The organism is Actinomadura rupiterrae, from assembly GCF_024172125.1.
In the GTDB taxonomy this organism is placed as follows: Bacteria; Actinomycetota; Actinomycetes; order Streptosporangiales; family Streptosporangiaceae; genus Spirillospora; species Spirillospora rupiterrae.
Genome location: NZ_JAMZEA010000007.1, coordinates 568,242 through 624,488, shown reverse-complemented (window position 1 = coordinate 624,488; position 56,247 = coordinate 568,242). Strand labels below are relative to the sequence as shown.

Annotated in this window: 52 protein-coding genes and 2 tRNA genes (2 of these 54 running past the window's edge); 34 read left to right on the top strand and 20 right to left on the bottom strand. The window is 73.0% G+C overall.

Going from position 1 to position 56,247, the window contains the following annotated elements; all coding sequences use genetic code 11:
• The 3 genes from FHU30_RS27230 to FHU30_RS27220 form a co-directional block, all read left to right on the top strand.
• On the top strand, positions 1–345 hold the 3' end of the coding sequence (locus FHU30_RS27230) for a hypothetical protein (RefSeq protein ID WP_253879562.1). Its footprint begins 558 nt before the window's first position; 345 of the gene's 903 nt are visible here — the last part of the coding sequence; the start codon falls outside the window, past its left edge; its stop codon occupies positions 343–345.
• A 98-nt stretch (positions 346–443) separates the two neighbouring features.
• A complete protein-coding gene (locus FHU30_RS27225; RefSeq protein ID WP_253879561.1) occupies positions 444–1,346 on the top strand; it encodes an AraC family transcriptional regulator in 903 nt (300 codons plus the stop codon).
• An 84-nt stretch (positions 1,347–1,430) separates the two neighbouring features.
• Complete coding sequence (locus tag FHU30_RS27220) at positions 1,431–2,432, top strand: LLM class flavin-dependent oxidoreductase (protein ID WP_253879560.1); 1,002 nt, start codon at positions 1,431–1,433, stop codon at positions 2,430–2,432.
• Here the strand turns inward: FHU30_RS27220 and FHU30_RS27215 are convergent.
• Positions 2,405–2,947, bottom strand: coding sequence for a hypothetical protein (locus FHU30_RS27215; RefSeq protein WP_253879559.1), 543 nt, complete (start codon positions 2,945–2,947; stop codon positions 2,405–2,407). The genes FHU30_RS27220 and FHU30_RS27215 overlap by 28 nt on opposite strands.
• A 66-nt stretch (positions 2,948–3,013) precedes the next feature.
• Positions 3,014–3,622 carry a hypothetical protein gene (locus FHU30_RS27210; RefSeq protein WP_253879558.1) on the bottom strand — a complete coding sequence of 203 codons (609 nt, stop codon included), beginning with the start codon at positions 3,620–3,622 and terminating at the stop codon, positions 3,014–3,016.
• A gap of 320 nt (positions 3,623–3,942) precedes the next feature.
• Between FHU30_RS27210 and FHU30_RS27205 the strand changes: the two genes are divergently transcribed.
• The 3 genes from FHU30_RS27205 (at position 3,943) to FHU30_RS27195 (ending at position 5,122) form a co-directional block, all read left to right on the top strand.
• Positions 3,943–4,335, top strand: a complete 393-nt coding sequence (locus FHU30_RS27205; protein ID WP_253879557.1) for a hypothetical protein — start codon at positions 3,943–3,945, stop codon at positions 4,333–4,335.
• Positions 4,336–4,458: 123 nt separating this feature from the next.
• Entirely contained in the window at positions 4,459–4,737 is a 279-nt protein-coding gene (locus FHU30_RS27200; protein WP_253879556.1) for a WhiB family transcriptional regulator, read from the top strand.
• 7 nt (positions 4,738–4,744) lie between these two features.
• A complete protein-coding gene (locus tag FHU30_RS27195; protein WP_253879555.1) occupies positions 4,745–5,122 on the top strand; it encodes a hypothetical protein in 378 nt (125 codons plus the stop codon).
• A gap of 232 nt (positions 5,123–5,354) precedes the next feature.
• On the opposite strand, the gene FHU30_RS27190 is transcribed toward FHU30_RS27195, so the two are convergent.
• Positions 5,355–6,686 (bottom strand): ABC1 kinase family protein, encoded by a 1,332-nt coding sequence (locus FHU30_RS27190; protein WP_253879554.1) that lies wholly within the window; start codon positions 6,684–6,686, stop codon positions 5,355–5,357.
• A 164-nt stretch (positions 6,687–6,850) separates the two neighbouring features.
• On the opposite strand from FHU30_RS27190, the gene FHU30_RS27185 reads away from it, so the two are divergent.
• On the top strand, positions 6,851–7,645 hold the full coding sequence (locus FHU30_RS27185; RefSeq protein WP_253879553.1) for an enoyl-CoA hydratase/isomerase family protein: 795 nt from the start codon (positions 6,851–6,853) through the stop codon (positions 7,643–7,645).
• Positions 7,646–7,776: 131 nt separating this feature from the next.
• Here FHU30_RS27185 and FHU30_RS27180 read toward each other — a convergent pair whose 3' ends face one another.
• Positions 7,777–8,559: an SDR family oxidoreductase gene (locus tag FHU30_RS27180; protein WP_253879552.1), complete on the bottom strand. Its 783-nt coding sequence runs from the start codon at positions 8,557–8,559 to the stop codon at positions 7,777–7,779.
• A gap of 303 nt (positions 8,560–8,862) precedes the next feature.
• Here FHU30_RS27180 and FHU30_RS27175 point away from each other — a divergent pair, with 303 nt between their 5' ends.
• The gene (locus tag FHU30_RS27175) at positions 8,863–9,441 is read left to right on the top strand and encodes a M48 metallopeptidase family protein (RefSeq protein WP_253879551.1); all 579 of its coding nucleotides are present in this window, start codon (positions 8,863–8,865) and stop codon (positions 9,439–9,441) included.
• Positions 9,438–10,094: a hypothetical protein gene (locus FHU30_RS27170; protein ID WP_253879550.1), complete on the top strand. Its 657-nt coding sequence runs from the start codon at positions 9,438–9,440 to the stop codon at positions 10,092–10,094. The genes FHU30_RS27175 and FHU30_RS27170 overlap by 4 nt, the downstream gene beginning before the upstream one ends.
• 264 nt (positions 10,095–10,358) lie before the next feature.
• Here FHU30_RS27170 and FHU30_RS27165 read toward each other — a convergent pair whose 3' ends face one another.
• From FHU30_RS27165 to FHU30_RS27155, 3 genes are all read right to left on the bottom strand, one after another.
• On the bottom strand, positions 10,359–10,883 hold the full coding sequence (locus FHU30_RS27165) for an NUDIX hydrolase (RefSeq protein ID WP_253879640.1): 525 nt from the start codon (positions 10,881–10,883) through the stop codon (positions 10,359–10,361).
• A 122-nt stretch (positions 10,884–11,005) separates the two neighbouring features.
• Entirely contained in the window at positions 11,006–11,182 is a 177-nt protein-coding gene (locus FHU30_RS27160; protein WP_253879549.1) for a hypothetical protein, read from the bottom strand.
• Positions 11,179–12,618, bottom strand: coding sequence for a zinc-dependent metalloprotease (locus FHU30_RS27155; protein ID WP_253879548.1), 1,440 nt, complete (start codon positions 12,616–12,618; stop codon positions 11,179–11,181). The genes FHU30_RS27160 and FHU30_RS27155 overlap by 4 nt, the downstream gene beginning before the upstream one ends.
• An 89-nt stretch (positions 12,619–12,707) precedes the next feature.
• Here FHU30_RS27155 and FHU30_RS27150 point away from each other — a divergent pair, with 89 nt between their 5' ends.
• The 5 genes from FHU30_RS27150 to FHU30_RS27130 all read left to right on the top strand — a co-directional run bounded on the left by FHU30_RS27150 (position 12,708) and on the right by FHU30_RS27130 (position 17,405).
• On the top strand, positions 12,708–13,793 hold the full coding sequence (locus tag FHU30_RS27150) for an NAD-dependent epimerase/dehydratase family protein (RefSeq protein WP_253879546.1): 1,086 nt from the start codon (positions 12,708–12,710) through the stop codon (positions 13,791–13,793).
• Positions 13,794–13,993: 200 nt separating this feature from the next.
• Positions 13,994–14,773: an ArsR/SmtB family transcription factor gene (locus FHU30_RS27145; RefSeq protein ID WP_253879544.1), complete on the top strand. Its 780-nt coding sequence runs from the start codon at positions 13,994–13,996 to the stop codon at positions 14,771–14,773.
• 89 nt (positions 14,774–14,862) lie between these two features.
• Complete coding sequence (locus tag FHU30_RS27140) at positions 14,863–15,549, top strand: hypothetical protein (RefSeq protein WP_253879543.1); 687 nt, start codon at positions 14,863–14,865, stop codon at positions 15,547–15,549.
• Positions 15,550–15,631: 82 nt separating this feature from the next.
• Positions 15,632–16,819: a serine hydrolase domain-containing protein gene (locus tag FHU30_RS27135; RefSeq protein WP_253879542.1), complete on the top strand. Its 1,188-nt coding sequence runs from the start codon at positions 15,632–15,634 to the stop codon at positions 16,817–16,819.
• Between the two features lie 193 nt (positions 16,820–17,012).
• Complete coding sequence (locus FHU30_RS27130; RefSeq protein WP_253879541.1) at positions 17,013–17,405, top strand: nuclear transport factor 2 family protein; 393 nt, start codon at positions 17,013–17,015, stop codon at positions 17,403–17,405.
• 156 nt (positions 17,406–17,561) lie between these two features.
• On the opposite strand, the gene FHU30_RS27125 is transcribed toward FHU30_RS27130, so the two are convergent.
• Positions 17,562–20,699: a UPF0182 family membrane protein gene (locus FHU30_RS27125; protein ID WP_253879539.1), complete on the bottom strand. Its 3,138-nt coding sequence runs from the start codon at positions 20,697–20,699 to the stop codon at positions 17,562–17,564.
• Between the two features lie 212 nt (positions 20,700–20,911).
• Here FHU30_RS27125 and FHU30_RS27120 point away from each other — a divergent pair, with 212 nt between their 5' ends.
• From FHU30_RS27120 to FHU30_RS27105, 4 genes are all read left to right on the top strand, one after another.
• Entirely contained in the window at positions 20,912–21,451 is a 540-nt protein-coding gene (locus FHU30_RS27120) for a PPA1309 family protein (RefSeq protein WP_253879537.1), read from the top strand.
• Between the two features lie 153 nt (positions 21,452–21,604).
• A complete protein-coding gene (locus FHU30_RS27115) occupies positions 21,605–22,057 on the top strand; it encodes a molybdenum cofactor biosynthesis protein MoaE (RefSeq protein ID WP_253879536.1) in 453 nt (150 codons plus the stop codon).
• Between the two features lie 27 nt (positions 22,058–22,084).
• The gene (locus tag FHU30_RS27110; protein ID WP_253879534.1) at positions 22,085–23,131 is read left to right on the top strand and encodes a YlbL family protein; all 1,047 of its coding nucleotides are present in this window, start codon (positions 22,085–22,087) and stop codon (positions 23,129–23,131) included.
• 60 nt (positions 23,132–23,191) lie between these two features.
• Positions 23,192–23,268 (top strand) — tRNA-Met (locus FHU30_RS27105).
• A gap of 80 nt (positions 23,269–23,348) precedes the next feature.
• Here FHU30_RS27105 and FHU30_RS47245 read toward each other — a convergent pair.
• Positions 23,349–24,488: a PucR family transcriptional regulator gene (locus FHU30_RS47245; protein WP_253879533.1), complete on the bottom strand. Its 1,140-nt coding sequence runs from the start codon at positions 24,486–24,488 to the stop codon at positions 23,349–23,351.
• A 138-nt stretch (positions 24,489–24,626) separates the two neighbouring features.
• On the opposite strand from FHU30_RS47245, the gene FHU30_RS27095 reads away from it, so the two are divergent.
• Both FHU30_RS27095 and pruA read left to right on the top strand, forming a co-directional pair.
• Positions 24,627–25,553, top strand: a complete 927-nt coding sequence (locus FHU30_RS27095) for a proline dehydrogenase family protein (RefSeq protein ID WP_253879530.1) — start codon at positions 24,627–24,629, stop codon at positions 25,551–25,553.
• A gap of 142 nt (positions 25,554–25,695) precedes the next feature.
• Positions 25,696–27,327, top strand: a complete 1,632-nt coding sequence (gene pruA, locus FHU30_RS27090; RefSeq protein ID WP_253879529.1) for an L-glutamate gamma-semialdehyde dehydrogenase — start codon at positions 25,696–25,698, stop codon at positions 27,325–27,327.
• Between the two features lie 64 nt (positions 27,328–27,391).
• Here pruA and FHU30_RS27085 read toward each other — a convergent pair whose 3' ends face one another.
• Positions 27,392–28,612: a cytochrome P450 gene (locus FHU30_RS27085; RefSeq protein ID WP_253879527.1), complete on the bottom strand. Its 1,221-nt coding sequence runs from the start codon at positions 28,610–28,612 to the stop codon at positions 27,392–27,394.
• Between the two features lie 74 nt (positions 28,613–28,686).
• Here FHU30_RS27085 and FHU30_RS27080 point away from each other — a divergent pair, with 74 nt between their 5' ends.
• From FHU30_RS27080 to FHU30_RS27070, 3 genes are all read left to right on the top strand, one after another.
• Entirely contained in the window at positions 28,687–29,388 is a 702-nt protein-coding gene (locus tag FHU30_RS27080; protein WP_253879522.1) for a TetR/AcrR family transcriptional regulator, read from the top strand.
• A tRNA-Met gene (locus FHU30_RS27075) sits at positions 29,366–29,442 on the top strand. The genes FHU30_RS27080 and FHU30_RS27075 overlap by 23 nt, the downstream gene beginning before the upstream one ends.
• A 172-nt stretch (positions 29,443–29,614) precedes the next feature.
• Positions 29,615–29,980, top strand: a complete 366-nt coding sequence (locus FHU30_RS27070) for a DUF3054 domain-containing protein (RefSeq protein ID WP_253879521.1) — start codon at positions 29,615–29,617, stop codon at positions 29,978–29,980.
• 93 nt (positions 29,981–30,073) lie between these two features.
• On the opposite strand, the gene FHU30_RS27065 is transcribed toward FHU30_RS27070, so the two are convergent.
• The gene (locus FHU30_RS27065) at positions 30,074–30,970 is read right to left on the bottom strand and encodes an alpha/beta hydrolase (RefSeq protein ID WP_253879519.1); all 897 of its coding nucleotides are present in this window, start codon (positions 30,968–30,970) and stop codon (positions 30,074–30,076) included.
• Between the two features lie 419 nt (positions 30,971–31,389).
• On the opposite strand from FHU30_RS27065, the gene FHU30_RS27060 reads away from it, so the two are divergent.
• The gene (locus FHU30_RS27060; RefSeq protein ID WP_253879517.1) at positions 31,390–33,039 is read left to right on the top strand and encodes an AMP-binding protein; all 1,650 of its coding nucleotides are present in this window, start codon (positions 31,390–31,392) and stop codon (positions 33,037–33,039) included.
• 192 nt (positions 33,040–33,231) lie between these two features.
• Complete coding sequence (locus FHU30_RS27055; protein WP_253879515.1) at positions 33,232–36,171, top strand: AMP-binding protein; 2,940 nt, start codon at positions 33,232–33,234, stop codon at positions 36,169–36,171.
• A 19-nt stretch (positions 36,172–36,190) separates the two neighbouring features.
• Here the strand turns inward: FHU30_RS27055 and FHU30_RS27050 are convergent, their stop codons facing one another.
• Positions 36,191–36,889, bottom strand: coding sequence for a L,D-transpeptidase family protein (locus FHU30_RS27050; protein WP_253879513.1), 699 nt, complete (start codon positions 36,887–36,889; stop codon positions 36,191–36,193).
• Positions 36,890–37,118: 229 nt separating this feature from the next.
• Here FHU30_RS27050 and FHU30_RS27045 point away from each other — a divergent pair, with 229 nt between their 5' ends.
• Both FHU30_RS27045 and FHU30_RS27040 read left to right on the top strand, forming a co-directional pair.
• A complete protein-coding gene (locus FHU30_RS27045; protein WP_253879512.1) occupies positions 37,119–38,471 on the top strand; it encodes a cytochrome P450 in 1,353 nt (450 codons plus the stop codon).
• 34 nt (positions 38,472–38,505) lie between these two features.
• On the top strand, positions 38,506–39,309 hold the full coding sequence (locus tag FHU30_RS27040) for an SDR family oxidoreductase (RefSeq protein WP_253879508.1): 804 nt from the start codon (positions 38,506–38,508) through the stop codon (positions 39,307–39,309).
• Here the strand turns inward: FHU30_RS27040 and FHU30_RS27035 are convergent.
• Both FHU30_RS27035 and FHU30_RS27030 read right to left on the bottom strand, forming a co-directional pair.
• Positions 39,306–40,766: an aldehyde dehydrogenase family protein gene (locus tag FHU30_RS27035; RefSeq protein WP_253879506.1), complete on the bottom strand. Its 1,461-nt coding sequence runs from the start codon at positions 40,764–40,766 to the stop codon at positions 39,306–39,308. The genes FHU30_RS27040 and FHU30_RS27035 overlap by 4 nt on opposite strands.
• Before the next feature lie 109 nt (positions 40,767–40,875).
• Entirely contained in the window at positions 40,876–41,727 is an 852-nt protein-coding gene (locus FHU30_RS27030; RefSeq protein ID WP_253879504.1) for an oxygenase MpaB family protein, read from the bottom strand.
• 98 nt (positions 41,728–41,825) lie between these two features.
• Between FHU30_RS27030 and FHU30_RS27025 the strand changes: the two genes are divergently transcribed.
• Together FHU30_RS27025 and FHU30_RS27020 are read left to right on the top strand one after the other, a co-directional pair.
• Complete coding sequence (locus FHU30_RS27025) at positions 41,826–42,440, top strand: TetR/AcrR family transcriptional regulator (protein ID WP_253879498.1); 615 nt, start codon at positions 41,826–41,828, stop codon at positions 42,438–42,440.
• Positions 42,441–42,482: 42 nt separating this feature from the next.
• Complete coding sequence (locus FHU30_RS27020) at positions 42,483–43,946, top strand: carboxylesterase/lipase family protein (RefSeq protein ID WP_253879491.1); 1,464 nt, start codon at positions 42,483–42,485, stop codon at positions 43,944–43,946.
• A 147-nt stretch (positions 43,947–44,093) separates the two neighbouring features.
• Here FHU30_RS27020 and lhgD read toward each other — a convergent pair whose 3' ends face one another.
• The 3 genes from lhgD to hisN all read right to left on the bottom strand — a co-directional run bounded on the left by lhgD (position 44,094) and on the right by hisN (position 46,556).
• A complete protein-coding gene (lhgD, locus tag FHU30_RS27015) occupies positions 44,094–45,272 on the bottom strand; it encodes an L-2-hydroxyglutarate dehydrogenase (RefSeq protein ID WP_253879639.1) in 1,179 nt (392 codons plus the stop codon).
• Positions 45,273–45,369: 97 nt separating this feature from the next.
• Positions 45,370–45,561 carry a tail-anchor membrane protein gene (locus FHU30_RS27010; RefSeq protein ID WP_253879490.1) on the bottom strand — a complete coding sequence of 64 codons (192 nt, stop codon included), beginning with the start codon at positions 45,559–45,561 and terminating at the stop codon, positions 45,370–45,372.
• Between the two features lie 191 nt (positions 45,562–45,752).
• Positions 45,753–46,556: a histidinol-phosphatase gene (hisN, locus tag FHU30_RS27005; protein ID WP_253879489.1), complete on the bottom strand. Its 804-nt coding sequence runs from the start codon at positions 46,554–46,556 to the stop codon at positions 45,753–45,755.
• 111 nt (positions 46,557–46,667) lie between these two features.
• Here hisN and FHU30_RS27000 point away from each other — a divergent pair, with 111 nt between their 5' ends.
• Positions 46,668–47,519, top strand: a complete 852-nt coding sequence (locus tag FHU30_RS27000; RefSeq protein ID WP_253879487.1) for a hypothetical protein — start codon at positions 46,668–46,670, stop codon at positions 47,517–47,519.
• Between the two features lie 31 nt (positions 47,520–47,550).
• Here the strand turns inward: FHU30_RS27000 and FHU30_RS26995 are convergent, their stop codons facing one another.
• The 3 genes from FHU30_RS26995 to aroA form a co-directional block, all read right to left on the bottom strand.
• Positions 47,551–49,227: a serine/threonine-protein kinase gene (locus tag FHU30_RS26995; RefSeq protein ID WP_253879486.1), complete on the bottom strand. Its 1,677-nt coding sequence runs from the start codon at positions 49,225–49,227 to the stop codon at positions 47,551–47,553.
• Positions 49,228–49,290: 63 nt separating this feature from the next.
• Positions 49,291–50,178: a ribosome small subunit-dependent GTPase A gene (gene rsgA / locus FHU30_RS26990; protein WP_253879484.1), complete on the bottom strand. Its 888-nt coding sequence runs from the start codon at positions 50,176–50,178 to the stop codon at positions 49,291–49,293.
• 165 nt (positions 50,179–50,343) lie between these two features.
• Positions 50,344–51,639, bottom strand: a complete 1,296-nt coding sequence (aroA, locus tag FHU30_RS26985) for a 3-phosphoshikimate 1-carboxyvinyltransferase (protein WP_253879483.1) — start codon at positions 51,637–51,639, stop codon at positions 50,344–50,346.
• 268 nt (positions 51,640–51,907) lie between these two features.
• Between aroA and FHU30_RS26980 the strand changes: the two genes are divergently transcribed.
• The 4 genes in view from FHU30_RS26980 to cydC are tightly spaced (at most 17 nt apart) and all read left to right on the top strand, a layout consistent with a single transcriptional unit that may run on beyond the window.
• Entirely contained in the window at positions 51,908–53,311 is a 1,404-nt protein-coding gene (locus FHU30_RS26980) for a cytochrome ubiquinol oxidase subunit I (RefSeq protein ID WP_253879482.1), read from the top strand.
• 17 nt (positions 53,312–53,328) lie between these two features.
• Positions 53,329–54,330, top strand: a complete 1,002-nt coding sequence (gene cydB, locus FHU30_RS26975; protein WP_253879481.1) for a cytochrome d ubiquinol oxidase subunit II — start codon at positions 53,329–53,331, stop codon at positions 54,328–54,330.
• The gene (gene cydD, locus FHU30_RS26970; RefSeq protein WP_253879479.1) at positions 54,330–55,904 is read left to right on the top strand and encodes a thiol reductant ABC exporter subunit CydD; all 1,575 of its coding nucleotides are present in this window, start codon (positions 54,330–54,332) and stop codon (positions 55,902–55,904) included. The genes cydB and cydD overlap by 1 nt, the downstream gene beginning before the upstream one ends.
• A protein-coding gene (cydC, locus tag FHU30_RS26965) for a thiol reductant ABC exporter subunit CydC (RefSeq protein WP_253879477.1) crosses the window boundary here: on the top strand, positions 55,901–56,247 show its 5' end (the start). 1,276 nt of this gene lie beyond the right edge of the window; 347 of the gene's 1,623 nt are visible here — the first part of the coding sequence; it begins with the start codon at positions 55,901–55,903; the stop codon falls past the right edge of the window. Before cydD ends, cydC begins: the two co-directional genes overlap by 4 nt.

Here is a 56,247-nt window from a genome sequence, read left to right as displayed (position 1 = left end):
GGGGCTGAGCGCGACCAATGGCGGTACGGGTTCGGGGGTGCTCGGCCTGAGTATGTGAGTGAGAGTGCCGAGTATTACTTCGAGCGCTATCTGGGTCGGGACGTGGTCTACCTGCTCGGGGAGGAGGACGCCGATCCGGGGGCGGCGCTTCTGGAGGTGCATCCGGCGGCGCTTGCTCAGGGGCTCACTCGTTTCGAGCGTGGCGTCCGGTATTACGAGTACCTGGAGCAGAAGGCCGGGGGGAGCCTTGAGAGGCATCGGCTGGTTCGGTTGGCCGGGGTCGGGCATGACGCGCGGGATGTCTTCACGTCCGCACAAGGGGTAGAGGCGCTGTTCGGCGGCTGAGGCGCGGAAATGAGCGCGGCGGGGGTGGCGTTGCGCTTTTCATGGGTGTTCCGTGCGGAACTGGGGTGGGCGCGAGTGTTGAGGAGCTCCACCAGGAGGTGAGCGTCCGGTTCGGGGCGCACTCGGTGCGGGTTCTTGGGGATGTTTGTCTCGGCGGACGGTTCGTCGGGCATCACTGCGGACGGATCGGGCTGCACACGCTGGCGTACGGCGCGGACGTCGAGGTGGTGGTGGACGAGCTGCCCGACGTCTACATCGCGCATGTGCCGCTGGCGGGCGTCCGGGGCGGGGCCGTGGACGGCGTGGACGTCCGGGCGCAGGGGGCCATTGCCGGGCCGGGGCAGCGAATGGCGGTCGGGTGGGGAAGCGGCGCTGCGACGTTGGTGGTCTGCATTCCGCGGGATGTCGTCGAGGGCGCGTTGGGGATGCGGCTGGGCGAGGCGTCGGGGCCGCGCGTGCGATTCGATCCGGCGTTGCGGACGGGCGCTGGGGTGGGCGGCGAATGGGCGGAGTTGATCCGGCGGTTCGCGGAATTCGCGGGGGCTGAGCTTTTGGATCGGTCGCCTTTGGCGGTCGGGCATTTCGAGCAGCTCGTTGTTCAGGGGCTGCTGGACGTTCAGCCGCATTCGTTCTCCGAGGTGCTGGCGAGTGGCGGTGTTGCGGTGGCTCCTCGGGCGTTGCGGAGGGCTTTGGCGTTCTGCGAGGAGCATGCTGACGAGCCGATCACGTTGGCCGATTTGGCTGAGGCCGCGCATACGAGCGTCCGGAGTTTGCAGGAGGCGTACCGGACGCAGCTCGGGACGACTCCCATGGCGCATCTGCGGCAGGTTCGGCTTCGGCGCGCGCACGAAGAGCTGCGGCGGATCGCCCGGGGTGATGGCGAGGGGAGCGTTACCGATGTCGCCTTGCGCTGGGGGTTCGGCCATCTCGGACGATTTTCGGCCCAGTACCGGGACGCTTTCGGAGAGTTGCCGTCGCAGACGCTCCGGGCTATCCGGTAAGCGCGTGATGCTCGGCGTTCGGTGGATAGCCGGTTCGGGTGCCTTCCGCTTTTGATGGTCCTCAGTCAAAGGGAGGGGATGCTCGTGAACGGGGACGACCGGCTGGGGATCGTGTTCGGCAGTCTCACGCCGCCGGAGGAGCTTGCCACCGGGGCCGAGCTGGCGGAGCGGCTGGGTTTCGGCGAGTTGTGGTTCTCCGAGGACTGCTTCTTCACCGGAGGTGTTTCGGGGCTGACGCAGATGCTCGCCTCGACGGGCGGGATCACCGCCGGGCTCGGGCTGGCGAGCGTGATAACCAGGCATCCGGCGGTGCTGGCGATGGAGCTGGCGGGGCTGGCCCGGCTCTATCCCGGGCGGACGCGCGCCACGATCGGGCTGGGGAACGTCGGCTGGCTCAAGCAGATGGGGCTGGTTCCGGACCGTCCGCTAACGGCGGTTCTGGAGACGTTCGACGTGTTGCGCGCGCTGCTGGACGGACGGACGGTCAGCGAGCCGACCAGTGCGCACCATTTCGACGGGATCGAGCTGGCCTTCCCGCCCGAGGAGCCGCCCGAGCTGTGGATCGGCGCGGTGAACCGGCGTGCGCTGCGCGCGGCCGGCGCCAAGGCGGACGGCGTGCTCCTGTCGGTGCTGGCCGGTCCGGAGTACGTCGCGTGGGCGCGGGACGTGATCGCCGAGGGCGCCGCCGAGGCCGGACGGCCCCTCCCGCGGATCACGGCGTTCGCGCTGTCCGCCGCCGATGCCGACGCGTCCGCCGCTCGGGACGCGGTGAGACAGGCCGTCGGGTTCTTCCTCCAGGCCGAGGCGCACACCGATCTGGTCGGACGCTCACCCCACGCGGAGGCCGTCCGGAAAGCGCTGGACGGCGACCCGTTCGACGTTCCGGACGCCTGGATCGACGAGTTCGCCGTCGCGGGCACGCCCGAGCAGGTCGCGGCGCGGCTCGGCGACCTCAACGAGGCCGGTGCCGACAGCGTCGGGCTCTGGCTGTTCCCCGCCGAACGGTACGTCGCGGTGCTGCAAACGATCGCGGACGAGGTGCTGCCGCGCCTCGGTCGTCAGGCTTCGCCGAAGAGCAGGCCGTAGGTCGCGACGTACGCGCCGTCGCCGTCGTCGTGCCGGGCCTTGGGCTGGAAGTCGGGGGCGGTGCGGCTCGCGGCGGCGCGCATCCGGTCCGCGACGACCTGGTGGGACGGCGGGGTGACGGCCAGGAGGGCGAGGAGTTCGGCGCGGTGCTCGGCGGCGTCGGGCTCCTCGGCCAGCAGCGCCGCCTCCGAGTCCTCCAGGGACCAGCCGAAACCGAGGTCCTGCCAGTACGGGAGGACGGCGATCAGGGTGACGGCCTCGGTCAGGTCGGCCGCCATCAGCGTCGCCTGGCCCTCGGAGTCGGCATAGAGGACGGGACCGTCCACTCCGCCGCAGAGGAAGTAGGTGCCGCCCGCGCCGTCCCCGGCGATCGGCGTCAGCGACGTGCCGGACTCCAGGAACACGTCCTCGATCGGGTCGCGGCGCACGATGTCGAAATCGCCCGGCCAGAGCAGGAGGTCGGCGAGCTTCTGGTCGGTCTCGATCCGCCGGAGCAGGGCAGCGTTGTCGGACATGCCGCCTATCTTGCCGCGTCCGGCGGGCAGAGGCGGCACGGAGCGTCCGGCTGAGGCCGGGGAGCGTCAGGGGATGGACGCGGAGCGGAGCGCGTCGGCCAGCGGGGCCAGGTCGGGTTCGGCGGACAGGCAGAGCGCGGCGATCCGGCGTTCCGGGCCGTCCGTTTCGAGGTGGGCGATCAGGTTGCGGGTCTGGTCCGTCCGGCAAGTGAGCTCGGGATCGAACTGCTCCAGGCTCGTCTTCGTCCGCTCCAGCGCTTCGTCGACCAGCGCGGCGGCCTGTTCGGACAGGTCGGACGGGACGTCCGCGAGCACGACTTCGGCGTCGGGGGCGATGCCCGCCGCGAGCATCAGGAACCGGGCGAACACCTCGGTGAATTCGGCGCGGCGCTCGGGGGAGCGGAGGAAGCCGGGCATGATCTCGGCGGTCGAGGACAGCGCGGATGCCATCGCCGTCCCGGGGACGATGTTCCGGTGCTCGGCGCACATCAGCAGGAGCCGCGCGGCGCGGGCCTGGGACGCGAACGACCGGGACAGGCGGCCGGCCAGGTCGTCCGCCTCGTCCTCCAGGCCGCGCAGGCGGTCGCGGGCGCCGTCGATCAGCCGCTGCTGCGCCTCCTCGTAGCCGTCGAGGCGCTCGTCGGAGACCTCGGCGGCGCCGGTCTCGGACTCCACGCGGCGCTTCAGCAGCGGCGTCCGATCCGGACGGCGCAGGGGCCCTGCCGGGTTCCGCGTCCGAGCCCCGCGGGGGTCCGCTCCGGACGTGCGGGTGGCCGCGCGGGTTCATGCGGTGAGTCCTGTGGGACGCGCGGGAAGCGGTGCCGGTTCCGGTGAGACGGGCCACAAAACCGCAGGTCAAAAATATCTTGCTGATTTCGAGCGGATCACCGTACGCTCAGGGCAGGCATTCAGCAGTCGAACGACTGGATCTTGGTCCGGCGGTCGGCACGAGGAACAGAAGGGTGGTGTGTGGTCCGGTGATGAACATGATCTCGATGAGCGCGTGGCGGAACGGGGCCGTGCCCTGCCCGCTTTCCTCGGCGACCTATGCCGGCGCGACCGCTGCCTCCGTCCACACCGGGAACCTCGGTGGCGTGGGCAAACTCGGCGGCGGCAAGCGCATGGACGCGCGGTTCCAGGCTGAGCCGGCCGGCTTCGGCCTGTCCGGCGAGGCACTGCGGCTGCGCGGCCTGATGCAGCAGGTGTCCCGTGATGAGCACGGCGGCAGTGTCCTCCCGGCCACCGGTCTCATCGCCACCGAAAGTGGCGTCGCGACCGACAAGGCCGAGGACGAGCAGCCCATCGCTCCGGCCACGACCCACGTGAACGTCCCCTCCCCGCGAGGAGACGAGTCGGGTCCGTACCCCTGGCGGCGACGACCGGTCTAGAACAGACCGGCGAGCCCCCAGGCCGCGGATTCCGACACCGGAACCCGCGGCCTTCTTCTTTGCCCAGACGACCCGACGACACGAACCCGTTGAGATCCAACGAGAGGAACAAGGGTGACCGTGATGCAGGGGGCTCTCGCGATGAGCGACGAGGACCTGACTCTGCCCTGCCGGACCGACCCGGAGCTCTTCTTCGCCGAGGCGCCCGCCGACGTCGAGCTCGCCAAGGCGCTGTGCGTGGAGTGCCCGCTCCGCCGCGAGTGCCTCGCCGGCGCCCTGGAGCGCAAGGAGCCCTGGGGCGTGTGGGGAGGCGAGCTGTTCGTCCGCGGCGTCGTCGTCCCGCGCAAGCGGCCGCGCGGCCGTCCCCGGAAGCACCCGCTTCCCGACCAGGTGACCGCGTGATCCGGCGATGACCCCGATGACGACCGTCCAGTTCGAGGCACCGGGCGGCGCGACCGTCGAGTCGCGCCGCCCCGTCCCCCAGGAGACCGAGATGAACTTGCTCAGCCAGGACCTGTCGCGCGAGCGAATACCCGTCCGCTCGGACGTCGCTCCCGCCGCGGCCGATCCGCAGGCGGACGCGCCGTCCCTCGCGGCGCTCGGGGTGGACAAGGTGTCCGCCTCCGAGCCGACCGCGACCTCGGCCGCAGCCGTGCGAGCGGACGTGGCGGAGATGCGCGCCGCGCGGGTGCGGGCGCTGCGCAGGGCCCGGCGCGAGGCGCGGTTCCGCGCCGCGCGCGTGAACCGGGCCCTGCTGGCCCCGGCCCCGCGCCGCCCGCTCGACTGATCCGCAACGGCCGCCGCGCGCCCGGCGCGCGGCGGCCGCACCTACCTCGCCGGTTCGGTGGAAGGCCCGGTCCGTTCTTTCTTGGATGGTTTGACGGACCAGCGAGCCTCTCGAACCAGGCCGCCGAGCGTCCGGCCCTCCCTCTCGTTGGCCGGACGCGACGAAACGGGGCCGCGCACCTCATCAGTGCGCGGCCCCGTTCGCTTGCGCGGGCGCGTTCGCTTGCGCGGGGTCAGCCGACCGGTTCCGGGTCTTCCTCGTCGGCGAAGCCGGGGACCCAGGCGAGGGACTCGGCGCGGGCCGGGATCTCGCATTCGAGCTGGCAGAGGACGCCCGTCCCCGCGGACAGGACGCGGTGCACGATCACGTACTGCGGCGGCAGGTTGAGCTGCCGGACGACGTTGGTCGGGCGCAGGTCGGTGACGCGGGCGGCCATGTCGCGCAGCCACTCGCGGTTGAACTTGAAGGTCTCGGTCACGAACGGCTCGGTGATCGGGGCGAGGAACGCCTCCAGGCCCTCGATGTCGACGTCGACACCCTCGCGGATGAAATCCTCGTCGCGCAGCGCGGCCTCGATCTCGTCGATGTCCTCCAGCGTGCCGATGCGCAGCAGGCGGCCCATCCGGTGCTGGAACTCCTCGGGGATGCGGTCCACAGCGCCGAAGTCGAGGACGCCGAGCCGGCCGTCCGGGAGAAGCCGGAAGTTGCCGGGGTGCGGGTCGCCGTGCAGCAGCCCGCAGCGCTTCGGCCCGGACAGCAGGAACCGGCAGTACAGCAGCGCGGCGTGGTCGCGGGTCTCCTGGTCGCCGTCGCTGATGATCTTCGACAGCGGGGTGCCGTCGATCCACTCGGTGACCAGGACGTTCCCGTCCTGCGCGACGACCTCGGGAACGTAGAAGTCGGGGTCGTCGGCGGGGAAGCCCTCGCGCATCCGGGTCTGGGACGCGGCCTCGATCGAGTAGTCGAGCTCCTCGATCACCCGCTCCTTGAGCTCGGCGAGCATCGACTTGACGTCCAGGCCGGGCATCAGCACGCCGAACAGCCGGCCGAGCCGGGCCAGCTGGTTGAAGTCGCTGATCAGCGCCTTGCCCGCGCCGGGGTACTGGACCTTGACCGCGACGTCCCGGCCGTCCTCCCAGACGGCGCGGTGCACCTGCCCGATGGACGCGGCGGCGGCCGGCTTGTCGTCGAACTCCTGGAACCGGTCGCGCCAGTCCTCGCCGAGCGCCTCCGCGAGGACCTTGTGGACGGCCGAGGCGGGCAGCGGCGGCGCCGCCTCCTGGAGCCGGGTGAGCGTGGCCCGGTAGGGGCCGGCGATCTCCGGCGGCAGCGCGGCCTCGAAGATCGACAGCATCTGGCCGAGCTTCATCGCCCCGCCCTTGAGCTCGCCGAGCACCTTGAACAGCTGCTCGGCGGTGCGCTGCTGGATCTCCATGGCGACCGCCTCGGCGGACTTGCCGAAGGTGCGTTTCCCGACGCCCAGAGCGGTGCGCCCGGCGAAACCGAGCGGGAGGGACGCCAGCTTTGCGGACCGCGTCACCGCGCGGCGGGGAAGATCGCTCACGGCGACCATTGTCGCGGCCTGCCCTGGTTCGCGCCATAAAGATCCATGACAAAGCCGACGGCCGGAACTTGCCGCACTTTCACTACCTGCGGAAACATGGTAAGTGTGCGCTTTCTCACGCGGCCGGGGGTACCCGGTCCGGGGCCTGGCGATAGCGTTCGGCCATGGCTGAAGATCGCGTCCTGCTGGTGGAGCGCCGTCCGGGCGGCGTCGCCGTCCTCACGCTGAACGACCCGTCCCGGCGCAACGCCATGTCGGACGAGATGACCGCGGCCTGGAAGGACGCGCTCACCGAGCTGCGCGCCGACACCGGACTGCGCTGCGTCGTCGTCACCGGCGCCGGGACCGCGTTCACCTCGGGCGGCGTGCTGTCCTGGCTCGCCGACACCAACGCCGCCGCGCTGCCGGAGCTGCGCACCCGGATGACCGACTACTACAGGACGTGGCTGATGATCAGGGACCTGGAGGTCCCGACGATCGCGGCCGTGAACGGCCACGCGGTCGGGGCGGGCCTGTGCCTCGCGCTCGCCTGCGACCTGCGCTACGCCGCCGCAGACGCCAAGCTGCTCGCGCCGTTCACCGCGCTCGGCCTGCACCCCGGCATGGCCGCGACCTGGCTGCTGCCGGAGGTCGCCGGGCTGCCGCTCGCGCGCGAGATGCTGCTCACCGGGCGCGTCCTCACCGGGACCGAGGCCGAGGCGAAGGGCCTGGTCAACCGGGCCGTCCCGCGGGAGGACGTGCTGGCCGAGGCGCTCGCCGCCGCGGACCGCGTCGCCGCCCAGGCCCCGATCGCGACCCGCCTCACCAAGGCGGCCCTGGCCAACGGCGGCCACCCCGACATGGCCAGCGCGCTGCGCTGGGAGGCCCTCGCCCAGCCGGTCACCATGACCACCGCCGACATGCTCGAAGGCCTCACCGCCCAGCGCGAGAAGCGCCCCCCGGAGTTCACCGGCCGTTGACCGATCGATGATCGATCATCCCCCGACACGCCCGACCCCCTGCCCACATCCGGCCACCGCTCACGCCTCCGCAGCCCGGGATGCGGGCCTGCCGGGGCTCACGCCTCCTCGGGGGCGCGGCGCCGTCGGGCTCACGCCTTTGCGGGGGTGCGGGCGGCCACGTGGTCAGCTAGGTAGGACTCCCAGGTGCGGGTGCCGCGGGCGGCGCCCTCGCGGGCGAGGTTGAGCCCCTCGCGGTAGGCGCGGCCGATCTTGCCCGCCATCGGGACGGGCAGCATCGGGCGGCGCTTGCCGGCGGCGGCCAGGTAGCTCCGCAGCAGCTCGGGCAGGGTGTAGTCGGTCGGGCCCGCCAGGTCGGGGACGAGCCCGGCGGGGGCGCCGAGGGCGAGTTCCGCCAGCCGGTCCGCGACGTCCCGCTCGTCCACGGGCTGGAAGCGCAACGCGCCGGGGGCCGGGACTACAGGGCTCTTCGCCATCTTCTGCGCGATGCCGAGCACCAGGCTGTGGAACTGGGCGGGCCGGAGCGTCGTCCAGGGGACGCCCGAATCCGCGACGGCCTGCTCGGACGCGAGCTTCGAGCGCAGCCAGGCGATCGGGACGCCCTCGACCCCGGTGACCGAGACGTAGACCAGGTGCCGCGCGCCCGCGCGCTTCGCGGCCTCGGCGAGGTTCCGGGTGGCGATCTCGTCGCCCTTCGGCCCGCCCGCCAGGTGGACGACGGTCTCCGCGCCCGCGACGGCCTCGTCCAGCCCGTCGCCCTGGAGCAGGTCGCAGGCCACGTACTCGGTGCCGTCCGAGGCCGGGCGCGCGTGCCGGGTGAGCACCCGCACCTCGCGTCCGGCCTCCCGCAGCCGCGGGACGAGCAGGGAGCCGAGCGTCCCGGTGCCGCCGGTGACGAGGATCGGTGCGGTCATGGCTTCTCCGTTTCCGAGGGACGGCGCGCCGGAGCGCCGTCGTCACCCCCTCGACGGATCGCGCGCCGGGAATGTGACGGGCCCGCCCCGGTTTCTTGATCGGCTCCGCTGAGAGCGAACTTCCGTCACGCTCCGTACTCTTTTCGGTCTGACCGAATTCACCGAAGGTCCTTCCGGAGCGGTGTCCGGACCGTCCCCGCGGCGGCTACGAGCAACCCCTAAGCGGGGAAAACATCGGTGCTGAGCTGGGAAAACGGCCAACCCCCCCTGTGGCGGGCGCAAAGTTTTGGGTACGGTTCTAGCGTGCCCCCAAACGTTGAGGTCCGCCGGAGCAGCAGACGTCGGCGGACGGTGTCCGCATATCGGGACGGGGACAAGGTCGTGGTGATGCTGCCGTCCCGGCTCAGCAAGGCCGAGGAGGAGCAGTGGATCGCGACCATCCTCCAGCGCCTCGCCGACCGTGAGCGCCGCCGCCGTCCGAGCGACGCCGACCTGGAGAGCCGCGCGCACGAGCTGAACCGGCGCTACCTGGCCGGCCGGGCCGTCCCCGCCAGCGTCCGCTGGGTGGAGAACCAGCGCACCCGCTGGGGCTCCTGCACCCCGGACGACGGGACCATCCGGCTGTCCACCCGGCTGCGCGGCATGCCGTCCTGGGTCGTGGACTACGTCCTGGTCCACGAGCTGGCCCACCTGCTCGTCCCCGGCCACGGCGCCGACTTCTGGGAGCTGGTCGGCAACTACCCCAAGGCCGACCGCGCCCGCGGCTACCTGGAGGGCGTCGCCGCCGCGGCCCACCTGCCGATGGAGTCCGACACCTCCGACGAGGACGGCCTCCGCCACGGATCGGACGAGGACGACCTCCGCCACGGAGTGGCCGGTTGACCGACCAGCCCGCCCCCCGCGACGTCCCGCGGGCCGTCCGCTACGCGGCCGTCCTCTCCCTGCGCGCCCGCCGCCAGGCGGAACCGCCGCCCGGTGTGGACGCCGACGAGTACCGGCTCGCGCTGCTGGAGGACACCTACGAGGTCGTCGCCGGGCTGGAGCTGGTCACCGCCGCGCTCGTCCTCGACCCGCCCGAGCAGCCCGACGTCGAGGCGCTGACCTGGCCCGGGACCCCGATCGTCCGCGAGCCGACGCTGCCCGCCGCGTTCGCCGCGCTGCACGCGCTCGGCGCCACCGAGGCCGCGCTCCTCGCCCCGGACGCCCCGGACCTGCCGCCCCTGCTGCTCGGCAAGCTGTTCCGCGCGCTCGGCCAGGCCCCGGCCGCCGCCTGCCAGGCCGCCGGCGGCGGGCTCGTCGCCCTGGCGGCCCGCCTGCCCCTGCCGTCCTGGCTCGAAACCGCCCTGGCCGACGCCGATCTGGACGCCCCCGACGCGCTTTCCAAGCTCCGTGCCGCGGCGCCGAGGCCCGGGCAGATCCCGCAGGGGCCGAGCTGGCACCGGCTGCGCACCCCGGACGACGTCGCCCTCCTCGACCCGGGTCTCGAAGGCTGGGAGTCAACCCGAGCCCTTCTGGAAGGCAACCCCATCCACTGAAACGGCCGCGCCCGCCGACCCGGGCGCCCGCCGCCCACGGCCTTTACGGACACACCCTGAAGAGCGTCCCCGGGGTGCCGTCCGCCCGGATCGGCCGCGTCGACGCCCTGCGCTGAGGCGCGCGTGGTGCAGATCACGTGCTATAGCCCGCCCGGCAGCCCACTCCGAAACGCGGGACGGACGACGCGCTTCACGGGCGGGCGGTTGCCAACAGGCGCCGGACGGCTCGGTGCAAGGCCGTCGGCGAACGCCGGACGGGTCGGTTCAGGGGCGGGCGGCCGACACCAGGCGGCGGAGGGCTTCGTCGGCGGGATGGGGGAGGGCGTCCAGGGGGAACCAGCGGAGATCGTCCGACTCGTCGCTGAGCGCGGCCCGCGCGCCGGGCGGGGCGACCGCGACGTACTGGACGTCCAGGTGCCACGAGCCCTCGGGGTGGCAGCGGACGGCGTGCCGGTCGAGCCGCACCGGCTCCGGCTCCAGGACGAGGTCCGGGATGCCGGACTCCTCGGTGGCCTCGCGGAGCGCCGCGGCCGCGAGCGTGCTGTCGCCCGGCTCGCAGTGCCCACCGAGCTGCAGCCACCTCTTGATCTTCGCGTGCAGGGTGAGCAGGACGCGGGAGCGCGAGGAGTCCAGCACCAGCGCGCTCGCCGTGATGTGCCCCGGCACGCACTCCCGCCACGTCCCGTCCGGGTACGCGGCCAGATGATCGAGGAACCCGTCGCGGACGCGGGCCTGCTCTGCGTCCGGCGCCGTCCACGACGAGAGGACGCGAACGGCATCCGAATGCAACCCGCCGGGTGACGGCGCTCTCGGCGGCACGATGTTCTCGCGGGCAGGCGTCACCGGCCCGTTCGGCGCCTCGTCCCCGGCAGCGGACGGGGACGAGGCGGAGTCCGCGGGTGGGGGAGCGGTCACACTCGTCCCACGCGCGGGTAGCTGGAGTTGGCGCGCTGGTGGCGGCGGCGCTCCTGGTCGCTGGGGCGCTGCCAGCACAGCGCCCGGCGGGCCGTGCGGCGGCGCATCAGCGCCGACCGGGTCAGGGTCAGCGCGCAGCCGTTGACGTGCGAGGCGGGACGGGCCGTGCTCATGCGCCCGGCTCCGCGTCGCCCTTGCCCTTATCGTCGCCCTCGTCCGGATCATCCGGCTTCTCGGCGGAACCGCCCTCGCCCGTGTTGCCCTCGGCCGTCGCCTCCGGCTCGTCCGGGGTGCCGGACTGGGTGAGCGCGGTCAGGTCGGCGTCGGACAGGCCCGGGTTGTCGGGGTCGCCGTGCACGTAGGCGTCCGGGTCGGCGAGGTCGTCGGCGGTGGGGAGCAGGTCGGGGTGCTCCCAGACCGCGTCCCGGCCCTCGGCGCCGCGGACGTCGGTGAGCGTGCGCCACAGCGCCGCGGCCTCGCGCAGCCGCCGGGGCCGCAGCTCCAGCCCGACCAGGGTGGCGAAGGTGCGCTCGGCGGGACCGCCGGTCGCGCGCCGCCGCCGGACGGCCTCGGCGAGCTTGACCGCCTCGGGCAGCCGGCCCTCGGCGACCCGGTTCACGACCGTGTCGACCCAGCCCTCGACCAGCGCGAGCGTGGTCTCCAGGCGGGCGAGCGCGGCCTTCTGTTGCGGTGTCTCCGGGGGTGTCAGGGAGATCCCGTCGCCGAGCGCCTCCTGGAGGGCCTCGGGGTTGGACAGGTCCATCCCGGAGACGGCCTGCTCGATGCCCGACAGGTCGACGGTGATGCCGCGGGCGTAGTCCTCCACGGCGCCGAGCAGGTGCGAGCGCAGCCACGGGACGTGCGCGAACAGCCGCTGGTGGGCGGCCTCGCGCAGCGCCAGGTACAGCCGCACCTCGTCGTCGGACACCTCCAGGCCGTCGCCGAACGCGGCGACCGCGGCGGGCAGCAGCGCGCCGACCCCGGCCGGGGCGAGCGGCAGGCCCACGTCGCTGGACGAGGTGACCTCCTTGGCGAGCGCGCCGAGCGCCTGCCCGGTCTGGCCCCCGACCATGGCCCCGGCCATCTGCCGGACCATGCCGATCAGCGGGCCGGCCATGGCCTGCATCTCGGCCGGGACGTCCTCGCCGAGGCCGCCGCCGAGCGCGCCGCCCATCGCCTCGACCATGCGGGAGGCGATCGGGTCGCAGACCTTCTCCCAGACCGGGAGGGTGCCCTCGATCCACTCCGAGCGGCTCCAGGCCTGCGGGGTGCGGATGCCGGCGGGCAGCGTGGTGCCCTCGTCGAGCCACAGGTCGGCCAGCCGGAGGGCCTCCACGACCTTGGTGCGCTCGGCGTCCAGGACGGACGGGTCGCCGCCGTCCTCCACCACGGTGTGCCGCGCGATGTTCTTGGCCAGGTCCCAGTTCAGCGGGCCGTCGCTCCCGGATCCGGGTGCGCCCTGGGTTCCGATCATGTCGGCGAAGCGGTGCAGCATGTCCGCGAACTGCCGCATGTCGCCCATGTCGCCGCCCATGCCGCCGAACGGGTTCTGGGGCTTGTCGTCGTCACCGTCGCCCGGACGGTTGAAGCCGAACGGAGTGTCATTCATCGGTTTGCCCCTGGCATGCATGATGGGCTCATATCCGCAACGTTAGCCGGTCCCGGCGAGGTCGCGTACACAGAGAAGGGGGAGCCCCCGTGGCAACGGGCAAGGTTCGCCCTCGGCGTAGCAAGGGCCCGGTCGTCGCCGTCACCGGCGCGGCGTCCGGAGCGGGGCGGCTGCTGGCCGCCAGGCTCGCCGAGCGCGAGGAGATCCGCAAGGTCGTGGCCGTGGACGGCCACCGCGGCGACGTGCCGGGGGTGACCTGGCGGGTCGTGGACATCCGTGACCCGCTGCTGTCCAACCGGCTCTCGGACGTGGACGTCGTCGTCAACCTCGACATCGAGCGGTCCCCCGACGCGGACGCCAAGGAGCGCCGCACGCACAACGTCCGCGGCGCGCAGACCGTGGTGACGGCCGCCGCGGCCGCGCGGGTGCGGCGCGTCGTGCTGGTGACCAGCGCGATGGTCTACGGCGCGGTCGCGGGCAACGAGGTGCCGCTCCGCGAGGACGCGCCGCTGCTCGCCGAGGCGAACACCTCCATCGCGGGCGACTACCTGGAGATCGAGGACCTCGCCGCGTCCGCCGCCGGGACGCACCCGGGGCTGGAGGTCACGGTCGTCCGCCCGGCCGCGCTCGTCGGCCCCGGCGTGGACACCGTGGTCACCCGGCACTTCGAGGCGCCGCGCCTGCTCACGGTGAAGGGCAGCGAGCCCGCCTGGCAGTTCTGCCACATCGAGGACCTGGCGTCCGCGCTGGAGACCGTGGTGATCGAGAACCTCGCCGGGCCGGTCGCGGTCGGCTGCGACGGCTGGCTCGGTATGGAGGAGGTCTCCGAGATCACCGGCAAGCGCGGGTTCGAGCTGCCGGCGGCGGTGACCTTCGGCATGGCGCAGCGCCTGCACCGCCTGGGCATGACCCCGGCGCCCGCCACGGACCTGCACTACGTCGCCTTCCCGTGGGTCGTGGACGCCGCGCGCCTGCGCGCCGCCGGGTGGAAGCCCGCCTACGACAACGCGACCGCCCTGCTCGTCCTGATGGAGGAGACCGCGGGACGGCATGCCGTCGTCGGACGCCGCGTGGGCGGCAAGGAGGCGACCATGGCCACCGCCGCCGGAGCCACCGTCGCCGCGATCGGCGCGGCCGCCGCGATCCGCCGAGCCCGCCGCCGCCGACGCGTCTGACCAAGCCCTGCCCAGCGCGCCCCGGCCGAGGCCGCGTCCGCCGCGCCCGCCGCGCCCGCCGTGCCCCGACCGAGCCCGCGTCCGCCGCGCCCGCCGCGCCCCCGCGGTTGGCGCGGGCGATCGCTTGAAATGCAGCCATCTGGCTGCCTATAGTGAACCCTGATAGGCAGCCGGATGGCTGCATGTTCGAGGATGGTCCCATGGACGACGAGGTGTTCAAAGCGCTGGCGGACCCCGTGCGCCGCCGCCTGCTGGACCGGCTCAACGAGCGCAACGGCCAGCGGCTGAACGAGCTGTGCGAGGGGCTCGACATGGCCCGGCAGTCGGTGAGCAAGCACCTGGCCGTCCTGGAGGCGGCCCGGCTGGTCACCACCGCCCGCCAGGGCCGGGAGAAGCTGCACTACCTGAACGCCGAGCCCGTCAACGCCATCGCCGACCGCTGGATCAGCCGGTACGACCGGGGCAGGGCCGAGGCCCTCGCCGACCTCAAGACCGCATTGGAGCAGACGCCGATGAACGGCACGGACTTCGTCTACACGACCTACATCCGCACCACGCCCGAGCGGCTCTGGCAGGCCCTCACCGACCCGGCGTTCACCCGCCGCTACTGGGGCGTCGAGTTCGACACCGACTGGAAGCCTGGCTCGCCCATGGTCTGGAAGGGCGAGGGACCAGGAAACTCCGACCCCGACCAGGTCGTCCTGGAGGCCGAGCCGGGCCGCCGCCTCTCCTACACCTGGCACACCTTCACGCCCGACTGGGCCAAGGCAGTCGGCATCGACGAGCAGACCCTCGCGGTCATCGCGGCCGAACCCCGGTCCAAGGTCACCTTCGACATCGAGCCCCTGGACGGGAAGGTCAAGCTGACCGTCACCCACACCGCCACCCAGGGGAGCAAGGTCCTCACGATGGTCGCCGAGGGCTGGCCGAGCATCCTCTCCGACCTCAAGACCCTCCTGGAGACCGACGCCCTGACCTGAGCGCGCCCGCGGCCCCGGGCGGGGCATGGTCTCCGGCGCGCGCTGGGGCCGTCCCTGACCTGGGGAAGCGGGTCCGTGAGAATGGGGGGATGGAAGCTTCGGGGGGACGGCTTCGGATGGCCCGGGACGAGGACGAGGTCACGGCCGCCAGCTGGGTGGTCGGGGCGATGGGGGAGTTCGGTTCCGGGGTCCGGGGCGTGATGCCTGCGATTTTCGAGGCTTATGCGCGGATCCTGCATCCGGCCCTGTCGCCGGGGGAGCGGCCCGTCCGGTGGGCGGAGATCGGGCGTGACGTGGGGCGGGAGGTGCGGGCGCAGACCCGGTTCGGGGAGCTCGTCGAAGGCACGTTCTCCGCGCTCTGGGACGAGTGGCCCCGCGTCGGGGAGTTTCCCGCCGATCAGCTGCCGGCGCTGACGGGGCTCCTCAGCCGCTTCACCGGGACGCCCGATCGGTGCTGGTTCTGCCTCTGGGACGGCTGGGACTGGATTCCCGAGGAGGCGCTCGCCTCGGCTCCGCGCGTCCGGCTGCCGCATCGGGACTACCTGCTCTACGAAGGCCCGGTGGACGCCGCGGCCGAGTTCGGGCAGCGCGGAGAGGACTACTTCTTCCCGCAGTCGCCGAACCTGTTCTGGCCCGACGACCGCGCCTGGTGCGCGGCGACCGAGATCGACCTCGACTCGACCTACGTGGGCGGGACGGTCGAGCTCGTCGAAGCGCTGCTGGACGACCGGCGCTTCGAGGTGCTCCCCGCCGTCCCGGATGATCCCCTGGCGTGAGGTGAAGGCTGGCTCCGGCGGGTGACGCCCGTCCGGTGCTCGGGTTTCTAGTTTGGGCTCCTCGCGATCTTTAGGAGCTCAGATGCTGAACGGGAAAAGCGCACTCGGCGGCACGCTGGCACTGGCCATCGGAGGATCTCTTGCGCTGGGCGCGCTGGTGAGCGGGACGGCTCATGCCTCGTCCGGCCGGTTCGCGGCGGCGACGTCGAAGGCGCCGAGCGGGCCGCTTCAGGACGCGCTGGACCAGTTGACCAAGGCCGACGGCGCGCCCGGTGCCTTGCTGGAAGCACGCGACCGCCGAGGCCGGACGGCCCTGACCAGCGGCGTGGCGGACGTCCAAAACGGCGCGCCGATGCGTTCCGGTTCGAGGTTCCGGATCGGCAGCATGACGAAGATGTTCACGGCGACCGTGATGCTGCAGCTGGTGGGGGAGGGACGCGTCGCGCTGGACGCGCCGGTGGAGCGCTACCTGCCGGGCGTCGTGCGCGGGGCCGACAACGACGGGCGGGAGATCACCGTCCGGCAGGTGCTCCAGCACACCAGCGGGCTGCCCGACTACGTCGCCCTGCTGGACCAGAAGGACATCGTCGCGCACCCTCTGGCCCACCATGACGCCCGCGACCTGCTGAACCTCGCGCTGTCCCGGCCGCGGACCTTCAAGCCCGGCGACGGCTGGCGCTACTCCAACACCGGCTACCTGGTCGCAGGGATGATCATCGAGCGGGTGACCGGACGGCCGTACGGCGCGGAGGTCCGCCGCCGCGTCATCGCGCCGCTCGGCCTGCGCGACACCTCCGTCCCGGGCGACCGGACGGAGATCGCGGGCCGGCACCCGCGCGGCTACGTCCGGCCGAGCCCGGACGGCCCGCTCGTGGACATCACGTCCTTCAACCCCTCGGTCGCGGGGGCCGGGGGCGGGATGGTCTCCAGCACGCGCGACCTCGACCGCTTCCTGGGCGCGCTCGTGCGCGGCAAGCTGCTGCGCCCGGCCGAGCTGCGGCAGATGATGGCGACGCGTCTCACCGGCGACTCCGGCGGACGCGCCTACGGGCTGGGCCTGGAGAGCAGGGAGCTGCCGTGCGGCGGCCTGTACTGGGGGCACAGCGGCGACATCTTCGGCTTCCAGACCATGGGCGGCGCCACGTCCGACGGCCGGCAGGCGAGCGTCATGGCGAACCTCGACCCGGGCGGCTCGCGCGCCCAGTCGCGCGACATGCGCACCGCCCTGGAAACCGCCCTCTGCACCCCCACCCCGCCCGCCACCCACTAGCCACCGCCTCCCAGCGATCCAGGACCTCCACCGTTCCACAGCCCCCGCGGTCCCGAGGAGTCCCGCGGGATCGAGCAGTGCTGCGGGCGTGGGGGCCTGCCGGGGTGGAAACCGGGCCGGGCGCGGAACCCTGCGGGGGTGGGGTACGTTGTGCGGGTCGTAAGCGTATTTCGTACACCTACGAAGGTGGACCATGGGCATCCGCAGCGAGCACGACCTGTCCGAGTTCCTCGTCACCTACACGCGCGACATGGTCAGTCCGGACACCGACCCGGGGGAGGTGCTCGACCGGTTCTTCACCCCGGACTTCGAGTTCCGCGCCGACGGGCTCGTCATCGACCGCGACCGGATGATGGCGCACGTCAAGCCGATGCGTAAGCGCGTCGCATCGTCCGACCAGGTCTCCCTGGACGTCCACGAGGCGCTCGTCTCCGGCGATCGGATCTCCGCCCGCTACACCCTGCGCGCCGCGCTCCCGAAGGGGCCGGACTTCGCCGGCGAGATCTACATGTTCGGCCACCTCGCCGAGGACGGCCGCATCCGGCGCATCGACCAGACCACCAGAGACCTGGCCGAGAAGCCCTGACCGCCTCTCGCTCTGCTCGCGAACGCGCCGCAAGGAGAGCGGCGTCCGGCCCGCGCGGTCGCAACTGCGGGGAGGGCTGCACCCGGCCGCGCGGACGGACTCGCGCGGGGACCGGCGCCCTCCCTGCGCGGACTGGTCCATGCGGGCCGGCTCGGGCTACTTGGTGGCCGCGGTGAGGGCGTCGCGGGCGCGGACGACGCGGTTCCAGGCGTCCTCCATGCCCTTGAAGTCGCGCGCCGCCGAGGACTTGTTGTAGTCATCGACGGCCTTCGACAGGTCGCCGAGCGCCTTCTGGGCCGCCGGGGAGAGCTTGCCGTTCCCCGGTTGGCCCGGTTGGCCCGGTTGGCCGGGCTGGCCCGGCTGGTTGCCGGGGGACTGCGGCGGGCTCGAACCGAAGAGGTTGCCCAGCGCGTTCTGGAGCAGGTCGGGGCCCTGCACCTTGTCCGAGCGGCTGGCGAAGGACACGCGGTCGCCGTACTTCACCAGGACGGCCAGCAGCGTCGGGTAGGGTGCCTGGTTGCTCTGCGTCGTCTGCGAGTAGAGCGGCTCGACGTAAAGCAGGCCGCCCGCGAAGGGCAGGGCCAGCAGGTTGCCGAGCTTGGTCTCGGTGCCGCCGCCCCGGGTCGGGAACAGCAGGGCGCGGATGTCCTTGTCGTTCTCGAACGCCTGCTGCACCTGGCCGGGGCCCTGCGGGCGCGGCTGGCCCGGCTGGTCGGCCGTGGGCATCTCCAGCAGGCGCAGCCTGCCGTAACCCGCGTCGCCCGGATTGGAGTCGGCCGTGAGGAACGCCGACAGGTACCGCTGCCCGCGCGGCGTGTACACCGACGTCAGCGAGAACCGCGGCGGCCCGAACTGGTCGCCCGCTCCCTGTCCGCCGCCCGTCACGTTCGGCTGCCCGCTGGGCTGGCCAGGTTGCGCTCCCGGTTGCGTGCCCGGCTGCCCGGTCGGCGTCATGCTCGGCCTCGGACTTGGCGAGGCACTTGGCGAGGCGCTTGGCGAAGTGCTGGGCTGCGTCGGGGGCTTCGCGCCTGGTGGCGCGGGCTGGGCGCCGGGTTGGGGGAGCTGCGGCTGGGCGCCGGGCAGCTTGGGCATACGGAGGCTCAGGTAGTACGGCGGCTGGGTCTTGCCCTTGTTGGCGGGGGACGGGTCCTCCGGGACGTCCCAGAAGCCCTGGCCGCCGTAGAACGCGTCGGCCTGGGTGACGTGGTACTGGGCCAGGACGCGGCGCTGGACCTTGAAGAGGTCCTCCGGGTAGCGCAGGTGGTCGAGCAGCTGCGGCGGGATCTTGGACTTCGGCTCGACCGTGCCGGGGAACACCTTCATCCAGGTCTTGGCGATCGGGTCGCGGTCGTCCCAGAGGTAGAGGTGGACGGAGCCGTCGTAGGCGTCCACGGTGGCCTTGACCGAGTTGCGCAGGTAGTTGATCTTGTGGTCGGCCTGCTTGGCGACCGCCGAGCGGGTGTCGGTGATGGTGTCGCGGGTGGCGTCCTGCAGGCCGAGGGTCTGCGAGTACGGGTAGCCGTTGGACGAGGTGTAGCCGTCGAGCACCCACTGGATGCGGCCGCCGACCGCGACCGGGTAGGGGTTGCCGTCCAGCGTCAGCCAGGGCGCGGCGCGGTGCACGATCTCGCGCGGCGTGCGGTGGTAGAGGATCCGGGCGTCCTTCTTGATCGCGCCGGACAGCAGCAGGTTCCAGTCCTGGAACTCGGCGGCGAACAGCGTGCGGTTCACCGCCGAGTCGATCGGCACGCCGCCGTCGCCGTGGTAGGTGGTGTTGACCTGCTGCGCGCTGTCGGACGGGTCGGGGTGGTCGAACTCCTTCTGCCCGCGGCCGCCGACGACGGAGTAGTCGGTCGTCCGCTCGCCGAAGTAGATCTGCGGCGTGCTGACCGGGTTGCCCGAGACGTCCTTCTGCGGGATGTCGCGCTGCTGGAAGTCGGGTGTGCCGTCGGCGGTGAGGCGCTCGCCGGGCGCCCGGACGAACCCGTAGCCGTGCGTGTAGATCAGCCGGTCCTTGACCCAGCTGTTCTGGCCCTTCGGCGGGCCGGACAGCTCCCGGACGGCGACGACCGAGTCCTCCAGCCGGTTGCCGACCTGGTAGCGGTCGACGTCGAGGGTGTCGGGGAACCGGTAGAACTCGCGGATCTGCTGGAGCTGCTGGTAGGTCGGGCTGACCACGGCCGGGTCGAGCAGCCGCACCCCGGACAGGTCGCGCGCGTCGGCGGCGAGCCTGCCCTGGTCGCTCTCCGGACGGGCGCCGTACGGTTCGAGCGTCACGCCGTCGACACCGTAGGCGGCGCGGGTCGCGTCGATGTTGCGCTGGATGTAGCGGCGCTCCTTGTTCTGCTCGTCCGGCTTCACCTGGAAGCGCTGGATGAGCAGCGGGTAAAGCCCGCCGATCAGCACCGCCGACAGCACCAGCAGGATCAGGCCGACACCGGGCAGCGCCATGCCGCGCCGAACCAGGTTCGAGAAGAACAGGAACGCGCACACGAGCGCGATGACCGCGAGGATCGTCTTGGCGGGTAGCAGCGCGTTGACGTCCGTATAGGACGCCCCTGTGCGCACACCCCGTTCGCTATGGACGAGGCCGTACCGGTCGAACCAGTAGGCGAACGCCTTCAGCAGCACGAACAGGCCGATCAGCACTGACAGGTGCGCGCGCGCCGCCGGGCTGACCTTGTCGCCGGGCCCCTGGAGCCGCAGGCCGCCGTACAGGTAGTGCACCATCACGGCCGCCAGCACCGACAGGATCACGGTCGCGAACACCACGCCCAGCACCAGCCGCAGGAACGGGTAGGTGAAGACGTAGAACGACACGTCCTTGTGGAACTGCGGGTCCTTGACGCCGAAGCTGGTGCGGTTCAGGAACGCCAGCCAGGTCTGCCACCGCCCGGCCACGGACGCGCCGGTGAGCACGCCGAGCAGCAGCAGCGCCGCGGCCGTGACGATCCGGCGGCGCGGGTCGATGATCACCCGGTACCGCTCCAGGCCCTGCTGCTCGACCGACAGCGGCCGGTAGGCGGGCCGCAGCCGGTGCGCGACCGCCATGTTCACCCCGACGACCAGCGCCATCAGCAGCCCGCCGCCGAAGAACAGCGTGGTGCGCGCCCACAGCTGCGTGGTGTACACCGACGACATGCCGACCGACCGGTACCAGAGCAGGTTGGTCCACACCGAGGTGACGATCATGAAGGCGATCACCAGGACCGCCAGCGCCACCAGGGTCGGCAGCAGCAGCCGGGACCGGCCGGCGCCGAGCCGGCGACGGATCCCGGGAGTCCGGAAGGTCAACGGGGCCCCTCCGTTCAGGTCGCGCCCCCACCGGCATCCCCCGCCGGTGCTGTCCTAGAAACCTATCGACTGGCCCGGTGGTTCCCGCATGTCCGCGCCCGATTGTGGATAACCCGGTTCGCCGCCCCGCCCCCGGCTCCGCTCCGGCCCGTCCCCGGCGCGTTCCGGACGCGGCGTCCGACGCACGCGGGCGGACGCGGGAAGATGGGGCGGTGAGCCATCTCGAAGAAGTCGTCCTGGACCTGGAACGCCACGCCGCCGAGCAGGGCTGGGACACCGCGCCCAAGCTGTACGCGCTGGTCTACGGCAGTGAGATCCGCACCACCGAGCCCGAGCTGGCGGCCGAGCTGGGCCTCGCCCAGGACCCGGGCGAGGGCGACACGCTCGCCGCGCTGGAGCAGCCGGAGCTGCCCTCGCAGGCGTCGGTGGAGGACGCGCTGGCGACCATCGCGTGGCCGGACGCCGTCGCGGGCTGCGCCCTGGTCATCGAGCGGGTCGTGCTGCCGCCGGAGGCCGAGGAGGAGATCCCGGCCGACCCCGCCGAGGCCGCCGCGTTCGCCGCGGGCCACCCGGGCCGGGAGGACGTCCGGATGATCGTCGGCGTGCTGCGCGACGGCGAGCGCCACTCCGCGCTCCGGCTGCGCCGCCACGACCTGGACGACGAGGTCCTCGCGGGCCCCGACCTGGTGCCCGCGCTGGCCGACGCCCTCGCCGCGACCCTCGAACCCGACGTCCCCGACCACGACGCCTGACACGCCTCACCACGACGCCTGAACCGTCCCGCGCGGGCGCGCGTGGGCCCGACCGCTTCGCGCGGGCGCGCGGAGGGCCCGACCGCGACGCCTGGGCCGCTTCGCGCGGGCGCGCGCAGGGGATCGAGCGGGTGGTCGAGTAGGCTGCGTCGGGTGAGCGAGGCCACCCACTCCCCAGAGACCTCCGGCGTCGTGCGGCTGTGCGAGGTGCGCGGGACGCCGCTGTCGGTGGACGAGGTGTTCGCCGCCGTCCAGGACAGGGCGGCGGGCGGCACCGCGGTGTTCGTCGGGACGGTCCGCGACCACGACCACGCGCGCGAGGTCAGCGGACTGTCCTACAGCGCCCATCCGACCGTGGAGCAGGAGCTGCGCCGGGTCATGGAGAAGGTCGCGGCCGACTTCCCGGTGCGGGCGATCGCGGCCGTGCACCGGGTCGGCGACCTGGAGATCGGCGACCTGGCCGTGGTGGTGGCGGCGTCCTGCCCGCACCGCGCCGAGGCGTTCGAGGCGTGCCGGCGGCTGATCGACGACCTCAAGGCCGAGGTGCCGATCTGGAAGCACCAGGCGTTCGCCGACGGCGGGGACGAGTGGGTCGGGGCCTGCTGAGTCCGCGCGTGGCCTAGGCTTTCGGGCATGTCTCGTCGTGCCGTCACGCTCGCCGTCGCGAGCGCGCTCGTCCTGGTGCTGGTGGTCGTCGGCGCCGTCCTGCCGGTGCCGTACGTCGCGCTCATGCCCGGCCCCACCACCAACACGCTGAGCAACAACGACAAGGGCGTGCCGCTCGTCCAGATCGAGGGACGGCAGACCTACCCCGACAGCGGGAACCTCAACTTCACCACCGTCACCTACCGGGGCGGCCCGGAGGCGCGGATCGACCTGTTCACCGCGCTGCGCGGCTGGCTGTCGTCGGACACCGCGATCGTGCCCGAGGAGACGATCTTCCCCAAGCACGAGTCGCAGCAGCAGGTGGACGCCGAGAACACCCGCCAGATGCAGGACTCGCAGCAGAACGCCGAGGCCGCGGCGCTGCACGAGCTGGGCATCGCGGTCCCGACGCGGGTCGTGGTCAACTCCGTCCAGCAGGGCAAGCCCGCCGCGGCGCAGCTCAAGCCGAACGACGAGATCACGGCGGTGAACGGCGTGAAGACGGGCACGGTCGCGCAGGTCAAGGCCGAGATGAACAAGGTCGGCGTGGGCGGCAAGGCCGCCCTGGACCTGCTGCGCGACAACAAGCCAGCGAAGGCCGCGCTGACGACCGTCGCGGGCCAGGACGGCAAGCCGGTGGTCGGCATGGTCCTCTCGGAGGACTACAAGTTCCCGTTCAAGATCAACATCAGCGTCGGGGACGTCGGCGGGCCGAGCGCGGGCCTGATGTTCTCGCTGTCCATCGTGGACAAGCTGACCCCGCAGTCGCTCACCGGCGGCAAGTTCATCGCGGGTACCGGCACGATCACCCCGGAGGGCCAGGTCGGCCCGATCGGCGGCATCGGGCAGAAGATGATCGCGGCGCGCCGCGCCGGGGCGACGATCTTCCTGACCCCGAAGGACAACTGCGCCGAGGCGCTGGGCGCGCGCCCGAAGGGCCTGCGGCTCGTCCGCGCGGACACGCTGCACGGCGCGATCCAGTCCCTGGACGCTATCAATTCCGGCAAGGGCGACGTCCCCGCCTGCTCGAAATGACGTCGTCCCGCGTAACCGATTTGGTCCATCCCCGTTCATGCTCTAGAGTTGAGACATCGCCGCGGGGTGGAGCAGTTCGGTAGCTCGCTGGGCTCATAACCCAGAGGTCGCAGGTTCAAATCCTGCCCCCGCTACCAGGTTCGAAGGCCCGGAGTCAGAAATGGCTCCGGGCCTTCGGCATTTCACCCGATTTTCCCGCCCGGTGATCGAAAAGCGGTCAGCGTCCGAGATGCGGGGCGATGGTCAGGGCCAGGTGCAGCGTCAGGCGGTCGCGCCCGTCCGACAGGGACAGGCCGGTGATCTCCTCGATGCGGCGCAGCCGGTGGTACAGCGTCTGCCGGTGGACGTTCAGCGCCCCCGCCGTCGCCTGGACGCTGCCCGCGTGGTCGAGGTAGGCCAGGGCCGTCCGCGCGAGCTCGGCGTGCTTCGGCTCAAGGAACCGGGAGATGCCCGGCGTCAGGACGGTCTGGCTCAGCGAGTCGTCGTCGCCGAGCCGCAGCAGGCGCAGCGCGCCGAGATCGGACCAGGAGCGGGTCGTCCCGCCGGACGCCCGGGCGGCCACGCGCGCCCGCAGCCAGCCCTCGCGCACGCCCGTGAGGTCGGGGCAGGGGTCGGACAGCCCGGCCCCCACCGGGCCGGATCCGCGCTCCTCCAGCAGCCGGCGCGCCCGCGCCACGATCGTCTCGGTCGCCGGGATGTCGTGCGGGATCGCCAGCACGTGATCGCGTTCCCACGTCGTCGTCAGGACGGACCGGGGCAGCAGCCAGGGGTTCAGCGGCTGCGGCTCGGCGTCCGGGGTGCGCAGGACGGCCACGACGACCGGCGCGTCCAGCACCTCGCCGAGCGCCGCGGCCGCGGCCGTCCGCACCTCGGTGTGCGCGGACAGCAGGTCGGCGAGCTGCCAGCCCAGGTCGGCGCGCTCGCGGGACTGCCGCGCCATGAGCAGCCCGGCGCGCTCGGCGAGCGGCGCGGCGCTGGCGAGCAGGCCGTCGCCGATGCGGCCCTCGTCGTCCAGCAGCCACAGGTAGCCGTAGGTCACCGACCGCCACCGGACGGGCAGGCAGAGCCGTCCGAGCACGCCCGCCGCCGGATCGGCCGGGATGCGCACCGGCCCGGTCGCGCGCGCGATGCCGAACCGCTCGAACCGGTCGCGGACCTCGTCGGTGGCGCGCCGGTTCAGGATCGAGTCCATCCGGACGGGGTCGATGGCCCCGCCGTGCGCCGCGTACGCGACGAGGTGGAAGTCGCGGTCCTCCAGCGTCGCGGGCGCGCCGAGCAGGTCGGCCACCAGCTCGGTCAGCTCCTGCAGGTCCCCGGAACCGGCCACCGCCACCCCCTCGTACAGATGTATGAACACCGGACGTCCACCATGTGGCATTCGACTATATCCGTGCAGGTCAGACGGGCCTAACGTCGAGGTGAGGGCACCTGTCGCCGCACCCGGCCGACGCGCCCGCCATGTCAATGCCGACTGGTAGGAAACCGGAGGTCCAGCGTGCTCGCTCCACTTCTCCTCGCGGCCGCGCGCAGCGCGCGGATGCGCGGCCTGATCACCTCCGTCCCGCTCACCCGGAGCGTCGTGGACCGGTTCGTCGCCGGGGAGGACCTCGGCGCGGCGATCCTGGCCATCCAGGAGCTCACCGGGGACGGCCTGAAGGTCACCCTCGACCACCTCGGCGAGGACACCGTCGACCGGGCCCAGGCGGACGCCACCCGCGACGCCTACCTCGACCTGTTCAGGGCGCTCGCCGCCGAGGGCCTGACCGTCGGCGCGGACGCGTCGCTGAAGCTCTCCGCGCTCGGCCAGGCGCTGCCCGGGGACGGCGAGCAGATCGCCCTGGACAACGCCCGCGCGGTCGCCGCCGCCGCGGACGGCCTCGGCATGACGGTCACCCTGGACATGGAGGACCACACCACGGTCGACTCCACCCTCGGCATCCTGCGCGAGCTGCGCGCCGACTTCCCGGCGACCGGCGTCGCGATCCAGGCGATGCTGCGCCGCACCGAGGGCGACATCGCCGACCTGTCCGGCCCCGGCTCGCGCGTCCGCCTGGTGAAGGGCGCCTACGCCGAGCCCGAGTCGGTCGCCTACCAGTCCAAGAAGGACGTCGACCGGGCCTACGTCCGGTCGCTGAAGGCGCTGATGGAGGGCGCGGGGCACCCGATGGTGGGCAGCCACGACCCGCGCATCATCGAGATCGCGCTCGACCTGGCGCACCGCAACGGCCGCAAGCCCGGCAGCTACGAGTTCCAGATGCTCTACGGCATCCGCGCCGGCGAGCAGCGCCGCCTCGCCGAGACGGGCGAGGACATGCGCGTCTACGTCCCGTACGGCTCCGACTGGTACGGCTACTTCATGCGCCGGCTGGCCGAGCGCCCGGCCAACCTGGCCTTCTTCCTGCGCTCCTTCGTCTCCCGCTGACCATCCCCCTGCCGGACCGGCCGCATCCCGCCCCCGCGGCCGGTCCGGCCCCGCCACTCCGGCTTTGCGGGGCCGAGGCACGACCCCGCCCCGCGACTCCCGCCGCCCCCGACCCGACCCGCGATCACTTCCAGGAGGTCCCATGGACGCCGTGACCAACGTCCCCGCGCCGGTGAACGAGCCGGTCCTCGGCTACGCGCCCGGCAGCCCCGAGCGGGCCCGCCTGGAGGCGAAGCTGGCCGAGCTGCAGGCGCAGGCCCCGATCGACCTGCCGATGACCATCGGCGGCGTGAAGCGGCTCGGCGCGGGCGAGAAGGCCCAGGTCGTCCAGCCGCACAAGAAGGCCGCCGTGCTCGGCACCTTCGGCACCGCCACCCAGGACGACGCGCGCGACGCGATCCAGGCCGCGCTGAAGGCCGCCCCGGCCTGGCGCGACCTGTCCTTCGACGACCGCGCCGCGATCTTCCTGCGCGCCGCCGACCTGCTGGCCGGGCCGTGGCGCGAGACGCTCGCCGCCGCGACCATGCTCGGCCAGTCCAAGACCGCGCAGCAGGCCGAGATCGACAGCTCCTGCGAGCTGATCGACTTCTGGCGGTTCAACGTGCACTTCGCGCGCCAGGTCATGGCCGAGCAGCCGGTCTCCTCGCCCGGCGTGTGGAACCGGTCCGACCACCGGCCGCTGGAGGGGTTCGTCTACGCGATCACCCCGTTCAACTTCACCGCGATCGCCGCGAACCTGCCGACCTCGGCCGCGCTGATGGGCAACGTCGTGGTCTGGAAGCCGTCCCCGACGCAGACCTACGCGGCCGTGAAGACCATGGAGCTGCTGGAGGAGGCCGGGCTGCCTGCGGGCGTCATCAACCTGGTCACCGGCGACGGCGTCGCCGTGTCGGAGGTCGCGCTCGCGCACCCCGAGCTGGCGGGCATCCACTTCACCGGCTCCACCGCGACGTTCCAGCACCTGTGGAAGACCGTCGGCGCCAACATCGGCGGCTACCGCACCTACCCGCGGCTCGTCGGCGAGACCGGCGGCAAGGACTTCGTGGTCGCGCACCCGTCCGCCGACCCGGCCGTCCTGAAGACCGCCCTGGTCCGCGGCGCGTTCGAGTACCAGGGGCAGAAGTGCTCCGCCGCCTCGCGCGCCTACGTGCCGCGGTCGATCTGGGAGAGCGGCTTCCGCGAGGAGCTGGCCGCCGAGGTCGACTCGCTGACCATGGGCGACGTGAACGACCTGTCGAACTTCATCGGCGCGGTCATCGACGAGCGCTCGTTCGCCAAGAACAAGGCCGCGATCGACCGGGCGCAGGCGGACCCGAAGGTCGAGGTCGTCGCGGGCGGCACCTACGACGACTCCGAGGGCTACTTCGTCCGGCCGACCGTCCTGGTGTCGGACGACCCGGAGAACGACATCTTCCGCACCGAGTACTTCGGCCCGATCCTCGGCGTGCACGTCTACGAGGACGACCGGTACGAGGAGATGCTCGCGCAGATGGAGTCGGTCTCGGCGTACGCGCTGACCGGCGCCGTGATCGCGAACGACCGGGCCGCCGCCGCGCGCACCGCCGAGGTGCTCCGGTTCGCCGCCGGCAACTTCTACATCAACGACAAGCCGACCGGCGCGGTCGTCGGCCAGCAGCCGTTCGGCGGCGGGCGCGCGTCCGGGACGAACGACAAGGCCGGTTCGATCCTGAACCTGCTGCGCTGGACGTCCCCGCGCTCCATCAAGGAGACGTTCGTCCCGCCGACGGACTACCGGTACCCGCACATGGGCTGACCCCCGCACACGGGCTGATACCCGCACATGGGCTGAGCCGGCCAGGGCGCGAACCGCCCGTGCGTCACCCGCGCCTCGGGGGACCGCCGAGGGACGCGGGCAGCGACACCCAGCCCCGGGTGAAGGGAGACATGATCCTCTTCGCCCGGGGCTGGTCCACTTCCACATCCGGATGCGCCGCGAGCAGCTCCTCCAGCGCGATCCGCGCCTGGAGCTTCGCCAGGTGCGACCCGATGCAGAAGTGCACGCCGCTCCCGAAGCCGAGGTGCCGCGGGATCTCGCGGGTGACGTCCAGGACGTCGGCGGACGGCCCGAACTCCCGCTCGTCCCGGTTCGCCGCGCCGTAGAGCATCATCACCTTCTCCCCGGCGGGGATCTCGACGCCGCGGATCGTGACCGGACGCGTCGTCGTCCGGCCGAGCGCCTGCGCCGAGCCCTCCATCCGCAGGAACTCCGCCAGCGCGTTCGGGATCAGCGCCGGATCGCGGGCCAGCAGCGCCCGCTGGTCGGGGTACCGCGACAGCAGCGCCACGGCGTGCGAGATCAGGTTCCCGGTCGTGTCGTTGCCGCCCGCTACCAGGACGAAGCAGAAGCCGAGGACGTCCCAGTCGGTCAGCTTCTCGCCGTCCGCCTCGGCCGCGGTGAGCGCGCTGATCATGTCGTCGCGGGGCGCGGCCCGGCGGTCGGCGACCACTTGGCCGAAGTACTCGAACATCTCCGCGACGGCCTGCACGGCCGGGCCCTCGGTCATGTCGAAACCGCGGTCCTGGAAGGTCGTCAAAGCCGTCACCCAGGGGCCGAAGCGCTCCCGGTCGGCCTCCGGGACGCCCAGCAGCTCGGCCAGGGCGAAGGTGGGGAGCGGCGAGGCGAAATCCTGGTGCAGATCGACGGTCTCGCCGTCCGCCTCGCGCTTCTCGATCTCCGCCAGGCGCGCCCGGACGAAGGCGCGCAGCGCGGTCTCCATGGCGCTCGTCCGGCGCGGGGTGAAGCCGTGGCTGATCAGCCGCCGCAGGACGGCGTGCCGCGGCGGGTCGAGCATCACGATCGTCGGGGCCAGGCCGAGCTTGCCGATCTCGTCCTCGTAGAAGGTGAGGCCGCTCGCGGACGAGAACGTCTCGTGGTCGCGGACGGCCGTCCAGACGTCCTCGAACCGCGACAGCGCCCAGAACGGCGGATCGGTGTGCCGGTGGACGGGGTCGTCGTCGCGCAGCCGCCGGTACGCGGGGTAGGGGTCGGCCTGGAACGCGGGGTCGAACGGTGCGTAGACGTCGGTCGCTTCGGTCATGCCGGGCCTCCCGGATCGCTCACGGCGCGTGTCTAACGGCCCCCGTTATTAACGCCTTCCGTTAATATCACCGCATGCCCAGGGACGCAACGGACACCCGCGACCGCCTGCTGCGCGCCGGAGCGCGCCTGTTCGCCGAGCGCGGCGTCGACGCCGCCCGCACCCGCGACATCGTCGCGCTCGCCGGGCAGGGCAACGACTCGGCGATCACCTACCACTTCGGCTCCCGGCGCGGCCTGCTGGAGGCGATCCTGCGGGACGGCGTCGCCCGGATGGAGCCCGCCCGCGCCGCCGCGCTGCCCGGCCTCGACGCGTCCGACCCGCGAAGTGTCGTCGCGGCCGTCGTCGAGCCGCTCGCCGCCGAGCTGCGCACCGCGCGCGGCCGCGACTTCCTCCGCGTCGTCGCGCAGGTCGCGGGGCGCTCGGGCGTCCGCGAGCAAGCGCTGCCCGCGCTGATCAAGGACACCGCGCTCGCCGGGCAGCTCGCCGTCCTGGAGGACGCCTGCCGGGCCGTCCTGCCGGAGCCGCTCGCGCTCGAACGCGTCGCGCTGTTCATCGCGTTCCTGACGGCCGCGCTCGCCGACCGCACCGTCCGCGTCGGACCGGACGGCGAACCCGACCCGGCCCGCCCCGGCAGGACGCTGCTGGGGCACGACGACTTCGTCCGCGATCTCGTCGATGGACTGACCGCCGCGCTGACGGCGTATTCCAGTTTGCCTAAAGAACCGGCACCCCATAGAGTTAAGACATCGCCGCGGGGTGGAGCAGTTCGGTAGCTCGCTGGGCTCATAACCCAGAGGTCGCAGGTTCAAATCCTGCCCCCGCTACCAAGGTCAAAGGCTCGGTGTTCACGAGAAATCGCGAACACCGGGCCTTTTTCGTGCGCGTCGTGCGCGTTTTCTCCGCGCTTTTCCGCGTTCCGCGTTCCGCGTTCCGCCTTCCGGCGCCGCGGGCGGACCGGGGCGGTGCGGCCGATCCGGAGGGGCGCACTAGCCTGGGCTTATGCGGAATGTGGCAGGGGCGGCGATCGCGGACGCCGTGTGCGTGCTGGTCTTCGTCGCGATCGGGCGCGCGTCCCACGACGAGGCGGGCAGCGTCACCGGGTTCCTGAACACGGCGTGGCCGTTCCTGGCGGGCGCGCTGATCGGCTGGCTCACCACCCGCGCCTGGCGCGCCCCGGCGGCGCTCGTGCCGTCCGGGCTGGGCATCTGGATCGCGGCCGTCGCGGGCGGGATGCTGCTGCGCGTCGCGTCCGGGCAGGGCATCGCGGTCGCGTTCGTCATCGTCGCGACGCTGTTCCTCGGCCTGGTGCTGCTCGGCTGGCGCGTCCTCGCGTCCCTCCTGACCCGCCGCGCCCGCACCGCCTGATCCGCCGCGCCCGCACCGCCTGAAACGGCGCTCTGGTGGGCGGCCCGGACGCTCGGGGGAGGACGTCCGGGCCGCGCATGCGTCCTCGGGGCGTCAGGCGCCGAGGACGCGCATCAGGGTGGGCCAGCAGCGGTGCAGTTCGCGCTGCCAGTACACCCAGCTGTGGGTGCCGTCCTCGTAGAGGTGCGTCGTGACGGGGATGTGCAGCTGCTTCAGCCGGGCCAGCAGCGGCTTGGTCGTGTACCAGCAGAACGCCTCGGCCGGGTCGGCGAGCTGCGCGTTCTTCGGGTCGAGCGGGCCGCGGCGGCCGTTGCGGGCCACCGAGATGTGGAGCTTGGTGCCGCGCAGTCTCACGGCCTGGCTGACCGGGTCGTGCGCGGCCCACACCCCGCGCTGGAAGGCTGGATTGCCCCACATCGCGTACTTGTCCGTGAACGGGCCCAACCCCGTGAGGCCCGTCATCAGGACTTCCGGCGCGCCCGGGGTGAGCGTCGAGCCGAACGGGCTGAACGCGCCCGCGTAGCGGAACATCCCGGGATGCCGCGCCGAGTAGATCAGCGCGCCGTAGCCGCCGGTCGACTGGCCGACCACCGCGCGCCGCCTCCCCGCCCGGTACCGCTCCTCCAGCAGGACGCGCAGCTCGGTCAGGTGGAAGGTCTCCCAGGCCGGCGTGCCCCCGCGGCCGTAGTTCCACCAGTCGGTGTAGCCGCCCGCGTACCCGCCTTCCGGCATGACCACGATGACGTCGGAGCGGTCCGCGAGCTCGGCGATGTCGGTGTTGCGCGTCCAGGCGTCGTAGTGGCAGTTGCCTCCGTGCAGGACCCAGAGGACGGGCCAGGTGCGTTCGGCCGTCCGGGACCAGCCGCGGGGGAGCAGCAGCCGGACCTTCAGCGACCGGTGCATCGCCGGGGACGCGACGGTCAGGTCCACGGCGCGTCCGCCGACCCGCTTCTCGGACGTGACCCGCGCGGGCGCACGAGTCGTCCCCAAGGGGAGTCGTGACCGGGACGCCGCCGCACAGGCGGACGGCTCGGTCCACAGGCCACTGCCCAACGCGACCCCCGCGCTGAGGCCGGTGGTGCGGCAGAAGGCGCGCCGGTTCTGCATACGGCTTTCCGATCCTGGCATCTCGCGCGCCGGAACGGGCACGCGAAGGGGTGGAGGTGGAACGGGGCAACGCGGTCGGGGCGGAACGGGACGGAGCGGTCGAGACGAAGTGGCGAGACCGTAACAACCAGGCGGAACGCGCCGGTACGGCGGAACGTGAGTTGTTTTCGGGGAACGTTGTCACCTCGCGCACAAACCCGGGAGGCGGCCGTGCTGTACCTGTTGACGCGGAAGCCCGGACGCTGGTGAAGTTACCCACGAGTCACGTGGGTGACCGGGAGAAAGCGCATAAGGGGAAACCGATGGCATCCGCACTGCGGGACTGGCTGGACAAGCCGAACACCGGACGCGGCATCAGCCTGGCCACCGACGACGGCGGCTGGGACCACCGCGACTACGGCCGGCTGGCGTCCGCGGCGCGGCGCACCGCCGGTGCGCTGATCGAGGCGGGCGTGCGGCCCGGCGACGTGGTGTGCGTCGTGCTGCCGACCGACTTCACCTGCGTGGAGACCTACTTCGGCGTGTGGGCGGCCGGCGCGACGGTCTGCCTGGTCACCCCGCCGCTGTTCCAGGACGGGGACGACTACGTCGCGCACGTCGCGGCGATCCTGCGGCAGGCGGAGCCGGTGCTGACCATCGCGTCCGCCGACCTCGCGCCGCTCGCCGCCCGCGCGATGGCCGACGCCGGCATCGAGGGCGAGCCGTGGCTGCCGCGGCAGGCCGAGACCGAGGCGGACGTCCAGCCCGCCGGCGAGCTGGCGATCCTCCAGTTCACCTCCGGGTCGTCCGGGGCGCCGCGCGGCGTCATGGTCACCTGGGACAACCTGGAGGCCAACTGCGACCTGATCGCGCGCAGCGCCGGGTACGTGGACGGCGACGAGGTCGCGTCCTGGCTGCCGCTGTACCACGACATGGGCCTGATCGGCTGCTTCCTGACGCCGATCGCGAAGCAGGGCCACCTGAAGCTGATGCGGCCGGACCACTTCATCCGCGACCCCGCACGCTGGATCCGCTGCTTCGCGACCGCCGCGCACACCGCCGCGCCGCCGTTCGCCTACGCCTACTGCGCGCGCCGGGTGAAGCCCGAGCAGCTCGAAGGGCTCGACCTGTCCGGCTGGAAGATGGCGCTGATCGGCGCCGAGCCGATCGACCCGCACTCGCTGGAGGTCTTCGCCGAGCTGCTGGAGCCGTTCGGGTTCCGGCGCGAGGCGTTCAAGCCCGCCTACGGCATGGCCGAGACGACGCTGCTGGTCACCATGGACCACCCGTGGCGGCTGCCGCTGGCCGTCCGTCCGGACCCGGCGTCGCTGTCGTTCGGGCAGCCGGTGAGCATCCTGGAGCAGCACGAGCTGGGCGAGGCGTCGCGCGGCGCGAAGTCGGGCTGGATCGTCGGCTGCGGCCACCCCGAGGAGGACGTCCCGGTCCAGATCCTGGACGACGACGGCAACGAGCTGGCCGAGGGCCTGCTTGGCGAGATCGTCGTCGGCGGGCCGTCCGCCTGCCCGGGCTACTACGCGGGCGCCGAGGGCAAGTCCACCCGGTTCGCGGACGGCAAGGTCTACACCGGCGACGCCGGCTTCTTCCACGAGGGGCGGCTGTTCGTCCTCGGCCGGATGGGCGACAGCATCAAGGTGCGCGGGCGCTCGGTGTACGTCGAGGACCTGGAGGCGCGCATCGCCGAGGTCACCAAGCTCGGCAAGGGCCGCATCACCGTCACGGCCGTGCCCGGCGCGGGCCAGAAGGGCCTGGCGCTGTTCGCCGAGACCAACGACGACGCGTGGGCCGCGGACGTCCGCGAGATGCTGCGCCGCCGCGTCGGCGAGGACGTCGAGGTCACCATCATCGTCGGCTCGGGCCTGATCCAGCGCACCTCCAGCGGCAAGCCGCGGCGCCGCTACATGTGGGAGCAGTTCCAGGCGGGCCGCATGCCCGCCGCCCGCCGCCTCGACTGACCCTTTCCGACCGGCTTGCAGCCCGGCGAGCGCCCGTGCGCGCTCGCCGGGCTTCGCCGTTTCCGACCCGCCGGTACTCGGGTGACGCGTGCTGACCCTCCGCAGATCATCAAGTCACGCCCCGGATATGATCGCTTGTTGATAAAACTGTCGATAGCGGTAAACATGGCGTGACCCGGCGGAAGGTCGACGATGCCCCCTGTTGCGAGATCGCTGCTCCGGCTCGGGGCGCGGCTGGGCTCCACCGCGCAGAACGCGCTGGAGGTGGCGCGGTTCGGCGGGCTGGTCACCGACGAGGACGCGTCGCCGAGCGAGATCGTCGCGCGCCGCCCGACCTATCGGCTGCGCCACTACTTCCCCACCGAGAGGGAAGACGACAAGCGCCCCGTCATGCTGCTCGTCCCGCCGCTGATGATCACCGCCGAGGTGTACGACATCTCGTCCCGGGTGAGCGCGGTCGCCGAGCTGCACCGGCTCGGCGTGGACCCGTGGGTGGTCGACTTCGGCGCCCCCGAGCGCGAGCCCGGCGGGCTGGAGCGGACGGTCACCGACCACGTCGTCGCGGTGAGCGACGCGATCGACCGGGTGCGCGCCGCGACCGGACGCGACGTCCACCTCGGCGGTTACTCGCAGGGCGGCATGTTCGTCTACCAGACCGCCGCCTACCGGCGGAGTCGCGGCATCGAGTCGATCGTGACGTTCGGCAGCCCGGCCGACACGTCGGTGGCGCTGCCGTTCGGCCTGCCGAGCTGGATCGCGACCGACGCCGCCGGGCGCGTGCCGGACGTGCTGCTGCGCAACTTCGACGTCCCCGGCTGGGTGACCCGCACCGGGTTCCAGCTGCTCAGCCCGGTCAAGTCGGTGCGCAGCCGGCTGGACTTCCTGCTCCAGCTGCACGACCGCGAGGCGCTCGCGCCGCGCGAGCGGCAGCGGCAGTTCCTGGAGCGGACCGGCTTCGTCGCCTGGCCGGGCCCGGCGCTGGCCGAGTTCGTCCGCCAGTTCATCCAGCACAACCGGATGCTGACCGGCGGGTTCGTCATCGGCGACCGGCTGGTCACGCTCGCCGACATCACCTGCCCGGTGCTGACGTTCGTCGGCGAGGTGGACGAGATCGCGCCGCCGCCGATGATCCGCGGCATCCGGCGGGCCGCGCCGCGCGCCGAGGTGTACGAGGTGTCGCTGCGCGCCGGGCACTTCGGGCTCGTCGTCGGGTCGCTGGCGATGGCGCAGACCTGGCCGACCGTCGCCGAGTGGGCGAAGTGGCGGACGGGCGCGGCGGACCTGCCGTCCTCGGTGACGCGGGTGAACGGCGACGAGGGCGCCGAGTCGCCCGCGCCGCCCGGAGGCGCCGCCGGGTACGGGCTGAACCTGGCCGTCGGGATCGGCGCGAACACGGTCCGGTCCGCGTTCCGGACGGCGTCGCGCGCCGTCCACGGAAGCCGGTCGCTCGCGCACGAGGCGACGCAGAACCTGCCGAGGCTCGCGCGGCTGGAACGCATCCAGCACGACACGCGCATGTCGCTCGGCCTGCTCCTGGACGAGCAGCACGACCGCGCCCCCGAGGACGTCTTCTTCCTCTACCAGGGACGCGCCTACACGCAGGACGCGGCGAAGAAGCGCATCGACGCCGTCGTCCGGGGCCTGGTCCACATCGGCGTGCGGCAGGGGGACCCGGTGGGCGTCCTCATGCACACGCGTCCGACCGCGCTCGCGCTCGTCGCCGCGCTGAGCAGGCTCGGCGCGGTCGCGGTCCTGCTGCGCCCGGACGGCGACCCAGCGCGGGAAGCGGCCCTCGCCGGGGCCACGCGCGTCATCACCGACCCGGACAACGCGCCGGCCGCGGCCCGGCTCGGGCTGCCCGTCCACCTGCTGGGTGGCGTGCAGACCCGCGGCGACGCGCCGGACATCCCGGACATGGAGCAGATCGACCCGGACACGGTCGCGCTGCCCGCCTGGTTCCGCGCGAACCCGGGCCGCGCGGGCGACACCGCGTTCGTGGTGTTCGCCGGGGACGGCGAGCACACCCGCGCGAACCGGATCACCAACCGGCGGTGGGCGCTGTCGGCGTTCGGCACCGCGTCGTCCGCGGCGCTGTCCCCGGCCGACACGGTCTTCTCGATCACGCCGCTGCAGCACCCGTCCGCGCTGATGATGTCGCTGGGCGGCGCGGTCGCGGGCGGCTCGCGGCTGGCGCTCGCGTCCGCCTACGACCCGGAGACGTTCTGGGACGAGGCGCGCCGCTACGGCGTGACCGTCGCGTCCTACACCTGGACGCTGCTGCGCGAGCTGGTGAACGCGCCGCCGAACCCGGCCGAGCGGCACCACCCGGTGCGGCTGTTCATCGGGTCCGGGATGCCGCGCGGGCTGTGGCGGCGTGTGGAGGAGCGGTTCGCGCCCGCGCGCGTGCTGGAGTTCTACGCGTCCACCGAGGGCGGGGCCGTGCTGGTCAACCTCAGCGGCAAGAAGCCGGGCTCGCTCGGCCGCCCGCTGCCCGGCAGCACCGACCTGCGGCTCGCCCGCTACGACCTGGAGAGCGGGCGGCTCGTCGAGGGCCCGGACGGGTTCGCCGAGGAGAGCGAGCCGGGCGAGATCGGCATGCTGCTCGCCCGCGTCCGGCCGGAGAGCGTGGCCACCGGGCGGCGCCCGCTGCGCGGCGTGTTCGCGCCCGCGGACGCCTGGACCGTCACCGGCGACCTGTTCCGCCGCGACGAGGGCGGCGACTTCTGGCTGGTCGGACGGGACGCCGAGCTGGTCCGCACAGCCGACGGGATCGTCCCGCCCGGCCCGGCCCGTGACGCGCTCGGCGACCTGCCGCAGGTGGACGCGGTCGCGGTCTACGGCGTCCCGGCGGGCGACTCCGAGCTGGTCGCCGCCGCGATCACGCTGTGCCCGGGCGCCGACCTCAAGCCGGTCGACCTCGCCGAGGCGCTGCTGCGGGTCGAACCCGACCTGCGCCCGGCCGTCGTCCGCGTGGTGGACGCCATCCCCGTCACGCCCGGCCACCGCCTCGACCCGCGTCCGCTGCGCGCCGAGGGCGTGCCGGAACCGGGCGCGGGGGAGACGTACTACCGCGACTCGTCCGGCGCGTACCGGCGCCTCACCGCGACCGCCCGCCGCCGCCTGCTCCGCTGATAACGCCGACGACGGCCCGCTAGTGAATGTGGACGGGTTCGCCGTTCCGGACGAGGCCGGGGACGAGGTCGGCGGTGTGCATGGGGATGCGGACGCAGCCGTGCGACGCGGGCTCGCGCGGCACGTCCAGCGAGCCGTGGATCGCGAAGCCGCTGTAGAAGTACAGCGGCCGGTACATGTAGCCGAGCCGCGACCGGTGCCAGCCGGGGAACCTGCGCGTCACGCGGAAGTCGCCTCGGGGCGTCCGGGCGAAGCCGCAGCGTCCGTCCTTGCAGTAGTGCTGGCCCGAGCCGGTCGAGACGTGCGAGATGAGCGCGACCTTGCCGTCCTTGTAGACCACGAGGATCTGGTGGCGGATGTCCACGTCCACGTGCGCGCGCGAGCTGTCGTGGGTGAGCCGGCGCGGCGCCTTCGGATGCGCGAGCGCGTGCACGAGGCGGTCGTCCGGCTTCCCGGTCGGCGGCAGGCCGTTCACCTCCTCGAACGCCCAGACGGCGTCCTGGGTGAAGCCGCTGTACACGCCGTCCGCGGGTCCGGGGTCGTAGTGCAGCGCGATGAGCCGCAGCTGGACCGCGCGGATGTCCACCTTCTGGCGATGCGGGCGCGGCTTGGCGGCGCGCACATGCGCCGGCGCCCGGACGGGGACGACGTCCAAAGGGGGAAGGGGAAGGGAGGCGGTGACGGCGGAGGCGGCAGCGAGTGCGAGACCGGCGAGCATAGGCGGGAGGCTAGGCCCGCCGCGTCGCGCAGGCGTCCGGTAACACCGATCGGGCATGAGGCTTTACCGCGGCATCGCCCCCGGGCGAGGCTGGACGAGACGGTGCGGTGCCCGGCGCGGCTCTGGACACGCGGGGAAGCGGCACGCTACAACAGAGGAACAAATATCGCACTTTTGTAGCGCACCGGGCGGGCGATCCACGCCGGCCGCGGTGCCTGGGAGGTACCGCATGGCCACCCGCGTCCTCGCCGCCCCGCCCGCGGGCAGCGACCTCAAACCCGTCGTCGGGGTCCCCGGGCTCCCGTACGTCGGGAACACGATCCGGGTCATGCGGCATCCGTTCGAGGTGTCGCGCGAGCGGTACGCGCAGTTCGGCGAGGTGAGCTGGAGCTGGCTGCTCGGCCAGCGGACGGTGACCGTGCAGGGGCCGGAGGCCGCCGAGGCGGTGCTGGTCAACCGGGACAAGGCGTTCGCGAACGGCCCGGCGTGGAGCTTCTTCATCGGCCCTTTCTTCACCCGCGGGATCATGCTGCTCGACTTCGAGGAGCACCTGCACCACCGCCGCATCATGCAGCAGGCGTTCACCCGCCCGCGCCTCCAGGCGTACATGGAGACGATGGCGCCGAGCATCGGCAAGGGCCTGGACGCGTGGCAGCCCGCGCGCGGTTTCAAGGTCTACGACCACGTCAAGCAGCTCACGCTCGACCTCGCGACCGACGTGTTCATGGGCGTCGACCTGTCCCGCGCGGAGGCCGACCGGATCAACGGCGCGTTCGTCGACGCCGTCCGCGCCGGGACGGCCTACGTCCGCTTCCCGGTGCCCGGCCTGCGCTGGCAGAAGGGCCTTCGCGCGCGCAAGGCGCTGGAGGAGTTCTTCCGGACGCACCTGCCCGCCAAGCGCCGGGACGGCGGGGACGACCTGTTCGCCGCGCTCTGCGCCGCCGAGACCGACGACGGCCACCGGTTCACCGACGAGGACGTCGTCAACCACATGATCTTCGCGCTGATGGCGGCGCACGACACCACCACGATCACGCTCACCACGATGGCGTACTACCTGGCCAAGTACCCCGAGTGGCAGGAGCGGCTGCGGGAGGAGTCGGCCGCGCTCGGCAAGCCCGTCCTGGACTTCGCCGACCTGGACGCCATGACCGGCATCGACGCGGTCATGAAGGAGTCGCTGCGGCTGGTGTCGCCGGTGCCCGCGCTGCCGCGCAAGGCCGTCAAGGACACCGAGCTGCTCGGCTTCCACATCCCCAAGGGGACGACCGTGGTCGTCCCGCAGCTCACCAACCACCGCATGCCGGAGGTCTGGACGGACCCGGACCGCTTCGACCCCGGCCGCTTCGCGCCCGACCGCCGCGAGGACAAGGCGCACAAGTACGCCTGGTCGCCGTTCGGCGGCGGCGCGCACAAGTGCATCGGCCTGCACTTCGCGGGCATGCAGGTGAAGAGCATCATGCACCAGTGGCTGCTGCGGTACCGGTGGAGCGTCCCCGGCCGCTACACCTGGCCGCTCGACACCACGTCCCTCCCGTCCCCGAAGGACGGGCTGCCCGTCCACCTGGAGCGCCTGTCATGAGCCCGGCGCCTGTCATGAGCCTGGAGGGCCCGTCATGAGCAAGGTCGTCGTCATCACCGGTGCCGCGCGCGGGATCGGCTTCGCCACCGCGCGCGCGTGCAAGGCCAAGGGCGGGACGGTCGTCATCGGCGACATCGACGAGGCCGCGGCGAAGGCGGCCGGGGAGCGGCTCGGCGCCACGGCCCTCCCGGTGGACGTCACGTCGCGCGAGTCGTTCGAGGCGTTCCTCGCGGCGGCCGAGGCCGCGCACGGGCGGATCGACGTGCTGGTCAACAACGCGGGCATCATGCCGATCGGCCCGGTGACCGGCGAGTCGGACGCGGACGCGCGCCGCTGCCTGGACATCAACGTGCACGGCGTCATGCTCGGAACCAAGCTCGCGCTGGCCCGGATGCTGCCGCGCGGGCGCGGCCACGTCATCAACATCGCGTCGGTGGCCGGGCTGCTGCCGACGCCCGGCCTCGCGCTCTACAACGCGAGCAAGGCCGCCGTCGTCGCGTTCACCGAGGCGGCGCGGCTGGAGGTGCTGGACAGCGGCGTGCACGTGACCGCCGTCCTGCCGTCCTTCACCAACACCGAGCTGATCGCCGGGACGGACTCGCCGCGCGGGCAGAGGAACTGCGAGCCCGAGGACATCGCGGACGCGATCGTCGCGGTCATCGGACGTCCGCGCGCGCAGGTCGTCGTCCCTGCCAACCTCGGCCTCCCGACCAAGCTCGGGCAGCTGTTCCCCGAGCGCGTGCGGGAGGCCGTGATGCGGCTGTACCGGCTGGACAAGGTCTTCCTGGACTGGGACCACGAGGCCCGCAAGTTTTACGACGACCGGATCCGGAACTAGAAGGGGTAGTGGGCCTGCTGGGTGGCCAGGGTCACCCAGCGGGTGTTCGAGAACGCCTCCAGGCCCCAGCGCCCGCCGAACCGTCCGTACCCGGAGACGCCGAAGCCGCCGAACGGCGCCTGCGGCTCGTCCCCGACGGACTGGTCGTTGACGTGCACGATCCCGGTCCTGAGCCGGCGCGCGACGCGCAGCCCGTGGGTGCCGTTCTCGGTGATGATCCCGGCGGTCAGGCCGTGCTCGGTGTCGTTCGCCTTGGCCACGGCCTCGTCGTCGGTGGCGAACGTGTCGACCACGCACACCGGCCCGAACGCCTCGCCCTGGTACAGCTCGGCGTCCCGCGTCAGACCGGTGAGGACGGTCGCCGGGTGGACGGCGCCGTCCGGCTCCCCGCCGCCGGTGACGACGGTCGCGCCCTTGGCGACGGCGTCCTGGACGAGCGCCGCGACGCGCTGCGCGGCCGCCCGCGTGACCAGCGGCCCGATCACCGTGGACGGCACGGACGGGTCGCCCGACGGCAGCGCCGCGACCTTGGCCGCGAACCTCGCCGTGAACTCCTCGGCCAGCGACTCGTGCACGAGCAACCGGTCGCCGGACATGCAGATCTGGCCCGCGTTCATGAACACGCCGAACGTCGCGGCGTCCACGGCGTAGTCGAGGTCCGCGTCGTCCAGGACGATGATCGCGTTCTTGCCGCCCAGCTCCAGCAGCGCGGGCTTGAGGTGCCTCGCCGCGTGCGTCCCGATGATCCGGCCGACGCCGGTCGAGCCGGTGAAGTTGACGGCCCGGACGCGCGGGTCGGCGATCAGCGTCTCGGCGATCCCGGCCGCGTCCGCCGGGTCGTTGGTGATGACGTTCAGCACGCCGTCCGGGAGGCCCGCTTCGCTCAGCACGTCCGCGATGAGCAGGCCGCACGCGATCGGCGCGTCCTCGCTGGGCTTCATCACGACCGTGTTCCCGGCCGCGAGCGCCGCCGCCACCGACCGGACGCCGAGGATGACCGGCGCGTTCCACGGCGAGAACGCCGCGACGACGCCGACCGGCTCGCGCACCGCGAGGCCGAGCGCACCGGGCTCCTGCGCGGCGAGGACGTCGCCGCGCGGCGCGGTGACCGCGGCGGCCGCCTCGCGCAGCATGTTCGCGGCGAGCATCACGTTGAACCCGGCCCACGGCGCGGTCCCGCCGACCTCGGCCGCCATCAGCGCGGCCACCTCGGCCGCCCGCCCGTCCAGCAGGTCGGCGGCGCGCAGGAAGACCGCGCGGCGGGCGTAGGGGGACACCGCCGCCCACGCCTCGAACGCCGCGTCCGCCGCGTCCACGGCCGCCGCGACGTCCTCCGGCCCGGCCGCCGCGACGGTCGCGTACACCTCGCCGGTGAAGGGGGAGACGTCGTCGGTCGTCCGCCCCGACCGGGCCGGGACGTCCTTGCCGCCGATCAGCAGCGCGCGGGTGATGGGCATCGTCTCTCCTTCGCGGGCCGCACCGTCGCGGCCGGTCGTCCTTCCGCGCAGTGTCCGCCCTGCGCCACCGGTGCCGCAGGCGCTCTTTCCGCTCAGCGGAAACCTCCGCTCAGCGGACGCTCGGACGGCCGTCCCTGCGGAAGGCGCGGCGGGCCTGCGGGAAGTAGCGGACGGCCTCGGGCAGCGTCCGCCAGAGCGGGCCCAGCCGCCGGACGGTCGCGGCGAAGCGTTGGTAGCGGCGCTCATCCGCGGCGCTCCAGGGGAGGTCGAGCAGTTCGCGCATGCGCGGGTGGCAGCCGCCGACCGTGATGAAGCGCGCGACGGCGTTCAGCGGCGGCGAGACCGCGCGCCAGAGCGGCTTCGGGACCTTCGGCGGCGCGGGCAGGCCCTTGGTGACGTAGCCGACGCCGTAGCGGGCGGTCTTGTGGGCGACGACGACCTCGGCGAGCATGCGCTCCCAGTAGTCCTCGAAGTCGTCCCAGGTCTCGGGCATCGTCCGGTCGCTGACCCCGTACATCCGGTACCAGGTCTTCGACTCCTCGTAGATGCGGCGCTTGTCGGCCGGGCTCAGCGGCCGGACGAACGTCTCGATCCCGTAGACCAGGTGGTCGAGGAACGTGGCGTGCGCCCAGAAGTAGGTCTCCGGATCGAGCGCGTGGTAGCGGTCGCCGTCCGGTAGGGAGCCCTTGATGCCGCGGTGGAAGTCGCGGACGCGGCGTCCGGACGCGGCCGCGTCCGGCCCGCCGTAGACCGTGTCCAGGATCGGCCCGGCCGAGCGCTTCAGCCGCGCGAACGTCTCGTCGAAGAACACCGAGTGGTCCAGGACGCCCTGGCCGAGCGCCGGGAGCATGTTCTGCAGCACCGCGGCGCGCGGGCCGACCAGCAGCAGCCGGGTGTCGGCGAAGTAGGCCCAGGTCAGCGAAGCAGGGCCGAGGGGAGCGGGCGCGGTCGTGGCCGTCACGGGTCACCGCCGGGGCTGGAGGGGGCACGGAAAATGGAGGACAAAAGCATGATGATTGTAACTATGTTCCACCACGGCGGCCAGCATAGGGTGCGGGCATGACCATGGACGCGTCCCCGCTGGCCGGGCTGCTGGAGGCGGCCCCCGACCCCGACGACCTCGACACGCGGATCCTGGACGCGGCGCTCGCCGAGTTCGAGACCTACGGGCTGCGCCGGGTCAGCGTCGAGGACGTCGCGCGCCGCGCCGGGGTCGCCCGCACGACCATCTACCGCCGGTTCACCAACAAGGAGCTGCTCCTCCAGGCCGTCAACCTGCGCGAGGTCCGGCGCTTCCTCACCGCGATCTCGGCCGCCACCGAGAGCCGCCGGAACGCGGTGGACGCCGTCGTCGAGGGCTTCGTGGTCGGGCTCGCCGCGGCCCGCTCGCACCCGCTGATCACCCGCGTGCTGCAGAGCGAGCCGGAGGTGTTCGTCCGGCAGCTCGGCATGAACGGCGGCGCGGTGCTGCTCGCCGCCCGGGACATCCTCGCCGCCCGGCTGCGCCGCGCCCTGCCGGAGGCCGACCCGGACGAGATCGCCGCCGCGTCCGAGGTGATGCTGCGGGTCGCGGTGTCGGTGCTGCTGATCCCCGGCGGCGGCATCCCGCTCCAGGACGAGTCGGACATCCGGGCTTTCGCCCGCATACATCTCACCCGCCTGCTGCCGGGTTAGGCTGCAACCCTCGAATCCTGTTCTAGAACGGCGGAGGCGCGCATGGAGTCGGCGATCGTCGCTACCCGACACGGCAAGGTCAGAGGCAGGCTCCTGGAGAACGGCGTCGCCGCCTACCTCGGCATCCCGTACGCCGCGCCGCCGTTCGGCGCGAACCGGTTCCGCGAGCCGCGCCCGCCCGCGTCCTGGGACGGCGTCCGCGACACGGTCGAGTACGGGGCGACCGTCCCCAAGCCCGGCTACCCCCGGCCGTTCGACAAGCTGCTGCCCGACCCGGTCGTCCCCGGCGAGGACTGCCTCAACCTCAACGTCTGGACGCCCGACCCCGGCGGCTCCGGCCTCCCGGTCATGGTCTGGATCCACGGCGGCGCGTTCCGCAACGGCTCCGGCGCCGTCCCGATCTACTCGGGCGCGAACTTCGCCCGCGACGGCGTGGTCTGCGTCACGCTGAACTACCGGCTCGGTGTAGAGGGCTTCGGCCACTTTCCGGACGCGCCGTCCAACCGCGGCCTGCGCGACCAGATCAGCGCCCTGGAATGGGTGCGCGACAACATCGCCGGTTTCGGCGGCGACCCGGACAACGTCACGGTCTTCGGCGAGTCCGCGGGGGCGATGAGCGTCAACACGCTGCTCTCCCTCGACCTCGGCCTGTTCCGCCGTGCCATCGCGCAGAGCGGCGGCGGTAACGTCGCCCAGACCCCCGAGGACGCGACCCTCGTCCTGGCCGAGACCGCCCGCCGCCTGGGTGTCGAGCCGACCGCCGAGGCCTTCGCCCAGATCGCGCCGTCCGCCATCATCCCCGTCCAGGCGGGCGTCGCCGCCGAGGTCGCCACCCTGCCCGACCCCGGACGCTGGGGACCCACGACCGCGCGCACCGCCATGGCGTACGTCCCCGTCCTGGACGGCGACCTGCTCACCCGCACCGCCGAGGACGGCATCGCCGCCGGCGCCGCCGCGGGCACCGACCTGCTCATCGGCTGCACGACCGAGGAGTTCCGCCTGTTCCTCATGCCGAACGGCCTGGCGAAGGTGGTCACCGACGACCTCGTGGCGCCCATCGCGTCCGCCATGGGCGCCCCCGCGGCCGTCATCGACGCCCACCGCGACCTCTACGCCGACCCGGGCGAACGCCTCGCCGCGCTCATCACCGAGTCGCTGTTCCGCATCCCCGCCACGCGCCTGGCCGCGTCCCACCGGGCCCGCACCTGGATGTACGAGTTCGCCTGGCGCAGCCCCGTTCACGACCTCGGTGCCTGCCACGCCCTGGAGCTGGGCTTCGTCTTCGACAACCTCGACTCCGCCGACCCGGACGGCCTCGCGGGCCCCAACCCGCCGCAGCCCCTCGCCGACACCATGCACAAGGCCTGGGTCGACTTCGCCACCTCGGGCAATCCCGGCTGGCCGCAGTACACCCCCGGCACCCGCCAGACCCGCCGCTTCGGCGACGCCAAGAACCCCCTGGTGAACGCCCCGAACGAGAACCTCCGCCGCCTCTGGGACGCCTGACCTCCCGGAACTCCGGAGCTCCGAGGCCGATCAGCAGACGAGCCGCCAGCCGAGCCGTCCGGTGAAGAACTCCGCCGTGGCGTAGGGGTCGTCGCAGGCGAGGAACAGCGAGAGCATGCGCCCACGGTAGAGGGCGGCTCCGACGTTCTAGCCGAAGGCTTCGGCGACGACGTAGCGGGCTATGGCCAGGGACGACGTGGCGCCCGGGGACGGGGCGTTCCGGACGGACGTGATCGGGCCCAGGCGGCTGATGCGGAAGTCGTCCACGAGCGAGCCGTCCGGGTCGATGGCCTGGGCGCGGACTCCGGCCGGGGCCGGAACGACGTCCGAGGTCTTCAGGGACGGGACGAACGAGCGGGCCTCCTTCACGAAGGCGCGCTTGAACAGCGACCCGTACATCTCCTTGGCGCCGGTGCGCCAGTGCTGCCGGGCCAGGGCGGCGAAGCCCGGCCAGGCCAGGGTCTCCTTGAGGTCGCGGGGGCTCACGTCGCGGCGGCGGTAGCCCTCGCGGGCCAGCGCGAGGACGGCGTTCGGACCCACGTCCACACCGCCGTCCACCCGGCGGGTGAAGTGCACGCCGAGGAACGGGTAGCGCGGGTCGGGCACCGGGTAGATCAGGCCGCGGACCAGGTCCGGCCTGGTCAGGCGGTAGTACTCGCCGCGGAACGGGATGATCGCCGGGCCCGGGCCGTCGCCCGCCAGCCGGGCCACCCGGTCGGACTGCAGGCCCGCGCAGATCACCAGCCGGTCGAACACCAGCTCCTCGTCGCGGGACGCGACGGCGACGCGCTCGCCGGCGCGGGAGATGCGGACGACCTCGAAGCCGAGCCGGACGGTCCCGCCCGCGTCGGTCACGTCGCGCGCGTAGGCGCGGGCGATCGCGGGGAAGTCGACGATCGCGGTCGTGGGGGAGTGCAGCGCGGCGACGCCGCGCGCGTGCGGCTCGACCTCGCGCAGCTCGGCGGAGGTGAGGCGGCGCAGGTCCGGCACGCCGTTCGCGGTGGCGCGCTTCTCGATCTCCAGGAGCGGTTCGAGCTCGGCGGCCGTCCGCGCCACGACGACCTTGCCGCACTCGTCGTACGGCAGCCCCCGGTCGGCGCAGTACTCCTTGAGCAGGCCGATGCCCTCGCGGCACAGCCGCGCCTTGAGCGAGCCGGGCGCGTAGTACAGGCCCGCGTGGGCGACACCGCTGTTGTGGCCGGTCTGGTGCGCGGCGACCCGGTCCTCCTTGTCGAGGACGGTGATCTCCGCGTCCGGGCGGACCTCTCCCAGGCGGCGCGCGACCGCCAGTCCCAGGATGCCCGCGCCGACCACACCGATGCGCATTTCGGTCACCCGGGCACCCTACGGTCCGGGCGCCGGGGCTGCCCAGGGGCCCGGCCGGTCCCGGTCGGGCTGTCCGTTCCGGGGCCGGGGGCGCGGGTCAGCTGCCGAGGCGCTTGCGGCTCTGCGCCCGGACGCGCTTGCGCTGGGACGGGTCGAGCATCAGGTACCCCGCGACCGGCAGGCCGATCGCGGCGAGCACGAGCAGCCCGACCACCCAGGTCGGCAGGACGATCCACAGCAGCAGCGAGATGATCACGCCGCCGATCGCGATTTTTGCCGGTGTGTTCATGGTCCGAACCTCCGTACGGCCGCCTACCTATGAAGACGGCCGAGGCGGGCCGCCGGTTCCAAGATATGTCGCGTTTCCCCGGCGGTCGAGCGCCGACCGCGCAGGTGAGCACGTTCCCGGAACCCGGCGCCCCCACGCCCGGACGGTCCGCGGACGGCCAGCGGACGGTCTGCGGTCCCCTCCCGGAAGGGTCAGACGCGGAGGGTGAGGCGGCCGCCGCCGAGCGCCCGGAGCACCTCGGCGTGGAGCTGGCCGTTGGTGCAGACGACGCTGCCGCCGTCCGGTCCCGGGACGCCGGACAGGTCGGTGAACATGCCGCCCGCCTCCTCGACGATCACCTGGAGGGCGGCGAGGTCCCACAGGGACACCTCGGGCTCGGCGGAGATGTCGACCGCGCCCTCGGCGACCATCATGTGCGACCAGAAGTCGCCGAACGCGCGCGTCCGCCACACCGAGCGGGTGAGGTCGAGGAACTTGTCGAGCCGGCCCTGCTCCTCCCAGCCGCCCAGCGAGGAGAACGACAGCGACGCGTCCGACAGGTCGGTGACCTGGGACACCTGGATCCGCTGCGCCCGGTTGAGGGCGCGGCCCGTCCAGGCGCCGCCGTCGCGCATCGCCCACCAGCGGCGGTTCAGCGACGGCGCGGACACCACGCCGACCACGACCTCGTCCCGTTCCATCAGCGCGATCAGCGTCGCCCACACCGGGACGCCGCGGACGAAGTTCTTGGTGGCGTCGATCGGGTCGATGATCCAGCAGCGCTTGCCGCCGCCGGTGCGGCCGTACTCCTCGCCGAGGATCGCGTCGCGCGGCCGGGCCCGGCTCAGCGTGGACCGGATCTGCTCCTCCACGCTGCGGTCGGCGTCGCTGACCGGGGTCAGGTCGGGTTTGGTCTCGACCGCGAGGTCCAGCGCACGGAACCGCTTGGTGGTGATGTCGTCGGCCGCGTCGGCCAGCACGTGCGCCAGTCGCAGGTCATCGGAAAAGCTCGCCACGGCCGGACACGCTACCGCGATCACGGCCTGCGGCGACAGCCTTACCGGAAGCTCGGCCCCGAAGCGTGGCGGAGGGGCGGCGGAGCGTGCCGGGATGGGACGATGGCGGGCATGGCGCACGACCTTCCCGGGTGGGTGGCCGAACTGACCGACCCGCGCCGGGCCTCGACGCTCGACGAACTGGCCGACCGGCTCGTCCCGCTGGCGGAGCACGCGATCGACGTGTCCCGCCGGTTGCAGGCGTTGCTGAACGAACTGAACGACCCGTTCAAGCGGGACGCCCTGTACGGCCGGGTCGACCGGCTGAAGACCCGGTCCGGGGAGGCGATGGACGAGATCACCGGGGAGATCGCGGCGTCCGGCGCCGAGCGGGTGGAGCGGATCTGGGCGCACTGGCTCGACCGGACGCGTCCGGTCGACCGGTCCGGCGGGCGCGCGCGGGAGCTGCGCCGCCACCTGGAGGGCGAGATCGTCCCGGAGCTGACCCGGCGGCAGCGCGAGGTGGCCGAGCGGGTCGCCGCGCGCACCTCGGCGGCGCTGGAGGACGCGACGCAGATCCTGCTCACCCGGGTCGAGGAGCTGGCGAAGGCGGTGACCGAGCTGATCCACGGCGTGCTGCCGATGGCCCGCGAGGGCCTCGCGCTGGCGAGCCGCATCTCGGCGCTGTCGACGCGGGCGCGGCAGGTCGGCCGCGGCCCGGTCCCGGACGCGATGCGCGAGGAGACCGTCGAGATCTCCCGGACGTTCGACGAGGCGGTGGCGCGGCTGGAGCTGGAGTGGGCCACGCTCGGCGCCCGCTCGGCGACCGTCCGGTCCGCGCTGCGGGCCGCGGAGGAGACCGCGTTCTCGCAGGTCACGCAGGCGATGACCGAGTGCGTCGAGGAGCTGGCGCCCGAGCACGTCCGGGTCCTGCAGGAGACCGAGGCCCGCGCCGCGACGCTCTTCGACCGCCTCGCCGACTGAGCCGCGCCCGGGCCCGGGCCGAGCCCGGACGTCACTTGAGGGTGAAGGTCTTGCAGAACTCGTCGTAGGCGCCCTGGCCGCCGTCCCAGTCCTTCTGCGCGGCGGCCATGAGGATCGCCTCCGCGCCGCCCTCGACCTGGAAGACCCGGACGACCGCGCGCCCCTGGACGTCCTTGCCGTTGTCGGCCCGGCGGGTGAAGGTGAACTGGAGCTCTCCGGCGTCGTGCCCGTTGACCGGCACCGAGTCCTTGCGGCCGACCTCCTTGTAGTCGCGGTAGGCGTCGCTCTGGCTGAGGCTCTTGCTGACCTCGGTGAGCATCAGGCCGTTGGTGAGGTAGAGGCCGGTCGCCTTGAAGACCGAGATGCCCCGGATGACGCCGGGCGCCGGGTCCTGGAAGGTGACGTCGCCGCCGCTGCCCTTGTCGTCGATCTTCCAGCCCGTCGGGTACGCGGCGCTGAACGCGCTGCCGTTGTAGAGCGTGTACCCGCTCGGGAGCGGCTGCGTCGGCGTCGCGGACGCGGACGGCGACTGCTGCACCGGCGGGGACGCCGCGGTGGCCGGCCCGGTCGGCGGATGCGCCCCGGACGCGCCGTTCCTGGAGTTGTCCTTCATGAACACGACCAGCACGACGGCCGCGATCAGGATCAGCACGCCGAACACCGCCGCCGGGACGATCACGGGCCACGGCACCTGCCGGCCCGGACGCGCCGGAGGCTGCGTCGGGGCGTCCATCGGGGGAGGCGTCGGGAAGCCGGGCGGCGGAGGCTGCGGCGGCGGGAAGGACGGGTTGTCGAGCGACGGGTCCTTCGGCGGCGGGAAGGACAGGTCGTCCACCGAGGGGTCCTTGGGCGGCTCGACCAGCGGGATGCCCAGCGGCGGCGAGGGGACGGCCGCGGGCGCCTGGACGATCTGCCGCAGCGCCCGGACGGCCTCGTCCGCGCCCATCCGGCGGTCGGGGTCGCGCTGCAGCAGCCCGGTCAGGACGGGCGTGAGCGGGCCGGCGAGCCGCGTCGGGTCCGGTTCGTCCGACAGGAGCGCGGCCATCACGCCCCACACGTCGTCGCGCTTGAACGGCGGCCGCCCCTCGACCGCCGCGTAGAGCGTCGCGCCGAGCGACCACAGGTCGGACGCGGGCGTCGCCTTCTGGTGCCGGGCCTGCTCGGGCGCGAGGTAGGCGGGGGAGCCGACGACGACGCCGGTCTGCGTCAGCGTCTCGTCGCCCGCGATCGAGGCGATGCCGAAGTCGGTGAGGACGGCCCGCTCCGTCCCGAGCAGCACGTTGCCCGGCTTGACGTCGCGGTGCACGACCCCGGCGGCGTGCGCGTGCCGGAGCGCGTCCAGCAGGTCCAGGCCGATCGCGGCGACGCGGACGGGCGGCAGCGGGCGCCCCTGCCGGTTGATGAAGGCGTCCAGCGCGGGCGCGCGGACGAGGCTCATGACGATCCAGGGCCGCCCATCCTCCTCGACCACGTCGTGGACGGTGACGATGCCGGGATGGTCGAGCCGCGCGGCGGACCGGGCCTCCCGGAGCGTCCGGGCGTGCACCCGCGCGACCTGGTCGGCGGTCAGGCCGGGCGGGAGGTCGACCTCCTTGACCGCGACCTCGCGGTCGAGCGTGCGGTCGCGGGCGCGCCACACGGCGCCCATGCCGCCGCGGCCGAGCACCTCCAGGAGTTCGTACCGCCCTGCGATCACCTTGGGGGGCATGGCCCCAGACGATACCGATTCGCCCGCCCCGAGCGCCCCGCACAATCGCCGGGCTGTGCGGGGCTAGGGGACGGGCGGGTCGTCGTGTTGCTCGGTCGGCTGGTCCGGGTCGCCCTCGCGGCTGCGGAGCAGGCGGCGCAGGGAGTCGAGGCGCGCCTGGCCGGCGTGGCCGTCGGCGACCCACGAGTCCAGCCCGCAGTCGGCCTGGAGGTGGTCGCAGTGCGGCGGGCAGCGCTCGGCCGCGCCCTCGGCGAGGTCCTCGAACGCGTCGATGACGTTCTCGGGCTTGACGTGCGCGAGGCCGAAGCTGCGCACGCCGGGCGTGTCGATGATCCAGCCGGTCTTCTCCGGCAGCTCCAGCGCGAGCGCGGACGAGGAGGTGTGCCGGCCGCGGCCGGTGACGGCGTTGACATGCGAGACGGCCCGTCCGGCGTCCGGGACCAGCGCGTTCACCAGCGTGGACTTGCCGACACCGCTGTGCCCGACCAGCACGGTCACCCGCCCGGCGAGCAGCTCGCGCAGCTCGGCCGGGTCGTCGCCGCGCCGGGTCACCACGTACGGGACGCCGAGCGGCTCGTAGATCTCCAGCAGCGCCGCTGGGGGCGCGAGGTCGGCCTTGGTGAGGACGAGCAGCGGGTCCATGCCCGCGTCGTAGGCGGCGACGAGCTGCCGGTCGATCATCCGGGGCCGCGGCTCCGGGTCGGCGAGCGCGGTGACGATCGCGAGCTGGTCGGCGTTGGCGACGATGACCCGCTCGAACGGGTCGGTGTCGTCGGCGGTGCGGCGCAGCGTGGACGTGCGCGGCTCGATCCGGACGATCCGGGCGAGCGTGTCGGGCCGTCCGGACACGTCCCCGACCAGCGCGACGCGGTCGCCGACCACGACGCTCTTGCGGCCGAGCTCGCGCGCCCGCATCGCAGTGATCTCGCGCTCCCCGTCGGCGTCCACCACCAGGCAGCGGTACCGGCCCCGGTCGACGGCGGTGACCAGGGCGACGACGGCGTCCTCGTGCGCGGGGCGGATCCGGGTGCGCGGCCGCGAACCACGCCGTCCGGGCCGGATCCGGACGTCGTCCTCGTCGTAGTCGCGTGTTCGGCGTGCCAGTGGTCCGCCCCTCTATCCGGCCGTCGCGAGCATCGCGCTCCACCGATCGGTGAAGTCGGGAAGTGTCTTGCCCACCGTGCCCACGTTCTCCACCCGGACGTCCGGGACGGCGAGGCCGAGGACGGCGCCCGCCATGACCATCCGATGGTCGTCGTAGGTGTGGAAGACGCCGCCGCGCAGCGGGCGCGGGGTGATCTCCAGGCCGTCCGGCAGCTCGCGGACGTCGCCGCCGAGCCCGCCGATCTCCCGGACGAGCGCGGCGAGCCGGTCGGTCTCGTGGCCGCGCAGGTGCGCGATGCCGGTCAGCCGGGACGGGCCGTCCGCGAGCGCGGCGAGCGCGGCCAGCACCGGTGTCAGCTCGCCCACGTCGCGCAGGTCGGCCGTCAGCCCGGCGAACCCGCCGCCGGGGCCGCGGACGGTCAGGCCGTCCGGGCCGAGGGACACGTCCGCGCCCATGTCGGCGAGCAGCGAGCGCAGCGCGTCGCCGGGCTGCGTAGTCTCGGACGGCCAGCCGGGCACGGTGACCCTGCCGCCGGTCACCAGCGCCGCGCCGAGGAACTGCGCCGCGTTCGACAGGTCGGGCTCGATGTGCCAGTCGCGGCCCTTCAGCTCGCCGGGCGCGACCCGCCAGACGTCCGGCTCGGAGTCGTCGACGGTGGCCCCGGCCTCGCGGAGCATCGCGACCGTCATCGCCAGGTGCGGCGCGGACGGCACCGGCGGCCCCTCGTGCCGCACCTCCACGCCCTGGTCGTAGCGCGGCGCGGACAGCAGCAGGCCCGAGACGAGCTGGGACGACGCGGAGGCGTCCAGCGTGACCGTGCCGCCGCGCAGCGCGCCGCGGCCGTGCACGGTGAACGGCAGCGCGCCGCGCCCGCCGTCGTCGATGCCGGCGCCGAGCGCGCGCAGCGCGTCCAGCAGCGGGCCCATCGGCCGGTTCCGGGCGTGCGGGTCGCCGTCGACCGAGACCTCGCCGTCGGCGAGCGCCGCGACGGGCGGCAGGAACCGCATGACCGTCCCGGCGAGGCCCACGTCGATGTCGGCGGGACCGCGCAGCCGCGGGCCGGGCGCGATGAGCCAGTCCCGCTCGTCCTCCGAGACGTCCGCGCCGAGGGCGCGCAGCGCGTGCGCCATCAGCTCGGTGTCGCGGCTGACCAGCGGGCGGCCGATCCGCGACGACCCGGCCGCGGTCGCGGCCAGGATCATCGCCCGGTTCGTCATCGACTTGGAGCCGGGCAGCGGCACCACGGCGTCCACCGGGCCGGGCGCCACGGGCGCGACCCAGTCGCGCTCGGTTTCGGAGAGCGGCATGCCCCAAGGTTATCGGGCGCGGCCCCGCCCGCCCCGGCGCCGGGCCCTCCCGGACGCGCCGGCAGGCCCAGCCGGACGCGCCGGACGCAGCGGCGAGCGCCGCCGGACGCGGCGGCGAGGACCGCCGGATACGGCCCGGACCTTGCCGGGCAAATCCTGGCCAAGTTTGGGACAACATCCTGATCGCGCCCCGGATCCGTGCCGGTCGCGGGCATAGGTTCCACGCCGTACCAGGAGATCGCGGCCTGGGGATCCGGGGAGGCGAGGCGTGGACCAGTTGCTGCTCGCGCGGTGGCAGTTCGGGGTCACCACCGTGTACCACTTCCTGTTCGTGCCGGTCACGATCGGGATGTCGCTGCTGGTGGCGATCCTGCAGACGGCGTGGGCGCGGACCGGGAGCGAGCGCTACCTGAAGGCCACCAAGTTCTGGAGCACGCTGTTCCTGATCAACTTCGGCATGGGCCTGGTGACCGGGATCGTGCAGGAGTTCCAGTTCGGCATGAACTGGTCGGACTACTCCAGGTTCGTCGGGGACATCTTCGGCGCGCCGCTCGCGATGGAGGCGCTGCTCGCGTTCTTCCTGGAGTCGACCTTCCTCGGCCTGTGGATCTTCGGCTGGGACCGGCTGCCGCGCCCGCTGCACCTCGCCTGCATCTGGATCGTGGCGGCCGGGACGATGCTGTCCGGCTACTTCATCCTGGCGGCGAACTCGTTCATGCAGCACCCGGTCGGGTTCCGGTTCGACCCGGCGCGGCAGCGCGCCGAGCTGACCTCGTTCACCGACGTGCTGACCAACAAGGTCGTCCTCGCGACGTTCCCGCACACGATCTTCGGCTGCTGGGTGACCGCCGGGGTGCTCACCTCGGGCGTCGCCGCCTGGCACCTGCTCCGCAAGCGCAACCTCGACGTGATGCGGACCTCGTTCCGGCTCGGGCTGGTCGCGACGGTCATCGGCTTCGTCGGCGTCGGGATCTCCGGCGACCTGCTCGGCAAGGTGATGACCGAGACGCAGCCGATGAAGATGGCCGCCGCCGAGGCGCTCTACCGGACGGAGAAGCCCGCGTCGTTCTCGATCTTCACGATCGGCACCCTGGACGGCTCGCGCCCGCTCTGGGAGGTGCAGGTCCCGCACCTGCTGTCGTTCCTCGCCACGGGGACCCTCGACGGCGAGGTCCGGGGCATCGACAACCTGAACGCCGAGTACAAGCGGCTGTACGGGCCGGGCGACTACCGGCCGGTCATCCCGATCGCCTACTGGGGCTTCCGGATCATGATCGGCGCGGGTGGGCTGGCGACGCTGGTCGCGCTCGCCGGGCTGTGGCTGACCCGGCGCGGACGTCTGCCCGGCGGCAGCTGGGCGCCCTGGTTCTGGCGGGTGGCGCTGCTCGCGATCGTGCTGCCGTTCATCGCGCACTCGGCCGGTTGGATCTTCACCGAGATGGCCCGCCAGCCCTGGGTCGTGTTCTCGCTGATGCAGACCCGGCACGGCGTCTCGCCCTCGGTCCCGTCCGGGACCGTGCTGACCTCGCTGATCGTCTACACCCTGCTGTACGGGGTGCTCGCCGTGGTCGAGGTGGGGCTGATGGTCAAGTACGCCAAGGCCGACCCGCCCGACGTCTCCGCCGAGCCGGACGAGCCCGGCGGCGGCGACCAGCCCGCGTTCGCGTACTGAGTGGGAGCAGAGCCGCGATGCATCTCCAGGATCTCTGGTTCGCCGCCCTCGCCGTCCTGTGGATCGGCTACTTCTTCCTAGAGGGCTTCGACTTCGGCGTGGGCGTGCTGACCCGCGTCCTGGCCCGGGACGAGTCGGACCGGCGCGTCCTGCTCGCCACGATCGCGCCGGTCTGGGACGGCAACGAGGTGTGGCTGATCACCGCGGCCGGCGCGACCTTCGCCGCGTTCCCCGAGTGGTACGCCTCGCTGTTCAGCTGCTTCTACCTGCCGCTGCTGCTGATCCTGGTCGCGCTGATCGTGCGCGGGGTCGCGTTCGAGTACCGCGGCAGGCGCGATTCGAAGCAGTGGCGGTCCAACTGGGACGTGTGCGTCTTCTTCGGCTCGCTGGTGCCCGCGTTCCTGTGGGGCGTGGTGTTCGCCAACGTCGTCCGCGGCGTCCAGTTGGACGCGCGGCACCTGCACGTCGGGTCGCTCTGGGACCTGCTGAACATCTACTCGCTGATCGGCGGCCTGACCACGCTGCTGCTGTTCACCTTCCACGGGACGGTCTTCACGGTGCTGAAGACGTCCGGTGACCTCCGCGAGCGGGCGCGGTCGCTGGCCTGGCAGATCGGCATCGCGACGATCGTCGTTGCGGCGGTCTTCCTGGTCTGGACGCAGGCGAGGCACGGCTCGGTCTCGACGGCGGTCTGCGCCGTCCTCGCGGCGGTGACGCTCGTCGCGTCCTGGGTCATGACCCGCATGGACGGGCGGGACGGCTGGCGGTTCGGGCTGTCCGGCGCGGCGATCGTGTTCGCGGCGGCCACGGTGTTCGTGTCGCTGTACCCGGACGTGCTGCCGTCCACGCTCGACCCGGCCGACGGCCTGACCGTGGACAACGCCTCCGCCTCGCCCAAGACGCTCGGCATCATGACCTGGGTCGCGTGCATCTTCCTTCCGCTGGTGCTGCTCTACCAGGGCTGGACGTACTGGGTGTTCCGCAAGCGCGTCACCGTGCACGACATGCCCGCCCACTGATGCCCGGACCGGTCGATCCGAGGCTCCTCCGCGAGGCGCGCGCGACCGCGCCGTACCTGGTCGCCTGCGCGGTCTCCGGCGGCCTGGTCGCCGCGTGCGCGCTGGGGCAGGCGGCGCTGCTCGCGCACGCGATCGCCCGGGCGACCGTGCCCCTCGCGCTGATCGGAGTGGTCGCGTTCCGCGGGCTGCTGGTCTGGGGGCAGCAGGTCACCGCGCACCGGGCGGCCGCGGGGGTGAAGGCGCAGCTGCGCGCGCGGGTGCTGGACAAGGTCGTCCGGGACCGTCCGGACGGGCCGTCCGGCGAGGTCACCGCGCTGGTCACGCGCGGTGTGGACGCGCTGGACCCGTACTTCGCGGGCTACCTGCCGCAGCTCGCGCCGGCGGTGGTCGTCCCGCTGGCGGTCCTGTTCGCGCTGGCCGTGACCGACGTCGAGTCGGCGGTGATCGTCGCGGTGACGCTGCCGCTGATCCCGATGTTCGGGGCGCTGATCGGGCTCTGCACCGCCGCGCGCACCCGCCGCCGCTGGCGCAGTCTGGAGGTCCTCGCCGGGCACTTCGCCGACACCGTGCGCGGGCTTCCGACGCTGAAGGCGTTCGGGCGCGCGCAGGCGCAGGCGGCGCAGGTCGGGCGGATCACCGCCGAGCACCGCCGCGCGACGCTGGGCACGCTGCGGATCGCGTTCGTGTCGGCGCTGGTCCTGGAGATCGCGGCGACGGTGTCGGTCGCGCTGGTCGCGGTGTCGGCCGGGCTGCGGCTGGTGTCGGGGGCGCTGCCGTTCGAGACGGCGCTGTTCGTCCTGATCCTCGCGCCGGAGGCCTACTTGCCTCTGCGCTCTGCGGCTTCGCAGTTCCACGCCGCGCAGGACGGCGTCGCGGCGGCCACGCGCATCTTCGCCGTCCTGGACGCGCCGGGCGGGGACGTGCAGGTCGGCGGCGCGCTGCGCCCGATCGGCGAGCTGCGCGTCGAGGACGTGACGATCGCGCGGCGCGAGCCGGTCGGGCCGTTCTCGTTCACCGCCCCGGCGGGCGCGCTGACCGTGCTGGCCGGGCCGTCCGGCATCGGGAAGACGAGCCTGCTGGACGTCCTGCTGGGCCTCACGCCCGCCGCGTCCGGCCGGGTCCTCCTGGACGGCGCGGACGTCGTGCCGGGCGACGAGTGGCGGCGCGGCATCGCCTGGGTGCCGCAGCGGACGTTCCTGGTCGCCGGGACGGTCGCGGAGAACATCGCCCTGGCCGTCCCGGGGTCACCGGACGACGCCGTGCTGCGCGCCGCCTCGCTGGTCGGCATTCCGGACTTCACCCCGCTCGACGCCGACGCGTCCGCGCTCTCGGCCGGTCAGCGGCAGCGCGTCGCGCTCGCCCGCGCCGTCCTGCGGGCCGACCTTCTGGACACCCCGCTCGTCCTGCTGGACGAACCGACCGCGCACCTCGACCCGCACACCGAACTCCGCGTCCTGGACCTCCTGGACGGCCCGTTCCACGGCCGCACGGTCATCGCGACCACCCACCGCACCGCCCTGCGCGAACGCGCCGACCACCTGATCGACCTGAACGCCCTGGCAGTGCCCGCATGACCCCGCAGCGGCCGGGGGTGCGGCTGGCGGCTTCGGTGCTGGCCGGGAGCGGGGCGCTGGTCTGCGGGATCGGGCTGATGGCGACGTCGGCGTGGTTGATCTCGCGGGCCTCGCAGCACCCGCCCGTCCTGTACTTGATGGTCGCGATCGTGGCGGTTCGGGCGTTCGGGATGGGTCGCGGTGCGCTGCGCTATGTCGAGCGGCTGGTATCGCATGACGCGGCCTTGCGGCTCCTCGCGCGCACGCGCGTCCGGGTCTTCGAGCGTCTCGCCGAGCTGACCCCGGCGATCCGGCCGTCCGGCCCGCTGGGCACGGTTCTCGACAATGCGGAAGGTGTCGCGGA

Excerpts from the sequence above, each read along its gene's own strand:
- FHU30_RS27215 (WP_253879559.1), bottom strand. The coding sequence starts at position 2,947 with ATGTCCGACAACGCTGCCCTGCTCCGGCGGATCGAGACCGACCAGAAG.
- FHU30_RS27205 (WP_253879557.1), top strand. The coding sequence starts at position 3,943 with ATGAGCGCGTGGCGGAACGGGGCCGTGCCCTGCCCGCTTTCCTCGGCG.
- FHU30_RS27200 (WP_253879556.1), top strand. The coding sequence starts at position 4,459 with ATGCAGGGGGCTCTCGCGATGAGCGACGAGGACCTGACTCTGCCCTGC.
- FHU30_RS27195 (WP_253879555.1), top strand. The coding sequence starts at position 4,745 with ATGACCCCGATGACGACCGTCCAGTTCGAGGCACCGGGCGGCGCGACC.
- FHU30_RS27185 (WP_253879553.1), top strand. The coding sequence starts at position 6,851 with ATGGCTGAAGATCGCGTCCTGCTGGTGGAGCGCCGTCCGGGCGGCGTC.
- FHU30_RS27180 (WP_253879552.1), bottom strand. The coding sequence starts at position 8,559 with ATGACCGCACCGATCCTCGTCACCGGCGGCACCGGGACGCTCGGCTCC.
- FHU30_RS27160 (WP_253879549.1), bottom strand. The coding sequence starts at position 11,182 with ATGAGCACGGCCCGTCCCGCCTCGCACGTCAACGGCTGCGCGCTGACC.
- FHU30_RS27155 (WP_253879548.1), bottom strand. The coding sequence starts at position 12,618 with ATGAATGACACTCCGTTCGGCTTCAACCGTCCGGGCGACGGTGACGAC.
- FHU30_RS27145 (WP_253879544.1), top strand. The coding sequence starts at position 13,994 with ATGGACGACGAGGTGTTCAAAGCGCTGGCGGACCCCGTGCGCCGCCGC.
- FHU30_RS27140 (WP_253879543.1), top strand. The coding sequence starts at position 14,863 with ATGGAAGCTTCGGGGGGACGGCTTCGGATGGCCCGGGACGAGGACGAG.
- FHU30_RS27135 (WP_253879542.1), top strand. The coding sequence starts at position 15,632 with ATGCTGAACGGGAAAAGCGCACTCGGCGGCACGCTGGCACTGGCCATC.
- FHU30_RS27130 (WP_253879541.1), top strand. The coding sequence starts at position 17,013 with ATGGGCATCCGCAGCGAGCACGACCTGTCCGAGTTCCTCGTCACCTAC.
- FHU30_RS27110 (WP_253879534.1), top strand. The coding sequence starts at position 22,085 with ATGTCTCGTCGTGCCGTCACGCTCGCCGTCGCGAGCGCGCTCGTCCTG.
- pruA (WP_253879529.1), top strand. The coding sequence starts at position 25,696 with ATGGACGCCGTGACCAACGTCCCCGCGCCGGTGAACGAGCCGGTCCTC.
- FHU30_RS27085 (WP_253879527.1), bottom strand. The coding sequence starts at position 28,612 with ATGACCGAAGCGACCGACGTCTACGCACCGTTCGACCCCGCGTTCCAG.
- FHU30_RS27080 (WP_253879522.1), top strand. The coding sequence starts at position 28,687 with ATGCCCAGGGACGCAACGGACACCCGCGACCGCCTGCTGCGCGCCGGA.
- FHU30_RS27070 (WP_253879521.1), top strand. The coding sequence starts at position 29,615 with ATGCGGAATGTGGCAGGGGCGGCGATCGCGGACGCCGTGTGCGTGCTG.
- FHU30_RS27060 (WP_253879517.1), top strand. The coding sequence starts at position 31,390 with ATGGCATCCGCACTGCGGGACTGGCTGGACAAGCCGAACACCGGACGC.
- FHU30_RS27055 (WP_253879515.1), top strand. The coding sequence starts at position 33,232 with ATGCCCCCTGTTGCGAGATCGCTGCTCCGGCTCGGGGCGCGGCTGGGC.
- FHU30_RS27050 (WP_253879513.1), bottom strand. The coding sequence starts at position 36,889 with ATGCTCGCCGGTCTCGCACTCGCTGCCGCCTCCGCCGTCACCGCCTCC.
- FHU30_RS27045 (WP_253879512.1), top strand. The coding sequence starts at position 37,119 with ATGGCCACCCGCGTCCTCGCCGCCCCGCCCGCGGGCAGCGACCTCAAA.
- FHU30_RS27040 (WP_253879508.1), top strand. The coding sequence starts at position 38,506 with ATGAGCAAGGTCGTCGTCATCACCGGTGCCGCGCGCGGGATCGGCTTC.
- FHU30_RS27035 (WP_253879506.1), bottom strand. The coding sequence starts at position 40,766 with ATGCCCATCACCCGCGCGCTGCTGATCGGCGGCAAGGACGTCCCGGCC.
- FHU30_RS27025 (WP_253879498.1), top strand. The coding sequence starts at position 41,826 with ATGACCATGGACGCGTCCCCGCTGGCCGGGCTGCTGGAGGCGGCCCCC.
- FHU30_RS27020 (WP_253879491.1), top strand. The coding sequence starts at position 42,483 with ATGGAGTCGGCGATCGTCGCTACCCGACACGGCAAGGTCAGAGGCAGG.
- lhgD (WP_253879639.1), bottom strand. The coding sequence starts at position 45,272 with ATGCGCATCGGTGTGGTCGGCGCGGGCATCCTGGGACTGGCGGTCGCG.
- FHU30_RS27010 (WP_253879490.1), bottom strand. The coding sequence starts at position 45,561 with ATGAACACACCGGCAAAAATCGCGATCGGCGGCGTGATCATCTCGCTG.
- FHU30_RS27000 (WP_253879487.1), top strand. The coding sequence starts at position 46,668 with ATGGCGCACGACCTTCCCGGGTGGGTGGCCGAACTGACCGACCCGCGC.
- FHU30_RS26995 (WP_253879486.1), bottom strand. The coding sequence starts at position 49,227 with ATGCCCCCCAAGGTGATCGCAGGGCGGTACGAACTCCTGGAGGTGCTC.
- aroA (WP_253879483.1), bottom strand. The coding sequence starts at position 51,639 with ATGCCGCTCTCCGAAACCGAGCGCGACTGGGTCGCGCCCGTGGCGCCC.
- cydB (WP_253879481.1), top strand. The coding sequence starts at position 53,329 with ATGCATCTCCAGGATCTCTGGTTCGCCGCCCTCGCCGTCCTGTGGATC.
- cydD (WP_253879479.1), top strand. The coding sequence starts at position 54,330 with ATGCCCGGACCGGTCGATCCGAGGCTCCTCCGCGAGGCGCGCGCGACC.